This window comes from Acetobacter indonesiensis (assembly GCF_000963945.1).
In the GTDB taxonomy this organism is placed as follows: Bacteria; Pseudomonadota; Alphaproteobacteria; order Acetobacterales; family Acetobacteraceae; genus Acetobacter; species Acetobacter indonesiensis.
Genome location: NZ_BAMW01000006.1, coordinates 173,014 through 230,684, shown reverse-complemented (window position 1 = coordinate 230,684; position 57,671 = coordinate 173,014). Strand labels below are relative to the sequence as shown.

The following is a 57,671-nucleotide window of genomic DNA, read 5'->3' as shown; positions in this document are numbered from 1 at the left end:
GTGTGCGCCCGCTCAGAGCGGCTTCAACAGCGCCAGCATCATCAGCCGCTTCTTCTTCCGGAGAAACTTCCTGCAGACCAAAAATGTTCTGCTCTGTCGGCACCAGATCCTGCACTTCTTCATCAACAGGTTCGGGCTCTGGCTCACGGGCCTGAGAACGGATCAGATCATTGCGCAGTTCGGGCAGTTTAACCGTTTCGTCCGCAATTTCGCGCAGCGCCACAACCGGATTCTTGTCATTATCACGGTCAATGGTAAGCTCTTCACCGCGGGAAATATTGCGGGCGCGCTGGGCCGCATACAGCACCAGTTCAAAGCGGTTCGGGACTTTCTCTACGCAGTCTTCGACGGTGACGCGGGCCATTACGAAGAGCCTCCAGACAATTCAGCTACAAGATATAGAACAAGCATAGTAACCTATCAGCCACCAGCAAGAAAGGGCTTATTCCTGAATTTGGCTGATTTCCTGTCCCGCAACGTTTGTCAGCAGAGTATTTAACGGCAGACCCGTGGCAGGATGAACCCAATCCGGCATGACATCCCGCACAGGCAGTAACACAAAAGCCCGCTCGTGCGCTCTTGGATGCGGCAGCATCAGATGCGGATCGTCCTGACAGGTGTCCCCAACGGCAATAATATCTAGATCAAGAGTCCGGGCTGCATTGGGCACAGACCGCTCCCTTCCAAAATCATGCTCCAGCTTTTGCAGCACTTTCAAGAGGTCTTCCGGTGCCAATGTCGTGCTGATACGCACCGCCCCGTTGACGTAGGGCGGCTGCCCGGAAGGCGGGATAGGCGCGCTTTCATACCAGTGAGAAACAGCCTCAACCTGTATTGCCGGTTGTCCTCGCAGGGCCTCCACCACAGCTTTGCATGTCGCAAGAGCATCCCGCCCATTACACGGCAGGTTTGCACCCACTGCAATTAGCACCATTTCCGTACCCTTCCTTGATTTCATGATTTAAATGTATCTTTTTTTAGAAACAGCAGTAGAATTAAGCATGGTAAGCATGTTTACGCTCACCAACGGCCCGATTTTTAACAAAAATTCACAATATCCCCGGCTGTTATATTAAAGGACATACTCGTAATGAATCTGAAAAAAGACGAAAGAACCTGTCTTTTTATTGATGGCTCAAGCCTTTACTCTACATCAAGGAGCCTGGGCTTTGATGTTGACTACAAAAAACTTCTAGATTTCTTTGCCTCTAAAACGCACGTCATCCGCGCCTATTACTATGCCGCGATTCTGGACACTGAAGATTATTCCCCCCTGAAGCCACTGACCGACTGGCTATCTTACAATGGGTATTTCTTGGTCACCAAACCCGCGCGCGAATTTACGGATTCCACGGGTAAGCGTCGCGTCAAAGGCAATATGGAAATTGAAATTGCCGTCGATATGATGGAAATGGCACCCCATATTGACCACGCCATCTTGTTTACGGGCGATTCAGACTTCCGTCGCGTTGTTGAAGCCGTGCAGCGGCAGGGCACTCGGGTGTCCGTCGTCTCCTCCATGCGCTCCAATCCGCCGCTTATTGGGGATGATCTTCGCCGTCAGGCTGATAACTTCATGGAACTGGCAGTTGTGGGGGCCAACTTCACCCGCCGTCAGGCAGAAGCACCTGCGCGCCCGCGCAGCGTGCCCGGACCAGTACGCCATCCGGCTGACCAGATGAGCGAACCGGAAGATGATGATCCGCTGTCCTGATAAGAGACCCCAATCTCTTTTGTCGTGAGTTTTCCTTCAAACGTGATGGTTTCCCGTGCCGGGACCATCACGTTTTTTATATCCACCGCACATTCAGGCATCTAATAAAAATAAAAAGCGCAGTTTTCTCCCACTTTTTCAGTTTCTTTAAATTTTTTTTCAGAGTTGCGGAAAAAAAGGGGATGTCATGCGTTTAAAGCAACTCTACCATGATGAACGACCGTTCATTATCGGTTCACCGCCTGAGTGCTTTATCTGGAGCTAATCTATGCCCACATGTTCTGAAGCCCGATCCAGCCTAATCTCGCTGCTTCGCGGCGTTGAACATTTCAATACCGAGGTGTTCCCCGCAAAGGAGAAGCTGTTTGCTTCTCTGGCAAAGGGGCAGTCCCCGGACGCCCTGTTCATTGCCTGCGCTGATAGCCGCATCAACCCCAACCTGATTACCCAGACAGAACCGGGTGACCTGTTCATTCTGCGTAACATTGGCAACATCGTTCCCGCCTACGGTGAAATGCTGGGTGGTGTGTCATCCGCCATTGAATATGCTGTCATGGGACTGGGTGTATCGGCCATTATTGTCTGCGGTCATTCTGACTGCGGTGCGATGAAGGCTCTGCTTGCTCCCAAGAAAAGCGGCCTGGATACAATGCCAACCGTGGCAAGCTGGCTGCGAAATGCCGAAGCAGCCCGTGCATCCATGAGCGATCTGAAAGCTGAAGACGCTGGTCCGGCCAACGTCCGCACCCTGTCTGAACGCAATGTGCTGTTGCAGATTGCCCACCTGAAAACACACCCCGCTGTTGCAGCAGGGCTGGCGCGGGGCACCTTGTTCCTGCAAGGCTGGTTCTATGACATCGGCTCAGGCGAAATCAGCATTCTGGATGAAAATACGCACAGCAGCGTTTCCATTCCGGAAACCATTTCCAAACTGGAAAAAGAACCCGCGTAACACCGCTAGCGGTCTTTATTCAGACTACACCCCGGCGAAGCCACAGCCTCGCCGGGGTTTCCTTTGTCTTTTTCTGCATACCCTGCTGTGGCTGTGGCAAGCCAACCCGATCCTCGCGGCGCAAGCGGCTGCCCCGCTTAAAATTGCCACATGGAATATGGACTGGCTGCTTGATGCCACTGCCCCGTCGAGCTTGACTGCTCCATCCGATATTCCGCATCGCACGGCATCAGACTTCGCCAAGCTTGCTGCCTACGCCCAGCATCTAAATGCAGATCTTATTGGCTTTCAGGAGGTCGATTCTCTTGAAACTGCCGCTCGTATTTTCCCCGCCAGCACCTATCAGATTTTTCTGACACAAGACCCGATTATCCAGCATACAGGGCTTGCTGTTAGGCGCGACTTGCGGATCACCCTGAATCCTGATGTGACGTCCCTCACCATCGGTTCAGGCGCTGCTTCCCATCCTTTGCGCAGTGGGCTTGATGCCACGCTTTACTATGGTGCAACCAAAGTAAGGCTTTTGGTGGTCCATCTGAAAACAGGCTGTTGGGACAACCCACCTACTGACCGTGGACATTCCTGCCCCATTTTGGTTCAGCAGTTCTCGGCATTACAACAGTGGATCGCTGACCGGCAGAAACAGCGCGAGAATTTCATCATAATGGGCGATTTCAATCGCCGGATGACGCATGATGATCCATTTTTTGGCCGCCTTAGCCACATCGCGCTGCTTGACCTAACAACTGCGGGGTGGGCAAGCCCCTGTGAAAATGGAACGTATTTCATTGACCACATTTTACTTGGCGGAAACAGTATTGATTGGAAAATACCTCAATCACTTCATGTTTTGACATATAATAGACAAGAAACTTCTACGCTATCTGACCATTGCGCAGTGTCAGTCAAACTCTTGATCCCATCGTCACAGCAATAAAAAAGCCACCACGGTCTCCCGCAGTGGCTTTTCTGGTTCCTGCCCGTAAGGGATATGATTTATCCGGCGCGGCCAGCAGCGGCGCGGCTGCCACCCATGCGGCCATTTCCGCCACCAGAGCGCGGCGCGCCACCGCGCGGTGGGCCACCACGGCCACGACCACCACCAGCACCACCACGCGGTGGGCCGCCACGACCACGGCCACCACCACCGCCCAACACGGGGGGGCGCATGGTTGAATTTTCTGCATCAGCAGAATGCCAGGGGTGATCGCGCACAACCGGAATTGGCTTACCAATGGTTTTTTCAATATCGCGCAACCATGCACGCTGTTCCGGGTCACAGAATGACACAGCCCAGCCATCACGCCCCGCACGGGCCGTACGGCCAATACGGTGCACATAGCTTTCAGGCACATTCGGCAGGTCGTAGTTGAACACGTGGCTGACATCATCAACGTCAATGCCGCGTGCAGCGATATCAGTCGCAACCAGCACTTTCACGCTCCCCGCACGGAAGCCTTTCATTGCACGCTCACGTGCGCCCTGCGATTTGTTGCCGTGAATCGCTTCCGCCACAATGCTGTTCTTGTTTAGAAACTCTGCAACCTTGTTGGCTTCGTGCTTCATCAGCGTGAAGACAACCGCACGGGCAACTTTGGGAGATTCAACCAGAGTCAGTAACGCATCGCGCTTGTTCGAACCGTCAACAAACATCACAGCCTGCTGAATACGATCGACCGTGCTGGAGGGAGGCGTGACCTCGACCTTTGCCGGGTCGTTCAGCAGCGAGCTAGCCAGTTCGGCAATGCTGCGCGGCATGGTTGCCGAGAACAGCAGCGTCTGACGCTTGGCGGGCAGGAAGGTCATAATACGCCGGATATCGCGCACAAACCCCATGTCGAGCATACGGTCGGCTTCGTCCAGCACCAGCACTTCAAGCGCTGACAGGTCGATATAACCCTGACCAATCAGGTCAAGCAGACGCCCCGGTGCTGCCACCAGCACGTCCACACCGCGGCGCATGGCTTCAACCTGCCGTCCCTGCCCTACACCACCAAACACAACAGCCTGCGTAAACTTCATGTGGCGTGCATACGCCTTGAAGCTATCGCTGATCTGGGAAACCAGTTCACGCGTGGGGGCAAGAATAAGGACGCGGGCTTTTTTCGGGCCTGCGGCTTTCGGGTTTTTCAGCAGATAATCAAGGATAGGCAGAGCAAATGCAGCCGTTTTGCCCGTGCCTGTCTGGGCCAGACCAAGCAGATCGCGCCCGGCCAGCAAATGAGGGATGGACTGAGCCTGGATGGGGGTCGGGTTTTCATACCCTTCCTCGGCCAGCGCCTTCAGCAGGGGCTCGGCAAGCTTCAGATCGGAAAACGTAGTCATCAGGGCGTAACCTCTTCGTGCTACCTGAAAAACGAGACGAAACCACCCCTTTTCAGCTGCGCACCTTCATTGTCAGACCACCTGTCAGGCAAGCCTGAACTACAGCAGGCGCTGACTGAGGTCGTGAATTTTAACAAATACTGGCAGCGTGACCCATTTTCAGAAGACGTTCTCTGAAAAACCCTGCCCTTGTGTTTAGGGTATATAAGCGGACTTTTCTGGTCTCGCAAGCCTTCCGTACCATATTGGTCCTAAAAGAAAGCCGCCAATCAGGGTAATCTCATTTCCTGAGGTCAGCATTCACCAAACATGAGGACACAGGCAAATCCATAATACTTAGCCAGTTTCAAACGGATTTTTGAAAAGAAACTGGTGCTATTCAATGCCAGAAATTGCTGACACCACCACGAATACCTAACAAATTTTTTAGAAGAAAGTTTATGTTACAACACTGACACTAATAACTATTGCTGTGTTACGGCGTCCTTAGCAGTCGCCTTTACGCCCCAACAGAAACAATGCCTGTTCACCAAACAGATTGGCCAGACGGATGGAACGCCGCCACGGCGCGCGCTCCCCATCTTCATCAACAGCCATCCATTTCTGAACACAATATCCCTCCTCCTGACACAGGGCCAGAAAGTCCCTGATGGTACAGGGGTGAATATTCGGGGTTTCATACCACTGGGTATTCCACACGCTGGTCATGGGCATGCGACCACTGAACAGCAACATAAGCCGCAACTGCCAGTGCCCAAAATTGGGGAAAGACACAATGGCATGGCGGCCAATACGCAGCATCTGACGCAGCACTTCACGCGGGCGTTCCACAGCCTGCAAGGTACGCTGCAACACAACGTAGTCAAATGCGCCGTCAGGATAATGCGCAAGGTCATGGTCGGCATCGCCATGCACTACGGGCAGACCATGCGCCACGGCACGGGTGACTTCACGCATATCAATTTCAATACCGCGAGCATCGCAGCCACGCATGCGGAACAGATGGTCAATCAGGGCCCCATCCCCGCTGCCGATATCAAGCACACGGGTTCCGGGTTCAATCATGTCGGCAATCAGCCGTTGATCAAGGCGCATCAGGCAAGCCCCGCATGTTCTGCCACACCGCACAGAAAACCCCGGACTGTGCGGTCAAAATCGGGTTCATCCAGCAAGAAGGAATCGTGCCCTTTGTCCGTATCAATTTCAACAAAAGATACGTTGGCCGCCGCCTGATTCAGTGCCCGCACCAGATACCGGGCGCTGGAGGTCGGGAACAACCAGTCAGACGAAAAGGACACCACACAGAACCGCACCGGCGTGCCAGCAAAAGCGGCTGGCAGTTCACCATCATGCTCGGCGGCAAGATCGAACCAGTCCATGGCGCGGGTGATGGTCAGGTAGGAATTGGCATCAAACCGACGCACAAAAGCTGAGCCCTGATAACGCAGGTAGGACTCTACTTCGAACACGTCACTGAACATCGAAAGTGAGGCTTCCGGAGCCTGTGCATTTGACGGGTCTTTGCGCACACGCCGCCCAAATTTGCGGGTCAACGCTTCTTCGGAAAGGTAAGTGATGTGCGCCATCATGCGGGCCACGGCCAAGCCGCGCGCAGGAACCACGCCCTGCTGCCAGTAGCGTCCCCCATGCCAGTCAGGGTCTGCAAAAATGGACTGACGACCCACCTCATTAAACGCGATATTCTGCGCGGAATGATACGGGGCTGTCGCAATGGGCATGGCCGCCAGCATCATGTGCGGATACGTCACCGCCCATTCAAGCACCTGCATACCGCCCATGGACCCACCCACAACAGCAAACAGGCGCTCAATCCCCAGATGCCGCACCAGCATATGTTGAGCCCGCACCATGTCGCGGATGGTAATGGGCGGAAAATCGGTGCCCCAGCGTTCGGTGCCGTTTCCCTTACCATCGGTACGCAGCGAACGGGGGCCAGTGCTGCCCATGCAGCCACCCAGCACATTCATGCAGATGACGAAAAATCGGTTGGTATCGATCGGGCGTCCCGGCCCGACCATACGCCCCCACCACCCCGGTTTACCCGTCAGAGGGTGAATGTCTGCCACATATTGATCACCCGTAAAGGCGTGGCACACGACAATGGCGTTATCGCGTTTGGCAGAAAGCGTGCCGTAGGTACGGTAGGCAACATCAACCGGGGCAAGATGCACCCCACATTCCAGATCAAGACCTTCGGGGAAAGTGGCGTGCTGGTGGTCGCCAACGTCAAGAGGCGCAGTACTGTTCATGGTTGGGTCAACAACTCCGGCAGGACAGTATCCGACATAAACACGGAAACAGGACGTATCAAGTACGCCTTACTGCCGGGGCAGCCCTGCCTTTTCGTGTAGAGGAACAAAAAAGACAGGGGGATTGCCCCTGCCGTTTCCGTTCAGCCATCCATTTTCAGGGCAGCAAGGAAGGCGCTTTGCGGGATTTCCACCTTACCAAACTGCCGCATGCGCTTCTTACCTTCTTTCTGCTTTTCAAGCAGTTTGCGCTTACGGGAAATATCACCGCCATAACATTTTGCCGTCACATCCTTTGACAGCGCCCCGATGGTTTCACGCGCAATCACCTTGCTGCCAATAGCGGCCTGAACCGCAATCTTGAACAACTGGCGGGGGATAAGGTCTTTCAGACGGGCACAAATGGCGCGGCCACGGGTTTCTGCTGCCGACCGGTGCGCAATGAAAGACAGCGCATCCACCGGTTCCTGATTGACCAAAATGGAGATACGCACAAGGTCGCTCTCCTCATACCCATCCATCTGGTAGTCAAAGCTGGCGTAACCACGGGTCAGTGATTTCAGGCGGTCATAGAAATCAAACACCACTTCGTTCAGCGGCAAGCGATACACTGCCATGGCACGTGAACCCACATAGGTCAGATCAACCTGCACACCACGACGTTCCGTGCACAGCGTCAGCACAGCACCCAGATATTCATCTGGCACCATGATGGTCGCTTTGATCCATGGTTCGTAAATGGTTTCAATCTGCGACAGGTCTGGCATATCTGCCGGGTTGTGCAGTTCTTCTTCCGTGCCGTTGGTCAGTGTCAGTTTGTACACAACAGACGGCGCGGTTGCGATCAGATCAAGATCGAATTCGCGAGACAGACGTTCCTGAATGATTTCCAGATGCAGCAGCCCAAGGAAGCCACAGCGGAAACCAAAACCCAGCGCAGCCGATGTTTCCGCTTCATAATGGAAGGATGCATCGTTCAGGCGCAGTTTTGACAGACTGTCACGCAGTTTCTCAAAGTCATCCGCAACAATCGGGAAAAGACCACACCACACCACAGGAATGGACGGCTTGAACCCTGCCAGCGCTTTATCAGCCGGGCGGCGATCATCCGTAATGGTGTCACCCACGTTACAGTCGGCCACGGTTTTGATAGCGGCATTGATATACCCCATCTCCCCCGGGCCAAGGCTTTCAACGGGCGTCATACGGGGGGAGAACACGCCTACCTGATCAATCTGATGCACAGCCCCGCTGGACATCATGCGCATTTTCATGCCGCGATGCAGGCGGCCTTCCTTGACGCGAACCAGCACGATCACACCCAGATAAGGGTCATACCAGCTATCAACCAGCATGGCCTGAAGCGGCTTTTCCGCATCCCCAACCGGGGGTGGCAGGCGTGTCACCACCGCTTCAAGAACGCCTTCAATATTCAGGCCGGTCTTGGCAGAAATTTCCACAGCATCATCGGCAGAGATGCCAATGACTTCCTCAATCTGCGCTTTAACGCGTTCGGGTTCAGCCGCAGGCAGATCAACCTTGTTCAGAACCGGCACAATTTCGTGGTTGGCATCAATTGCCTGATACACGTTGGCCAGCGTCTGCGCTTCCACACCCTGTGACGCATCCACCACCAGCAGCGACCCTTCGCACGCGGCCAGAGAGCGGCTGACTTCATAAGCAAAGTCAACGTGTCCGGGCGTGTCCATCAGGTTCAGCACATACATATTCCCATCCTTGGCAGGATAGGTCAGGCGCACGGTCTGCGCCTTGATGGTGATACCGCGCTCGCGCTCCAGCTCCATGTTGTCGAGCACCTGATTGGTCATCTCGCGGGCGGTCAGCGCGCCACAAGCCTGAATCAGGCGGTCAGCCAGTGTCGATTTCCCATGATCAATATGGGCAATAATCGAGAAATTGCGGATGAGCGAAAGGGGTGTGTCGGTCATGATGCTCCCTTTAAGCGATAAGAAAGCAAAAGTCAGCCTGTTCCCATACGGGAACGTCTGTTTTCCTGTAAATTTTTCAGCATAGACTGAAAAAGGGCTCCTCCCCTGCCTTTACCCCCTGCAGGAACGCCGTTCTCACGCCTTCATTTCGGCAGACAGCCCTACACCGTGACCATGATGATGCGATGAATCCACACTCCCTCCGCCCCCTGCGGCACCAGTATGCGCTGATCAACAGAAACCGCTCTATCTGCCTTTTGGTTGGGGTCAGACGGGTCAGCCACAGATGCGTGCGGCACCGCTTCCGATATAGGCGAGACCTGATCGAAAGGAACAACCCCCGGCGGCTCCAGACCATCCCATAGTCCCACCACAGCCTCTGCATCCGGGCGGCACATCACAACCCGATCTGACCAACGCAAGTGCAGGTCGGGCATAACAATCAGGGAACTGCCATCGCGCATCACGGGTTCCAGCCGGTCTGTATCAACACGCACGGCATACGCACCTTGGGGCACGGCACCGGGTAAGACAGCATCCTCCCACTCCATACCTGTGGGGTGGCCAGAAAGATCAAACAGACCATACCCCTTCAGGCGGGACAGCGGCAGGCTCCGCGTGCGGCGGGCGGTTTGCAGCCCTTCTGTCATCCCCAGCCCCCCTTCAAGCTGGGCGGCAAAAATGCCCAACGGAGTCTGCAAAACAGCCAGAGCCCGCAGCAGGCTGCTCATGGCGGGCCATCGCAAGGCCCCATCTCCCCCGACCCTGCGGGATGGATTAAATGTTGTGGCATCAAGCCCCGCCGCACGGGCCAGCCCAGATGGCGTCAGCCCGCGTTCAAGCGCCAGAGCATCCAGCGCCTGCCAGAGTTCTTCTGGCCGAATCATTAGCCTGATACGGCGGCTTTATGGTGTGTGTGCTTCCCAGGTAAAGCCTGAGCAATTTTCAGCACTTCACTGGCGTGACGGGCTTTACCCTCATCTGTCACAAAAAAACGACTTTGCCCGTCCTGCTGGGGAATTTGACTGACAAAACCCATTTCCGTCATCCGCTTCAGGCACGGATCATCACGCAGCCCTGTTGGGCGGCCCAACGCACCAGCCAGACACAGCCGGTGCAGGGCAGAACGGCAACAGGTTTCAAGGTAGGGTTCGTTCCACATTCCCGCCAAGATCATCCTTTGGCCGGGCAGATGCAAGAAAAGAAATGGGCGCTTTCAGGCATGCAGCCCCGGTGCCTCCTGCCCGGTGCGGGCCACATATTCCGTGTAGCCGCCGCCATACTGGTGAATACCCTCCGGCGTGATTTCCAGAACCCGGTTTGAAAGCGCTGCCAGAAAGTGCCGGTCATGCGAGACAAACAGCATTGTGCCTTCGTAATTCGACAGCGCGGTAATCAACATTTCCTTTGTGGCCATGTCCAGATGGTTGGTCGGTTCGTCCAGCACCAGAAAATTCGGTGGGTCATACAGCATCAATGCCATAACCAGCCGCGCCTTTTCACCACCCGACAGCACACGACAGACTTTTTCAATTTCATCACCCGAGAAGCCAAAACCACCAGCCAGCGTCCGTAACGCACCCTGATTGGCTAGGGGGAAAGCCCGCTCCAGCGTTTCAAAAATGGTCAGATCACCATCCAGCAGATCCATGGCATGCTGGGCGAAATATCCCATCTTCACATTGCTGCCGACAGTGACAGTGCCTGCATCCGGTTTTGTCGTGCCCGCTACCAGCTTCAACAGCGTTGACTTACCCGCCCCGTTGACGCCCAGAATACAGCAGCGCTCACCCCGGCGGATCAGCAGATCAAGCCCTTTATAAATTACCCGGCTGCCATAGCTTTTATCCACGCCCTGAAAGTTGGCCACAATGTCCCCAGACCGGGGAGCCGGGGGAAAATCGAAACTGAGGGCCTGTCGACGCTTGGGGGGCTCAACCCTGTCAATTTTTTCCAGTTTTTTGACCCGGCTTTGCACCTGTGCCGCATGAGATGCACGGGCTTTGAAGCGTTCTATAAAACTGACTTCCTTCGCCAGCATGGCCTGCTGACGTTCAAACTGCGCCTGCTGCTGTTTTTCGTTCAGGGCGCGTTGCTGTTCATAAAATTCATAATCACCGGAAAAACTGTTTAGATTTCCGCCATCAATTTCAATCACCTTGTTGATGATACGGTTCATGAAGGCACGGTCATGCGATGTCATAAGCAACGCGCCATCATAACCGGCCAGAAACTGTTCAAGCCAGATCAGACTTTCAAGATCAAGATGGTTGCTTGGTTCATCCAGCAGCATAACGTCCGGGCGCATCAACAGAATACGGCCCAGTGCGACACGCATTTTCCACCCGCCGGAAAGTTTGCCAACGTCTCCGTCCATCATTTCCTGACTGAAGCCAAGACCATGCAACACTTCGCGGGCTTTGCCCTCAAGCGCGTAACCGCCTAAATCTTCAAACCGGGCCTGAACTTCGCCAAAGCGCTCGATAATGGTGTCAAGCTGATCAAACTGTTCCGGGTCCGCCATGGCGGCTTCCAGCTCTGAAAGTTCCGCTGCGACCTCCGCCACCGGCCCTGCCCCATCCATGACTTCCGCCACGGCAGTCCGGCCTTGCATTTCCCCCACGTCCTGACTGAAGAAGCCAATACTGACCCCACGGTCAATCAGCACCTGCCCTTCATCGGGCTCGTCCTGCTTGGTTATCATGCGGAACAGGGTTGATTTCCCCGCCCCATTCGGCCCCACCAGCCCGATCTTTTCGCCTTTTTGCAACGCGGCCGAAGCTTCAATAAAAATCAGGCGCTGGCCATTATGCTTACTGATGGTGTCAAGACGGATCATGCTGGTCCTCGTGGGTGGGTCGTTGTGGGCACTTACCCCTAACCGGCCTGAAAGGTAAACCGTATCACGCCCCAAACACGCCCTTAAAATACGCCTCCAGCCCTGTTGAACCCTTGCAACGTATCCCTGCCTGTTCGTGGGGCTGGCTTATGAACAGTTTGGTCATGTGTGCATAAGACTGCGCTGCCTGTTCGGAAAAACCGTTTTCACGATAATAAGCCAGCCAGTCAGCCGACGGGATTTCACGGACCGATACGGGGCGACCCACTACGCGCCCAAGAACTGTGGCAACATCCTGCGGCGCATACAGGCTTGGCCCTTCACACGCATAAAGACCTGTTTCTGTGACCTCTGACATCAGCAGTCTTGCGGCCAGCGCCCCGACATCCTGTGGTGCAACCATCGGCACTTTCAGCCCGACGGGCAATAGTGTGGAAAATTCTCCTGTCTCACGCACCTGTTTTGCGGAAGAAACCCAGTTGCTCATGTAATAAGCCGCCCGCAAAGAGCAGCTTGGCACGCCTAGACTCCGCACACCTTCCTCAAGTTCATACAGAACACCCAGATCCCCACAATGCGGGCCAGGTTGTGCGCCGTATGTTGATTGAACAACAATTTTTTCAAGCTGAACGCCCTTTAATGCAGCCAGAATGGCATGGACCGACTGGCGCTCAACCGTATCGGTATCTTCCGATACCGGTGCAGGCGGGTTGAGCAGAAAAACGCGCGATGCTTTGCGAAAAACATCTTCAAGCGCAGCGGGGTCGTAAATACCCGCCACTGCGGCTACGGCTCCTTTCCGCTGCCATAGCGCCGCTTTTTCTCTGCTACGGGTCACAATAGTTACGGGGCACTGGGCGTCCAGCAACTGATCCGCAACAATACTGCCCACATGCCCTGTTGCACCAAGAACCACATACATTCCTTTGTCCTTCCACCACGCAAACATTACGCCGAAATAAAAAAAGGCGAGCAGGTTTCCCTACTCGCCCCGACATTAAAAATGACTGAGTATTACTGCTTGGTTGCACCGTCTGGCAGAGCATACGCCACAATGTAATCACCCAGCTTGGTGCCAAAAGACCCATGCCCGCCATCAACCGTCACCACAAACTGGCGGCCGTTGGCTTCATACGTCATTGGGGTGGACTGACCACCCGCAGGCAGACGGTCCTGCCACAGTTGCTTGCCTGTCGTCACATCATAGGCCCGGATATAATAATCAGCCGTAGATGTCAGGAAGGCCACACCACCTGCTGTTGTCAGCGGCCCACCCAGAGACGGAATACCAACCTTGAATGGCAATGGCAGCGGTGAACTATCACGCACGGTGCCGTTACGGTGCATCCACATAATCCGGTTGGTTTTCAGGTCAATACCGGCCACATAGCCCCAGCCCGGCTGTTTGCACGGAATACCCAGCGGTGACAGGAAGGCATGCAGGTCAACCCCATATGGTGTGCCGTATTGCGGCTGCACACCACTTTCTGACCCGGAAGGACCAGCTTTTGGGTCTGGCTGCGCAGGGTTGCCGGGACCGCGTGGGATCAGTTTGGAAACAAACGGAATGGCAATCGGGTTAGCAAACGCCACCTGACGCACGGGGTCTACAGCCAGACCACCCCATTCGAACATGCCCAGATTACCCGGGAACACCAATGTGCCCTGCAAGGACGGTGGCGTGAATGGCCCCTCGTACCGCATTTTCTTGAACATGATTCGGCACACCATCTGGTCAAGCATGGTGCCACCCCACATATCCGCATCTGTCAGGTTTTTCTTGGGGCGGAACGTCAACTGAGAATACGGCTGCGTTGCGGCCACACGGTCGCCCGGTGCGGCCCCCTGCGGTACCGGTGTTTCTGGCGCAGGCACAATCAGATGTCCATTCCGCCGATCAAGCACAAAGATGTTGCCGGTTTTGGCTGGCGCATACAGCGCAGGCACAACAGACCCATCCTTCTGCCGGATATCCACCAGACTGGGCTGAGACGGAATATCCATATCCCACAGATCATGATGCACAGTCTGATAAAACCAGACTTTTTCACCCGTGTCGGCATTCAGGGCCAGAATGCCGGATGCATAGCGTTCCTGATCTTCCGATCGGTGGCCACCCCAGATATCAGGCGTTGCAACACCGGTGGGGATATAAATCAGGTTCAGTTTGGCATCGTAAGCTGACGTGATCCATGAATTGGGAGAATTGGGCACATAATGGTGCGTGTCAGATGGCAGTTCGTTCGGGTTGGGATTTCCCGTATCAAAAGCCCAGACCAGACGGCCCGTATAAAGGTCATACGCCCGCGTAACACCTGATGGTTCGTGCGTGGAATAGTTATCCGTCACCGCGCCCGATACAATCACAACCTTGCCGGTAACAACGGGGGGCGATGTGGGTTCGTAAAACCCAAGCTCGCGCATGGGCATTCCGTCAGACAGATCAACCGCGCCTTCTTTCCCAAAAGCGTGACAGGCTTCCCCTGTCTCCGCATTCAGCGCGATCAGGCGGCCATCATTGGTGGGCAGAAAAATACGGCGTGCGCAATCATCTGTCGGCACCGGAGAGCCATCAGCTGTTACGTCGCCTTCGTGCGCTTCAGCATAGGAAACACCACGGCAGGTCATGTGCTGAAAGCTGGGGTTGTATTTCAGCTTTGGGTCATACTTCCACTTTTCCTTGCCCGTTGCAGCATCAAGCGCAAAGACGATTTGGTGCGGCGAGCAAAGATAGAGGGTATCCCGAATTTTGATTGGCGTGACTTCGTCGGTAATTTCGCCGGGGTCATTTGGGGTTTTCAGGTCATGGGTACGGAAAACCCATGCCACCTTCAGGTTCTTCACATTAGCCGGGCTAATCTGCGCCAGTGGTGAATAGCGGTTGCCAAACTGCGTGCGCCCATAAGCAGGCCAGTCGCCCGCTGCGGCTTCTGCCACATCCCCCGGTGTTACCGGGGCACCCTGCTGCGCTACACTTGGCAACGTACCAGAAACATCCTGCGGGTCTTGCGTCAGGGCAAAGCCATAAACACCCAGCCCTGCAACAATCCCGGCTGCCAGCGGCAGGCTGTTAAGGGGTTTTGCGGGCAAAAGAGCACGTGACACCACAGGCAGCAAAAGCAACAGGCCAAGGGGCAGAATCACGTCACCACGCGGTGCCAACGCCCAGAAATCAAACCCGGATTCCGCGACTGCCCAGACGAGCGTTGCAAACACAAGAGCTGCATACACCCACAGGGCCTCGCGCCAGCGTTTCAGCAGCATGACGGCCACAACAAGCAGAACAATACCGCTGAACAGATAGAACCATGACCCGCCAAGCATCGCCAGCCATGCGCCACCGCCCGCCAGGTACAGCCCCAGCAGAACAAAGATCGCGATGATCACGTTAAGAAACACCCCGGACCGGGAAGAAGGTGGCGTCATGCAAATGAACCCTGGCTGTTAGACAGAAATATCGACAAGGATGGTCCACTTTATAAGGAAACCGCATGATTGTCCCGGAAAATTCAGGCGCTATCAGTCAGACAAGGCTGGTTGCGCCGGATGTTCCGGTTTGATCAAGGCTTCTTTTTTCTTTCGGAAATCAAATAAATGGACAGACCGCAATGAGCCCAAACGTCGAAACTTGCTGACTGTTCCACACGGGTTTTCCGTTACCCGAGCGACCTGTTAGAATAGCCAAACACCTTATTCTTTCCCTGACGTGTCAAAGAGAGACCGATGCGCACCCTTCTGCTGAAAAATGCCCTGCGTCTGGTAACCATGAACGACCATCGTGACGAACTGGCAGGAGGCTGGGTACTGGTAAAAGGCCGACAGGTTGCGGCCATTGGCACAGCAGACACTCCCCTGCCCGACGCAGATGAGGTGCTGGATATGACGGGCCACGTTGTCATGCCCGGCATGGTGAATACACACCACCATATGTACCAGACCCTGACGCGCGTTATCCCTGCGGCACAGGATTCCTCTTTATTCGGGTGGTTACAGGCCCTCTATCCTATCTGGGCGGGCCTGACGCCAGAAATGATCCGTGTTTCAACCTGCACAGCCATGACGGAACTGCTGTGGTCTGGCTGCACGACAACCAGTGATCATCTTTATCTGTTCCCCAATGGCATCAGGCTGGACGACCAGATTGAAGCCGCAACCGAAATGGGGATGCGGTTTCACGCAGCCCGAGGCTCCATGAGTGTTGGAGAAAGCAAAGGCGGCCTGCCCCCCGATAGTGTTGTAGAGCAGGAAACTGCTATTCTGAAGGACACGCAACGGGTTATCGAAGCCTTCCATGACCCCGCGCCTCTGGCGATGCAGCGCGTAGTGGTGGCTCCGTGTTCGCCTTTTTCGGTCAGTCGCGACTTGATGCGTGAAGCTGCTGCGTTAGCCCGCGCCACAGGCACCATGCTGCACACCCATCTGGCAGAAAACGATAGTGACATCACCTACAGCCGTCAGACCTTCAACATGACGCCCGCCGAATATGCCGAGGATACGGGGTGGGTCGGTGCTGACGTCTGGCATGCACACTGCGTCAAACTGGATGACGCAGGCATCCGCCGTTTTGGCGCAACACAGACAGGTATGGCGCATTGCCCGTGCTCTAACATGCGTCTGGGGTCTGGCATTGCCCCCGTACGGCGAATGGCGGCGGCGGGTATGCGCGTTGGGCTGGGGGTGGATGGTTCAGCTTCAAACGACGGAAGCCATATGCTGGGGGAAGCCCGTCAGGCCATGCTGCTGGGCCGACTGGTACCACCCCAATCCAACCAGCCCATGATGCAGGCGCGCGAGGTGCTTGAACTGGCAACACGCGGGGGCGCTGCTGTTCTGGGGCGCAACGATATCGGACACCTTACCCCCGGCATGGCGGCAGATATTGTGGCCTTTGATCTTCGTGGCATTGATTATGCCGGGGCGCAGTCTGATCCGGTAGCAGCTCTGCTGTTCTGCACACCGCAGCGCGTGGCCTATTCTATTGTAAACGGCCGTATTCTGATTCGGGATGGTCAGTTTACAAAGCACGACCCTTTTGTTCTAGCCGAAAAGCACAATGCCTTAGCCCGTACGCTTCTGGAAAAAGCGTAACACGACGGTAAGGACCGATATTACCCTCGTGCTGAATAAGGGCGACATGATTCATCATCAGGAATAGTGAAGAAAACGCCACCTTTTTGCCTGATATGTTCACAAATCAGCCAGAACCTTCATAAGCACGCTCTTATTCTGAACAGAACCGGCCTTTTATGCGTTTTGTCGGCAGAACTGATTTGAGAGGTAAGTGTTTACATGACGCGTTCTTTTGCTGCCCCCATGCCCCGGCCCGCTTATACTCTGGCACGAAGCGGGCGCAGCCTGTTGGCACGCAGCATGATCAGCTTGGGAGCACTGGCGGCCTGCATGATGATTTCCACACCTGATGCGTCAGCCCGCGCTTTTGACAGCAAAGCTTTCGGCACGCTTTCAAGCGGGCAGAAAGTGCAGCGCTATACTCTGCGCAATGCCAACGGCATGAGCGTTCAATTTCTGTCTTATGGTGGTATTATCACCGCAATCAATGTGCCAGACCGCAACGGGCGTGTTGCCAATGTGGTGCTCGGCTTTGCCAAACTGGATGGTTACGAAACAGACAGTGCCCATGCCAATATCTATTTCGGTGCCTTGATTGGGCGGTACGCCAATCGGCTGGCAAACGGCACATTTGTGCTTGATGGGCAGACAATCCATACCACCGTCAATAATCCACCCAACACGCTGCACGGTGGCCTGGTCGGGTTTGACAAGAAAATCTGGCAGGTGCGCAAGCTGTCTGGCCTATCCCATGCTGTTGGCGCGGAACTGACACTGACCAGCCCCGACGGGGAAGAAGGCTTTCCCGGCACACTCCATGTGACAGTTGATTACGTTCTTGATGACAGCAACCGGTTGAGCATCCGCTATCGCGCCACGACTGACCGCCCCACGGTGTTAAACCTGACCAACCACAGCTACTTCAATCTTGGTGGCGAAGGCTCTGGCTCTATCGAAAACCATACGCTGCAAATCAACGCTGATACCTTCACGCCGGTTGATCACGCGGCCATTCCCACAGGGCAGATTGCCCCCGTTGGTTCAACCCCCCTTGATTTCCGCACCCCGCACCGTATTGGTGAGCGTCTGCGGGACAATCATCCCCAGATGCTGATTGGCCGTGGCTATGACCATAACTGGATTATAAACGGCTATGACGGCAGGACGCAGCGCCTTGCCGCTACTGTGACTGACCCCGCTTCTGGCCGCACTCTTTCCGTCTCAACCACCCAGCCGGGGATACAGGTTTATACCTCAAACTCGCTCGATGGGACGTATGCTGGCCCGTCTGGACACGCTTACCGGCAAACCGACGCCATTGCGCTTGAAACGCAGCATTATCCAGATTCCCCTAATCACCCAGCCTTCCCGACCACCACCCTGCGTCCCGGTGAGGCGTTTGATCACACCACCACATTTCAGTTTGGGGTTACAGGCGCAGCCGCCACGCAATAACGGTTTCTATCCTGACAGCACAAAAAAACGGGGCCTTCCGAAGAAGGCCCCGTTTCTATTTTTCTGATACCTGAAAAGGTAGATCAGACAGAATAGTACATTTCAAACTCAACCGGGTGCGGCGTGTGTTCGAAGCGATACACGTCTGCCCATTTGACGTTGATGTAGCTTTCAATCTGGTCCTTGGTGAACACGCCACCAGCCAGAAGGAATTCATGATCAGCCTGCAAAGCTTCCAGAGCTTCACGCAGGGACCCGGCAACAGTCGGGATCTGCTTCAGTTCTTCTGGCGGCAGGTCATACAGATCCTTGTCCATCGCATCGCCGGGGTGGATCTTGTTCTTGATGCCGTCCAGACCAGCCATCAGCATGGCGGCGAAAGACAGGTAAGGGTTAGCTGTCGGGTCCGGGAAGCGGACTTCAACACGCTTTGCCTTGGGGCTGGTTGCGTACGGAATACGGCAGGAAGCAGAACGGTTGCGGGCAGAATATGCCAGCAGCACGGGCGCTTCAAAACCCGGAATCAGACGCTTGTAGGAATTGGTTGACGGGTTGGTGAAGGCGTTCAGCGCCTTTGCATGCTTAATGATACCGCCAATGTAATACAGTGCGGTGTCAGACAGGTCTGCATAACCGTTACCAGCGAATGTCGGCTTGCCTTCTTTCCAGATAGACTGGTGAACATGCATGCCAGAACCGTTATCGCCATAGATAGGCTTCGGCATGAAAGTTGCCGTCTTGCCGTAAGACTGGGCAACGTTGTGCACACAGTATTTGTAAATCTGCATGAAGTCGGCAGAACGGACCAGCGTATCAAACTTGGTGCCCAGTTCGTGCTGAGACTGCGCCACTTCGTGGTGGTGCTTTTCAATCGGCAGGCCCATTTCGCCCATGGTTGCCAGCATTTCAGCGCGCAGGTCTGCTTCGCTGTCTACTGGCGGCACTGGGAAGTAACCACCTTTAACACCCGGACGGTGGCCCATATTGCCTTCCGGATAATCCTTCAGGGATGCGCCGGGGCCTTCGATGCTGTCGAGCTGATAGGTGCCAAAGTTCGGGCCAGTGCCGAAACGCACGCTGTCAAAAATGAAGAATTCAGCTTCCGGGCCAAAGAACGCGGTATCACCCAGACCGGTAGACTTCAGATACTGTTCTGCCAGCTTGGCGGTAGAACGTGGGTCACGGTTATAGGGCTGCCCGGTTGAAGGCTCGATAATATCACAGAACAGGATCAACTGCGGACGGGCAGAAAACGGGTCCATGACAGCGGTTTCTGCGTCTGGCAGCAGAACCATGTCGCTTTCATTGATTGCTTTCCAGCCATCAATGGAAGAGCCGTCAAACATGAAGCCTTCGGTGAAGGTATCTTCTTCAATCGTGGTGACGTACTGCGCAGTGTGGTGCCATTTACCGCGCGGGTCAGTAAAGCGCAGGTCAACCAGTTCGACCGAATTCTCCTGAATCAGGTCGAATACTTTGGCAATTGCTGCGGCTTTGGCGTCGCCCGCAGACGTTGTTTTCTTCACCATTCTCTCTTCACCTACAACCTGTTGCGCACCGGAACTCTTCCGGCACAGCTAGGATTATCAAACGCGTGCCATGCTCTGCCGCGCAGTCTGGCCCTGATGGGCCGACGGCGCTGTCAGATAGCATCTTCCCCTCTTTCCCCCGTGCGGATTCGCACCACGTCTTCCACCGGAAGGATAAAGATCTTGCCATCCCCGATTCGTCCGGTCCGGGCTGCGGCAGATATCGCCTCAACCGCCCGTTCCACCAGACTGGCGGGGCAGACAACCTCAATTTTCATCTTGGGCAGAAAATCAACAATATATTCCGCGCCACGATACAGTTCCGTGTGCCCTTTCTGCCGGCCAAAGCCCTTGGCTTCGATCACGGTAATGCCCTGCAGGCCGAGTTCATGAAGGGCTTCCTTCACTTCATCCAGCTTGAACGGCTTTATGATGGCCTCGATCTTTCTCATGTCACGTCATCAATATATCACTGCTGTACCCTGTTTTAGAGGGGCCCGTCTCTACCGTTGCCTTACCCCGCAGGGCATGGACGCTCAAGCCGAACGCGTCCAAACTTGCACGGGTTGGCCGCATGAGCAATCGGGCAGATGTGAAATAGTATCGATAAAGCATTGATTGCTGACGGTTGCCGGTTGTTTTTTGCCTGTTTTTCAAGGTTTTCGCCCTCTTTCCCGAATAAGGAACCCAGACATGACAAAACCGCTAAACCGACACTTGGCGGCGCTACCCACGACAATTTTTACCGTCATGTCTGAATTGGCCCGTAAACACGGGGCCATTAACCTTGGCCAGGGTTTCCCGGACACGGAAGGCCCGCACGACATGGTGCAGGCCGCGGCAGACGCCCTGCTTGATAACCGCAACCAATACGCCCCCCTTACCGGCCTGCCCGCACTGCGTCAGGCTGTTGCCCGTTCAAACGCCCGGTTTCAGGGACTCGCCATCAACCCCGATTCTGAAGTCATCGTGACATCGGGGGCGACAGAAGCCCTCGCGGCTTCTCTGATGGCGCTGATTGAACCGGGTGACGAAGTGGTGCTGATTGAACCGCTTTATGACACTTATCTGCCCATGGTTCGCCAGCTAGGCGGCGTGCCACGCATGGTCCGGCTGGAGCATCCGGGCTGGACATTGCCACGGCAGGCACTGGCAGAGGCTTTTTCAGACCGCACCAAAGCCATTCTGCTCAACACCCCCATGAACCCCACGGGCAAAGTCTTTTCACAAGACGAACTGGATTTCATCGCATCGCTTGTAAAGCAGCATGACGTGTACGCCGTGTGTGATGAAGTGTACGAACACCTGACGTTCAATACGCCCCATGTTTCGCTTATGGCGTTGCCAGACATGCGCGACCGCTGTGTGCGCATAGGCAGTGCAGGCAAAAGCTTTTCCCTGACGGGGTGGAAAGTCGGTTATATCACAGCCCCTACTCCGCTGGCCGAGGTCATCGCAAAAGCCCATCAGAATCTGGTTTTTGCCACAGCCCCCAACCTTCAACGTGCTGTTGCCTATGGGCTAGACAAAGACGAATCCTATTTTGCAGACCTCGCCGCAGATATGGCGCGTAAACGCGATATTCTGTCTGATGGCCTGCGGAGTGTCGGGTTAGACGTGCTCCCCTGCCATGGTAGCTATTTTGTCATGGCGGACATCACCCCCTTGGCCAACGGGTTGGATGACATGGCATTTGCCCGTCTGCTGACCGAGAAAGCAGGCGTGACAACCATTCCGGCTTCAGCCTTCTACGAAGCCAGTAACGGGACTCCCCCCACGCATTTGCTGCGCTTCGCTTTTTGCAAACAGGAAAGCGTTTTGCGGGACGCCGTAGGCCGGATTGCCGCCTGGCGTAACCGTGGTTGAAACTTTTTTGCGTTTGCCCCTCACTCTTGCATTGACGGGCCAGCGTCTCTTCTCTAAACGACCCCTAGCTGTGTGGCGGACGTAGCTCAGTTGGTAGAGCGCCGGTTTGTGGTACCGGTTGTCGCGGGTTCGATCCCCGTCGTTCGCCCCAGCTTTTAATCTCCCAAAAATTAAATCCTAGTAGCGGTAACGCTAACTTATCCTGTGCAAGCATAGCTGTATCTGGCCCTAAGCCGGAGAGTGCTTTCGTTGTTCTCTTCGGCAACGCGGCGTCCTTCTGCCCGTGAGATTATTGATTTTAGGCATTATGATCAGCCGCTTGCCGTTCAGCCTTCTCTGCTGCGCCGATGATGCTGAACATCATGAAAATAAATACATAAATCAGCCTGCTTTTATTCTAGGATTGTGTTGAGAATGACACACGGTTGATTTCACCAGTTGCGAGCAACTCGCACTCTCTCTAAACGATTTTGCGAATCATTATCATATTTGGTGACATCAATGACTCCGCGTTTTGTCTTGCTGTGCAGTTGCACACTGCTCGCACTCTCCTCTCCTTCTGTCCACGCGGAACAGAAACCGGCAAAAGTTCTTGCAAAAACAAAGAAAAAGAATGAAGAAATCTCGGTTACGGGGTATCGGAATGCTGTAAAAAGCAGCGCAGGCACCAAGACGGATACGCCGCTGATCCGCACACCACAGACCATTACCGTTATTACCAATGCCGAGCTTCAGCAGCGCAATGCGCTCTCGCTTAATCAGGCACTGACCTATGTTGCCGGGGCCATGACCAACCTGCGTGGTGGCAATGTGGGCCGGTATGACCAGATGACAATTCGCGGCTTTACGCCTGCCCTGTTTCTTGATGGCATGCGGTTGCTTGGCGGTGTTTACAGCACCCCCCAGCTTGATTTTCACCGCGTTGACAGTGTTGATGTGATCAAAGGCCCGGCCTCGGTGCTGTATGGTAACTCCTCGCCCGGCGGCCTTATTAACGAAAACAGCAAGACACCGCTTGATGTTCGGCAGAACGTGGTCGATTTTTCAGCAGGCAACTACAATCTTATTCGCGGTTATGCAGATCTGACTGGCCCGCTGGATGCCAAAAAGCATTTTCTCTACCGCCTGATTGGTGGGGGTGAAAAAAGTGATGGTTTCGTACGCCTGACACGTAATTTACGTTATTATATCTCGCCAGAAGTCAGCTACGTGCCAGACGAAAACACATCCATTACCTTCATTGGCAGTTACCAACGCGACCCCAAGAATGGATCATACGGTGGGGTGCCGGCTATCGGGTCTGTTCTGCGCAACCCCAACGGTCAGTTGCCGCGAAACTTCTATGATGGTGACCCTAATTATGAGATTTTTGACCGTAAACAGGGGTCCGTCTCAACCCTCATCCGCCATCGCTTTAATGATATCCTCAGTTTCAAATCGAACTTCCGCTATCAGCGCATGGTGCAAAGCTACCGTCAGGTCTATTTCAGTTCCCTTAACCCCGACATGCAGTCAGTCCGACGCGGTGCCGGCGGCAGTGATGAAAATTACGGCGGCCTGACACTGGATAACAGCTTCACCGCCAAGTTCCATACTGGCTTTGTGCGTCATACAGTGCTGGCCGGGCAGGACTATTTTGACAATAACGGCAATTATCGCATGCGTTTTGCCCAAGGGGCCGCAAACGGGGTGCCAGACCTGAATCTGTATCATCCCACTTACGGCTATCAATGGAACGATTTTGTGAAAAACGCCCCCAGAACGGACGTTTCACAACAGCAAATCGGTGCATATGGTCAGGACCAGATTGAAATCGGCAATCTGAATTTGATGGGAAGCATCCGGCATGACTGGTACCAGCAAAAAAGCACCAGCAGCGGTAGCGTTTCACGCCTGAACCAGAACAAACTGACATGGCGCGTCGGTGCGCTTTATGCCTTCCGCTTTGGCTTGGCCCCCTATTTCAGTTACTCAACGTCGTTTGAACCGCAGACGGGGGCAAACATATATGGCACGCCCTACAAGCCGATTACCGGCCGCCAATATGAATTTGGCCTGAAATACCAACCAAAAGGCACAAAAACCATCCTGACGGTTTCAGCGTATGATCTGGCACGTCAGAATACTCTGATTACTGACCCCAGCAACCCACTGAACTCCATTCAGGGCGGCGAGGTCCGCACACGCGGCGTTGAGGCGGAAGGACGCGGCGAAATTATTCCCGGCCTGAACTTTACCGTGGCCCTGACTTACATGGAATCTGATTACGACAAAGGAAACCCAGCAACAGCGGGTGTGATTAATGGCAGCGCTGCACCCGGTGTTACGGGTACGCGTGCTTTGGGTGCGCCCACATGGATGGCCTCTACCTTCCTGTCTTATGATTTCCACCAGGCAAAATTTGCCCGCGGCCCGTGGAGAGGCTTCACCATCGGCGGTGGCATGCGGTACACAGGCCCCAGCGATGGTGCGTTCACCAGCACCATCAGCGGCGCAACGGCCTATACCCGCTTTGCAGCCCCCGCCTACACGCTGGCAGACCTGATGATGAGTTACGATTTTGGCGCATTGTCGCACACAACACGTAATTTGAGCGTTCAGCTTAACGTTAACAACGTGCTGAACACCAAATATGTCTCATCTTGCGCCGTGACAGGATGGTGCTGGTATGGGGCAGCCCGTACCGCTGTCGGGGCTGTGCATTACAGTTTCTGATCTTTACCCATCCTAACTTCGTTTTTTGACTACTGAAGAAGCCTGATGCCCTTCAAAAAGCATCAGGCTTTTTTTATTTCTCGCAAAAATGAGTGCTATCAAAACCCAGTCAAAGAACGGATTTCAATGACGCATCCTTCAACGTTACGCCCAGAAGATGCGCCACTGTTGGCGCGATCTGACGCATATCAATAACACCCAGATTACGCCCTGCCGGTATATTCTGCCCTTTCATGAGCAAAAGTGAGTAAAGTTCTGGATTATTGGGTAAATAACCATGCGTGCCTGCCGTGGGAATAGTTTTCACACTATTCCCTTTCAGACTACCAGATGCGGCATATCCTATCTTGAAATCGATAACAAAGCTCGCCGCCGGGTTTCCTCCCCGCCGCACAACGTCATCATGCGTCAGAATACGATCAATCCCATAATGGGGATCAGCGGCGAGGTCTTTTAGAACCTGAGAAACACGAGCAACCAAAGCCTGATCCTGCGGGTTGCGTAAAATAATGGCAGATGAACCGCCAGACTCCCACGCCTGCGCGTCCCATGCGGTAATACGCGGTTTTCCATTGTCTGAAGAAAGTGTCAGCAGACCAGCTTTAGCCAACACCAAATTCAGGGCAACCTTATGGTCAATCCTGACAAAACCATGATCTGAAACCACAACAATCTGCGCATCCGGGCTTGCCTGAAGTTCCGCATCAATCAACCGCCCTACCTGCCCATCCAGCGTTTCGGCTGCCTGATTGGCTTCCGCACTGAAGGGCGCATGCATATGCTCCTGATGATCAAGATCGGTCAGATGCACCAGCATGAACTGCGGATTATATTGCTTGATAATGCCAATGCTCCACACTGTCTTTTTCTCATCGGCAGAAGCAGTATGGAAGGGTTTGATCTGAAGACTTTGTTTCAGATCAGGCGGATTAACAGTTGCCCCTTTTGGCAGGCCCGTCTGTTCAGACTGAGCAAATTCCGCAATCAGATAATCCACGGGCGCACCAACTGTCACAGGCCAACTGACAGAGGCAGTCGTAAGGTGATGCTCCTTTGCCGCCTGTAGCAAAGTTGGTACCTGAATAGCTTGATAATACCAATACCACTCACCGGGGTGGGTGCCTTCCGGGGCAAAAATGGTGTTGGCATAAATCCCGTGTTGTGCGGGCCAGACACCTGTAATCATGGTGGTATGGCTAGGGTATGTTACCGTTGGCAAGACACCCTGTACGCCCTCGGCATAGGTTCCCTGTGTTAGAAACTGTGTAAGAACCGGCATGGACAATCTGTGCTGCTGCGCATGCAGAACGTAGTCAGGCTTCATGCCATCAAGGGAAATCATCAGCACATGCGGTGGGGCCGTGCGGATCTGCGGTTGTTGCGCACACGCAGACAGCGTGGACAGAACACTCCCCAGAAACAGAATTTTCAAAAATCCAGAAGATACCATTACTCAAACACTCCATTGGAGCAGGCATGAAATCAGCAAATGATTGAAATGATGCCCGAGACATAATCGGGGTAGAGTTGGGTAAACGCCTCTTCCTCTGTATCGCTCGGAGTGCGGGAAGACCACGCACGAAGATGTGTCAGAAAGCTGAAACATTGGAGTGCGTTGTTAGCGCAAGCATCGGCCCGTTACCCAACGCTCTAGCGATCATCTGAAAACTGTAATAAGCGCGTAAAGACCGCCCAAAGCCTTTATGCATTCTTTCTAGTGAACTTTTAGCCCCCTCTCACGTTGTCACCGCAAAATAACAGCGGCAGCCAAACTGCCGCGCTCACGACGGGAGAAGAACAGTGCTTTCGCAGGATAACTGCCAACAGGAAGACCTTCAGCAGCAACGCCGACATGACCAGTGGCGCAAGAGCTTCCTGTTCACCAGACCTGCTACATCGAATCTGGACACAGATATTTCTGAAGAGATGACGCTGGATGTGAACGATACACCACAGGCAGTGTAAACATGGTGTAGTTTAATTTCTTGAACTGTAGACAGGTTATTAGATTTACTGTCCCTTTTCTTTAAAAAGCTAATTTTATTGAATCCAAAATAAGGTTTTATCCATATTATCTAAATGCAGTGGAAAGCAGAGAATAAAAGGTTCTTTTCTTAAAGTTCGTCTTCTTTAAGTCACATATTAAAAAGGGCGGGTAGCATTGCTACCCGCCCTTTTTCAAACCTACTTATCCCTTTTCACATCAGGCGGCCTCTTGCCCTGTTTGTCCGGCACGATGTTGTGCGTCCCACCGGCGGGTAAAAGGAAGACAGAGTATAAACAGGATTGTGCATCCCACAGCCAGAAAGAACAACGTGCGAAAAAGACCGGCATAAATAGGCATGGTCGTGGCGATATCCGTGCCCGAAACCGTGTTGCCCATTGCGGCCAGATTAGCCAGCATACTGCCCAGATACATGGCCACACCGTTTGACACACAATAGCTTCCCATCATGAAGCCACCAACATGTGCAGGCACATAACGGGCCACGACAGCCAGCCCCAAAGCGCTGATCAGCAGTTCACCGACAGAAAGCGCACCATAGGCCCAGAACATGACCCACGGCGAAACCAACGTAGTGCTTGTTGCAGCACTCACCCACCAGATAAGAAACGCAACGGCTACTAGAGAAAAGCCGACAATAAACTTCTCGGCAATGGGGAACTTCCAGCTACGATTTTCCATCGCTTTATACAGCCATGACAGCAATGGACTAGCAGCCATAATCCATACCGGGTTCAACGCCTGAAACTGCCCCGCAGACATTGAAAATAAGGTCATGCCCCCTAGTTTGAAATCAGACCCGACATCCCGCAGCGCAAAAAGCGTCAGGGACGTGACCATCTGCTGGTAGAAAATGAAATACAGCATGGTCTGCACAATCAGCAGATAGGCCAGACGCAAACCGGGGCGTTGGGCGGGGGCTGCCCGACGGTATAACAACACCCAGATAATGGCTGTTGCCAAGGCAGCAATCCAGACACATGCGCGGCCAGCGGCGGGGAAATCGAGAATACCCACCATCACAACCAGTGTTATGGCAACACCGCCCAATACGGCCCCCATCCGTGACCAGACAATGGGGCTAAAATCAGGGGCGGACCCAATATGGCGCAACCACCCGCGAAAAATGCCGTAGCAGCACAGGCCAAACACCAAACCGGCAGCGCACAGCAGGAAGGGCGGGCCCCATCCATAGTTCTGCTGCATCCATGGCGTCAGCAACAAAGAAAATGTCGAACCGACATTGATGCTCATATAGTAAATAGTGAAGGCGACATCGATACGTGCATCATCGCCTTCATAAATACGCCGCACCAGATTGGCCGAATTTGCTTTGAACAGTCCATTGCCAATGGCAATAACCGCCAAAGCAACAAACAGCGCCATCTGGCCGCCCATATCCAGCCCCAGCAGGCCATAACCCAGCGCCAGAACCGCCGCCCCCATTGTCATGGTGCGCCGGGTGCCAAGCAGGGCATCGCCTATCCACCCGCCAATAGCAGGGGCGGCATAGGTTACGGCTGAAAACGTACCCCACAGCAGATTGGCCTGAGCATCCTCAAACCCCAGGCGCTGCACCATATACAGCAGCAGAATGCCCTGCATGCCGTAGAAGCCGAACCGTTCCCACAGTTCTATTGCCAGCACGACTGAGAAAGACTGCGTCCGCGTTGGCGAAGAAGACAAAGATGCCGTCATAAAGTCCTGACCATATTGTGATAACACTCCCTAGAACAGATATGCCCACCCCATGCAAGCTGCGGCAAACCGGCCTTTTCTGCTTTGGGGTGCACCATTTTGATACAGTTGCACAACCTGTCCTGTCTGGAATGTGAATAGCGTGCGCGGCGCAGGCCGCTTACTCCGTTCATCCGCCTTTTGCATGATGCCCATACGCAGAGTGCAAATTTTCGCGATTTTTCTTGAACGGATTTCACCATGGCAAAGATCAAGGTCAAAAACCCCATCGTAGAGATGGATGGCGATGAAATGACCCGTATTATCTGGCATTTCATCCGGGAGCGGCTGATTCTGCCCTATCTCGACATTGACCTGAAATATTATGATCTGGGCATCGAACATCGTGATGCGACAGATGACAAGGTTACGGTTGAAGCCGCAGAAGCGGTTAACAAATATCGCGTGGGCGTCAAATGCGCCACCATCACGCCTGATGAAGCCCGCGTAGAAGAATTCGGTCTGAAGCGGATGTACCGTTCACCCAACGGCACTATCCGTAACATTCTTGACGGTACCATTTTCCGTGAACCCATCATCTGTTCAAACGTGCCGCGTCTGGTTCCGCACTGGACGAAGCCAATTGTTATCGGCCGTCATGCTTATGGTGACATCTACCGTGCAGCAGAAACCAAGATTCCTGGCCCCGGCAAGGTAACACTCTCCTACGTGCCAGAAGGCGGCGGAGAAACCGTAACGCTGGATGTGCATGACTTCAAAGGCCCCGGTGTTGCATTGGGCATGCACAATACGCGTGCGTCCATTGAAGGCTTTGCCCGTGCGTCTCTGTCCTACGGTCGTGACCGTGGGCTGCCGGTTTATCTGTCAACCAAGAACACCATTCTGAAAGCCTATGACGGCATGTTCAAGGATGTGTTTCAGGAAGTGTATGACAAGGAATTCAAGGCCGATTTTGAAAAAGCTGGCCTGACCTACGAACACCGCCTGATTGATGACATGGTAGCCTGCGCCCTGAAATGGAACGGCGGCTATGTCTGGGCATGTAAAAACTATGACGGCGACGTGCAGAGCGACATTGTGGCACAGGGCTTCGGCAGTCTGGGTCTGATGACTTCTGTTCTGCTGAACCCGACGGGCGATGTGGTTGAAGCCGAAGCCGCCCACGGCACAGTGACCCGCCATTTCCGTGAACATCAGAAGGGTAAGCCCACCAGCACAAACCCGATTGCGTCTATTTTCGCATGGACACGCGGGCTGGCCTATCGTGGCAAGTTTGATGACACCCCCGACGTTGTGCATTTTGCAGAAACGCTGGAAAAAGTGTGCATCGACACCGTGGAATCTGGCAAAATGACCAAGGATCTGGCCATTCTGGTTGGCAAAGACACCACTTGGCTTGATACGCAGCCGTTCCTGGATGTTCTGGACGCTGGCCTGAAGAAAGAACTCGCCAAGTCCTGACATTTTACAGGCTCTGAAGAGTTAGTAGAGGGGGCACTTCTCGGTGCTCCCTCTTTTTTATGCCCTTCATTCTGGCGCTGCCCATTGCACACATCGCGCCGGTAGCGCAAAAACACTGCCTTCATCAGCCGGACCAAGGGGGAGATCCGCCGCGCCATGACTGACATGCCGATTGAAACAGATGTTGCTATTATCGGCGCAGGCCCAGCCGGGCTGTTTGCCGCCTTCCAGTGCGCCATGCTGCGCCTGCGGTGTCTGTTAATTGACGTTCTGCCAGAAGTTGGCGGTCAGTGCGTGGCACTTTACCCTGAAAAACCGATCTATGACATTCCGGCCTGCCCCGCAGTTGAAGGCGCGCAGCTTATTGCCAGTCTGGAAAAACAGATTGAGCCTTTTGCCATTCCCCGCCTGCTGAAGCACCGGATTGAAAGCCTGACCGGACATCGTGGAGACTTCACGCTTGGCACGGACAAAGGCACACAGGTAAAAGCCAAAGCGGTTATCATTGCCGCCGGGGCTGGCGCGTTTGGCCCAAACCGCCCCCCGCTGGATGGTCTTGATGCCTTTGAAGGCACCGGCGCTGTGCAGTATTATGTGCGCCGCAAAGCTGACTTCGACGGCCGCCGTATTGTTATTGCTGGCGGCGGAGATTCCGCGCTGGACTGGGCACTGGCGTTAAAAGACTCTGCTGAAAAACTTTATCTTGTTCACCGGCGTGATCGCTTCCGGGGCGCACCGGAAAGCCTGCGCCTGCTGGATGAAGCCGTCGCGGCAGGCCAGATTGAAAAAGTTGTGCCCTATCAGTTGCACGCGCTGCACGGACAGAACGGCGCTTTGGAAGCCGTGGAAGTGGCTGATCTGGACGGCGCAACCCGCAAACTGGAAGCCGATGTTCTGCTACCTTTCTTCGGGCTGGCGACTGATCTTGGTCCCATTGCCCGTTGGGGTGTTGATACCATTCGGTCAACCATTCCGGTGGTGCCATCAAGCTGTGAAACCAACATGCCCGGCGTCTTTGCCATTGGGGATGTCGCAACCTATCCGGGCAAACTGAAACTGATCCTGCAAGGCTTCAGTGAAGGGGCTATGGCAGCCCATGCCATCTACCCGATTGTAAACCCGGATCAGGCTTTGCATTTTGAATATTCCACCAGCAAGGGCGTGCCCGCAGCCTGATTAGGCTGTTTTTGCGTAACCCGTTTGTTAGGACTAAATAAAAGGCCGTATCAGGAAGGGAGAGTATTTCAGGTCATGTGTGCAGCCACACAACAGAATAATCTTCTTTTCTGTGCGCAAGCGGTCGGCAACACGCCATGACCCAACCACCTGACGATGGATGGGAAGGTGGTCGGCTGCTGATTGACCTGTCAGCTATTGCCGCCAACTACACACAGCTTCAGACTTTTGTTGGGCCTGCAACGGAAACCGGGACTGCGGTCAAAGCCAATGCATATGGGCTGGGGCTGGCAGAAATTGCCCCGGTTTTGCGCGATGCCGGATGCCGGACGTTTTTTGTAGCGCACGTTGCTGAGGGTGTCGCACTCCGGCCGTTGTTGGGTAATGACTGCCGTATTTTCGTGCTACACGGGCCACCACCGGAAACCAGTGCGGCTTTCCTGACCTATAACCTTCTACCTGTCTTGAACAGCCTGCCACAGCTCCACGAATGGCAGCGTCTTGCACACCAGCATGGTCGCCCACTTCCCGCGGCCCTACAGGTCGATAGCGGTATGTCCCGCTTCGGGCTGTCCGAGAGCGATGTTCTCGCTCTGGCAAATCAGACTAACGGCTTACAGGGCATAGAGCCGGTTCTTGTCATGAGCCATCTGGCCTGTAGTGACACATCAGATCACCCGCAAAATCGAACCCAGTTAGACAATTTCCTTCGGCTTCGCGCGCTTTTGCCGTCTGCTCCCGCCAGCCTTTCAGCCTCGTCAGGTATTTTTCTGGGGCCGGAGTGGCGGTTTGATTTGGTCAGGCCGGGCGCTGCCCTATACGGCATTAACCCCACACCGGGGCAACCTAACCCGATGCGCTCTACTATCCGCCTTCAGGCACGCGTTATTCAGACCCGCCATGTCCCGGCCGGGGCCTCTGTGGGTTACGGGGCAACCTTCACAACAAAACGCTCCACGGACATTGCCTTACTGGGCATTGGGTATGGTGACGGCTTTCCAAGACGGTTAGGGCAACGGGGTTTTGCTGTTCTGCCAGACCGGCCTGACATCAAACTGCCAATAATCGGGCGTATCTCCATGGACTCGCTGGCAGTTGATATCACCGATCTTGCAGGGCAGCCCATCGCCCCCGGCGTGGCGTTTGACCTGATTGGCCCCCATAACCCCCTTGATGAAACAGCGTTTCTGGCAGACACAATCGGCTACGAACTTTTAACCGACCTCGGCTCACGCTACCACCGCATACACCATAGTCCCCGGAAAGGATGACACCGTGAAAATTATTATTCTCGGCGCCGGCGTCATCGGCACCACCTCTGCCTGGTATCTCTCCAAACTTGGGCATGAAGTCACGGTGGTTGACCGTCAACCTGCACCGGGGCTTGAAACATCCTTTGCCAATGCCGGGCAGGTCTCACCCGGTTATTCAACACCATGGGCGGGACCGGGCATGCCGTTGCAGGCCATGAAATGGATGCTTCAGCGTGACCATAGCCCATTGGTAATCCGTAAACGCTTTGATCTGGCCATGTTCCGCTGGCTGGAGCAGTTTTTGAAGAACTGCAACGCCCATTCTTACGACATCAATAAATCGCGCATGTTGCGTATTGCGGAATATAGCCGTGACTGCCTTGACACCCTGCGTGAAGAAACCGGCCTGACCTATGATGACCGTCAGCGGGGGCTGATCCAGCTTTTCCGCACTAACAAGCAGGTTGATAAAACTCAGCGCGATATGCGGCTGCTGGCAGAAAGCAATATTCCCCACAGCTTGCTGACAGTGGATCAGATTCTGGAGCACGAACCGGGCCTTGCTCACGCCCGCCACCTGCTGAAAGCTGGCCTGTATCTACCGGGCGACCAATCGGGTGATGCCCATATCTTCACCCAGAGGCTGGCCAAAATGGCAGAAGCCCAAGGCGTGACGTTCCTGTATGGCACCACCGTCAAAGGGGTCGATGCCGCAGCGGATGAAATCATGTCGGTGCGGACCAGTGCTGGCCATCTGCGCGGCGATGCGTACGTTGTATCGATGGGAAGCTACAGCCCGCTTTTGTTAAAGCCGCTGGGTATTCATCTGCCGGTTTATCCGGTCAAAGGCTATTCGCTCACACTTCCGCTGACCGATGAAAGCCACGCCCCCTACTCCACCGTGAATGATGAAACCTACAAGGTTGCCATTACCCGTCTGGGCAACCGTATTCGCGTTGGTGGCACAGCAGAGCTAACGGGCTATAACACGCGTCTCACTCCCGACCGGCGTGAAACACTTGCCCTCTCGTTCTCTGAACTGTTCGGTGGGGGAGACCTGACCGCTGCCACGTACTGGACCGGTCTGCGCCCCAACACACCAGACGGCACACCCGTTATTGGCCCGACTGACGCATTCAGAAACCTGTGGCTGAACACAGGCCACGGCACCTTGGGCTGGACCATGGCCTGCGGGTCTGGCCGCCTGATTGCTGACATGATCCATGGCCGCAAGACCGATATTCCTTCGCTTGATCTCTCCCTCAGCCGCTACGGCTGACCGTTTTTTCCAAGTAGCAGGCATAAAAAAACAGGGCTGGGAATACTCCCGGCCCTGTTTCATGACTGATACCCTGATCAGGCAGAAACTGTCTGAAGCCAGAGCCCCAGACAGTTTTCTGATTACTGAGCAGAAGAATCCGTAGCAGATGCGTCGCCTTCAGCTGCCTTCTTGGCCTTCTTGTGGCCATGATGGTGCTTCTTGCCACCGTGGTGCTTCTTACCCTTCTTCTTGGTGCCTTCTTCCTTACCTGTTTCAGCGGCACCAGAAGCAGCAGGAGCAGCTTCAGGCGTTGTCGGGGCTTCTGCTGTCGGAGCAGAAGGAGCTGCCGGAGCAGCAGGTGTTGCAGGAGCAGCAGCCGGAGCAGACGCTTCCTGAGCGAAAGACGGAGCAGCAGCGCCCAGCAGAGCAACGGTGGACAGAGCTGCGAGAAGACGGCGAGAAATCATGAAAAATGTCTCCAAGGAATCATCATGGCCTGAAAAGACCCTGATATAAGTGCCAGAGGGCTGTATGGTATCATGCATCCGGCTGGCTTGCTGTGAGTCTTATCATGCCTCAGACAAAGCGTCTTGCATTTTAATTGATTAAAAACAGACACTTGCCGTGACTTTGACGCAGGGCAACCCTAATCCCGACACAATCTGATACTGCTGGCGTGCCGAAACCCGTTTCTGACTCCGACAACGCCGCAAAATGCTGGTTTCAGGCAGCAAAAACCTTCGAAATAGCGGCCTGTGCCTCTTCCTGAATGGCCCGCAAATGCTCTTCGCTTTTGAAACTTTCCGCGTAGATTTTGTACACATCTTCGGTACCAGACGGGCGCGCGGCAAACCAGCCATGCTCGGTGACCACTTTCAGCCCTCCGATTGGGGCATCATTGCCCGGTGCCCGAGTCAGTTTGCTGATAATCTTGTCACCCGCCAGCATTTCAAGCGGGAACTGATCTGGCGTCAGCTTACCCAGTTTGGCCTTCTGTTCAGGGTTTGCTGGTGCATCTATCCGCGCATAATAGGGCGTGCCCAGACGGGTAATAATGTCATGGTAGTGCGCGCTGGGGTTTTTCCCCGTTTTCGCCGTGATTTCGGCCGCCAACAGACCAAGGATGATGCCATCCTTATCCGTCGTCCACACCGTGCCATCGCGCCGCAGGAAGGTCGCACCCGCGCTTTCTTCGCCCCCGAACCCAAGTGACCCGTCCATCAGACCGGGCACAAACCATTTCAGCCCAACCGGCACTTCCACCAGTTTACGGCCAATATCCTTGGCAACGCGATCAATCAGCCCACTGCTGACCAGCGTTTTACCAATCCCAAGATCCTTGCTCCATTCCGGACGGTTCTGGAACAGATAGGCAATAGCCACAGCCAGATAATGGTTAGGGTTCATCAGCCCGTCAGGCATGGCCACAATACCGTGCCGGTCGGCATCGGTGTCATTCGCAAACGCCACATCAAAGCGGTCGCCCATCTCAATCAGGCGCGCCATAGCGTAGGGTGAGGAGCAATCCATACGGATCTGCCCATCCCAGTCTGCCGTCATGAAGGAAAACTGCGGGTCCACCACATCGCTTACCACTGTAGCGTTCAGACCGTAATGGTCGATAATCGGCTGCCAATACCCCACAGCCGCACCGCCCAGCGGGTCAATACCAATTTTTACGCCCGCGTCCCTGATGGCCTTCATGTCGATGACCGACTCCAGATCAGCAACATAAGGGGTAACGTAATCGTACCCTTTAATGCAGGCGGCTTCCTTGGCCTGGTCGTAGGGCAGATGCTGTACGTCTTTCAGATTATCGGCCAGAAATCCGTTCGCCATATCCTGAATGGCTTTGGTAATAGCCGTATCCGCAGGGCCACCATTCGTGGGATTATATTTGAACCCACCATCAGATGGCGGATTATGAGACGGCGTAATCACAACCCCGTCTGCCAACCCTGTCGTACGGCCTTTATTGTAAGTTAGAATAGCGTGGGAAATAACAGGGGTCGGTGTGTAACCCCCTTTTCCATCAATACGCACATCAATGCCGTGCGCTGCAAAGACTTCAATGGCGGATTTCTGTGCCGGACCGGACAGAGCATGGGAATCCATCCCGATAAACAGCGGTCCATCAATGCCTTCAGCCTTACGATGGCGGCAAATCGCCTCGCAAATCGCCAGAATATGGTTTTCATTGAAACTGGTGTGCAGAGAAGACCCACGATGCCCGGATGTACCAAAAGACACGCGCTGGGTTGAAATGGAAACGTCAGGCTTACGATCATAATACGCAGCAAGAAGTGCTGGAATATCCGTCAACTGCGACGGAGCCAGCGTTTTTCCTGCCAGAGGGCTCAGATTGGACATTGCTAAAAAAATCCTCACATATTTCTAGGCTCTCGACCTGACGCCCGAACGCCTTCTGCACGCAGAAAACCATGTATCGGGCGTGATGCCCAGAGCCCTTCGTGCCTGAAGGCTTTTTGAAAAGCGTTCTCACCCAAACTGGGGCGCTTGCTCATCAGGTCTGTCAAAACAGGACAAAATCGTTCAGCATTTGCCCCGACACATCTGCACTAATAAGGGGTTACGGTGAAAAGACGGCATTTTCTGGGAGCAAGCGCCCTGTTTGTGACCTCACCCAGTCTGGCACAGACACAGCCCCCCAAAGCGTTGGCCGATTATGAAAGCAGGACAGGGGGCCATATCGGATTTTTTGCGCAGAATGTCGTAACCGGGGCCAGCCTTGGCTGGCGCGCGTCGGAACGGTTTGTCATGTGCAGCACATTCAAGGCTTCTCTGGCGGCCTGTGTGCTGTCTCGCATTGACCAAGGTCATGACACGCTTGAGACCACCCTCCCTTTTTCCGCCGCTGACATCAAAGATTTCTATGCGCCCGTTGCCAAAGCCAATCTGGCACGCGGCATACTGACCCTGCGCGATTTATGCGCCGGTGCGGTCGAACAAAGCGATAATGTCTGCGCCAATCTGCTGCTAACCCATATTGGCGGCCCATCAGCCTTGACTGCTTTCTGGCATGCCCTTGGGGACACCACCACACGGCTGGATGCTTATGAGCCCGAATTAAATCGCACACCGCTGGATCGGCTGGAAAACACCACGACCCCGACCGCCATGACGTCTGTTCTTAAGGCCATAGCGCTCGGACCGGCATTGTCTGCGCTGTCCCGGGCTTTGTTGGTGCAGTGGATGATTGCGTGTCAGACCGGAACCCATCGACTACGCGCAGGTTTACCGAAGCACTGGGTTGTGGGCGACAAAACGGGCAATAACGGCAAAGATGCTGCGGGTGATATTGCCGTCATCTGGGCTAAATCAGACACGCCCCTTCTGGTATCCGCCTATACCCGAGGCGGCAAACCGACAGAAACCGACTTTGCCACAGCCTTTGCCGCTATCGGGTCTCTGGTAGCAGCGCGACTTGCTGGCATCTGATAGCGTCAAAATTTGCTCATAAAAAAAGCCTGTCGCATCACTGCGCACAGGCTTTTTAGGGTTCTGGTCCGCCAAGAAAACGCACCAGAACCCCAATATTCAAGCAGCCTTAGCTGGCATCGCCCTTACGTTCACGCTTCTTGCGTTCGTTCGGGTCCAGATAACGCTTGCGCAGACGGATGGCTGACGGTGTCACTTCCACCAGTTCATCGTCTTCAATGTAGGCAATCGCCTGTTCCAGAGACATACGACGCGGGGGTGTCAGAAGCAGGGCTTCGTCCTTGCCAGACGCACGCATGTTGGTCAGCTTCTTTTCGCGGATCGGGTTTACTTCCAGATCGTTTTCGCGGGAATGCTCACCAATGATCATGCCGACGTAAACTTTTTCGCCAGCATCCACAAACAGTGTGCCACGGTCCTGCAAAGAGAACAGGGAATACTGCGTGGTCGCACCGTCTTCAGCAGAAATCAGTGACCCGTTGCGGCGACCTTCAATGGTGCCAGCATAGGGCTGATACCCGTGGAACAGACGGTTCATGATACCCGTGCCGCGCGTGTCGGTCAGGAATTCGCCATGATAACCAATCAGACCACGAGACGGGATCAGGAAGGTCAGACGAACCTTGTCACCGCCTGATGGGCGCATGTCCTGCATCTGGCCTTTACGCAGAGACATCTTCTCCACAACAACGCCGGAATAGGGTTCATCAACGTCAATGGTGACTTCTTCGTATGGTTCTTCCCGCTCACCGGTTTCTTCGTTCGTGCGGAACAGCACGCGCGGACGGCCGATGGTCAGTTCAAAACCTTCACGACGCATGGTTTCAATCAGCACACCAAGCTGAAGTTCACCACGGCCTGCCACTTCAAATGCTTCGCTTTCGGGGCTGTCGGTCACACGAATGGCAATGTTGCCTTCGGTTTCCTTGAACAGACGGTCGCGAATCTGACGTGACGTTACTTTCTTGCCTTCACGGCCGCCCAGCGGGCCATCGTTCAGACGGAACGTCATGGACAGCGTCGGCGGATCAACCGGAATGGCAACCAGCGGATCTGCGACTTCAGGAGCGGCAATGGTGTCAGGAATGGTGGCTTCGGACAGACCGGCAACAGCCACAATGTCCCCTGCTTCCACCTCGTCAACTGCCACGCGTTCAAGACCACGGAAAGACAGCAGCTTGGTCAGACGGCCAGTTTCCACCACGGACCCATCGGCACGCAGCACCTTAACCGGCATGTTAACCTTCGCACGGCCCTGCTCAACACGACCTGTCAGCACGCGGCCCAGGAAGTTGTCGTTTTCAAGGATGGTTGCCGTCATGGCGAACGGCTTGTCCTTGTCCAGCGCAGGGGCCGGAACATGCTTCAGGATCAGCTCAAACATCGGGCTGAGGTCTTTACGCGGACCTTCCAGCTCAACATCGGCCCAGCCCTGACGGCCAGACGCATACAGCATGGGGAAATCAAGCTGTTCGTCATTGGCGCCAAGGGCGGCGAACAGATCGAAAATTTCGTTGTGCACTTCGTCCGGACGGGCATCGCCACGGTCAATCTTGTTCACAACAACAATTGGCTTCAGGCCACGGGCCAGAGCCTTGCCCACCACAAACTTGGTCTGCGGCAGCGCGCCTTCAGCGGAGTCGACCAGCACGATAGCGCCGTCAACCATGCTAAGAATACGTTCCACTTCGCCGCCGAAGTCGGCGTGTCCGGGTGTATCGATAATGTTGATGCGGGTGTTGTTCCAGACAACTGAGGTGCATTTCGCCAGAATGGTGATGCCACGCTCACGTTCCAGATCATTGCTGTCCATGGCGCGTTCAGCAACGTGCTGATGCTCATGGAAGGAGCCAGACTGTTTCAGCAGTTCATCAACGAGAGTGGTCTTGCCATGATCGACGTGAGCAATGATGGCGATATTGCGGATATCCATGAAAGAGGCCTGATGTTCCCTGCGCGTTCTGCCGCCACTGTTCAAAGAAACGGGGCGGTTGCGTTGCGGTATAAAGAGTGCTGGCCCCGTTGATAAGCGCCAGCGCGCAGAATTGCACGTAAAATCCTCACAAGGCACCTACAACCAGACATGACAGTGTGATGACACACCCCGCCATGCCTGCTTCAAGCCCTGCACATTGGACACCCGATCAGCTTGGAATTAAGGATCATTCTCAATATAGAGTGTCTCTCGTCTGTCTGAGCAGGATGATCCGAACCGTGCGCCTGAACCAGCTTCCCCTTCGCACTGCGGGTGTGATTGATCACGTTGAAGCCCTTTCCCCAACCGATGCCATCGCGCAACGGTTGGGTGAGCTTGGTTTTGTGCCGGGTGAACCTGTGAAAGTCATTGCCTTCGGTCCGCTGGGGGGCGACCCGATGGCAGTTGAAATCGGCTTTACGCGCTTTGCCCTGCGCCAGTCTGAAGCGCAGCGCATTGTTCTTCAGGCCGAAGTCCCGGTCCTCCCCCACGCAGCCTGCCCTGCTCACCCCCATGAACACACGCTGGTTGACGCTGATGTATCGCCTTGTGCATCACAGCCTGCGTCCTTACACCAGCCCTCCGTGGCCGAGCCCCTTGTATGACTGACCTTTCCCCGCTGCGCATTGCGCTGGTTGGCAACCCCAACTGCGGCAAAACCGCCCTTTTCAATCAACTGACCGGCAGCCGCCAGAAAGTCGCCAACTACGCGGGCGTTACGGTTGAGCGCAAAGCTGGTCGCCTGATCACCCCAGCGGGCCGGCGCGTGCAGGTGCTTGACCTGCCGGGCACCTATAGTCTGGCAGCCACCAGCCCCGATGAAGCCGTAACACGCGATGTATGCCGCGGTGTCTATAAAGGCGAACCCGCGCCTGACCTGATTGTCAGCGTGGTGGCCGCCACCAATTTGCGCCTGCATCTGCGGTTTATGCTCGAACTGCGTCAGCTTGGCCGCCCCATGATAGTGGTGCTCAATATGATTGACGCCATCAGCAAGCAGGGTTTGAGCATTGATCTGCCCCGGCTTCAGGCCGAACTCGGCGTGCCTGTTGTCTCTGCCGTGGGGGTAAAACGTGGCGGAGCGCAGAATATTCTCGCCGCGCTTGATGCGCCTCCTCCTCCGCCACCAACCCCGTTACCCGATGGCACGGATCTGCACGCTGAGGTTCGGCGTCTTATGGGGCTGTGTGTTGCACGCACATCGGAACGACAGCAGGCGTTTGAAGAAAAAATGGACCGCTGGGTGCTGCACCCGGTGTGGGGCATGCTCATTCTGTTTGTGCTGCTGTTCATTATGTTTCAGGCCGTTTTCTCCTGGGCGCAGCCGTTTATGGACCTGCTGGACAACGGGATGAAAAGTCTGGGAGATCTGATCGGAGCCCTTCTGCCAGAAGGCGCGCTTCGCAGTCTTGTGGTTGATGGCATTATTGCCGGTGCAGGGACGGTGATTGTGTTTCTGCCCCAGATTCTCATTCTGTTTTTATGGATTCTGGCACTGGAAGAATCCGGCTATCTGCCGCGCGCTGCGTTCATGCTGGATAAACTGATGGCGTCTGCCGGGTTAAGCGGCCGGTCCTTTATTCCGCTTCTGTCCAGCTTTGCCTGTGCGGTGCCCGGCATTATGTCCACCCGCACCATCCAGAACCCGCGCGACCGGATGGTGACTATCTTGATCGCCCCGCTCATGACGTGCTCTGCGCGGTTGCCGGTATATGCCCTGCTAATTGGGGCTTTTGTGCCAGCCCGCAGACTGGGGGGCATTTTCAATGTGCAGGGACTGGTGCTGTTTGCACTCTATGGGGCCGCCATTCTCAGCGCCTTGATTGTTGCCCGCGTGCTGAAACGGCATGACACGGATGAACACCCGCTTTTGCTTGAACTCCCCAACTATCGCCTGCCGGGCCTTCATAGTCTGGCTATTGAGTTGTGGCAGCGGGCGCGTATTTTCCTCTCACGCGTTGGGACCATTATTGTTACGCTGAGTGTGCTGTTGTGGGCACTTTCCAGCTTCCCGGCCCCACCTGTAGGGGCTGTCGGCCCTGCCATTGATTACAGTCTTGCCGGGCGTATCGGGCATCTGATGCTGCCATTCTTTCAGCCTATTGGCTTTAACTGGCAGATCTGTGTTGCCCTTATTCCCGGTCTGGCCGCACGGGAAGTTGCTGTCAGCGCGTTGGCGACAGTCTATTCTGTTGGTGCATCGGAAACGGATGCCGCATCCCAGCTTGCACCGCTGCTGTCTGCTCAATGGAGCCTTGCAACGGCGTTCTCTTTGCTGGCATGGTATGTGTATGCACCGCAGTGCTTTTCCACACTGGCAGTCATCCGGCGTGAAACCGGGTCATGGCGTCTGGTCTGGGTGACGGCAGCTTACCTGTTCGGCATGGCTTATGCGGCATCTTTTCTTGCGTATCATATCACCCGACTAATCGGCGGATAACAGGAGGACTCCTGTGACACAGATTATCGTTGTTAGCCTGATTGTCGTTTTATGCGGCGGCTACTGGCTTCAGAAACTGGCCCCCACAGCCATGATTCCGTTCTGGCGAACCCTTGCGGGTCTGTTGCGCAAGACCAGCACATTTACGGGGCTGCGCAGCAAGGCCGAGCGACTGGCCACGCCCAACGGTGCCAGCACCGGTTGCGGGGGATGCAAAGGGTGTGACTCAAAAGGCGGGGGCTGCCATTAGGCTTCTGGCTTGACGCCTGCGGTTATCTTGCCGCTGCCTAGCCGACTGGTTGCTTGAAGGGTAAGACTTACCTCATGCAAGCTTCCGCCTCATCCCCTACGCATACTTCCACGCCAATGCGTTTTCTGCCTGTTGGCACCCTTATGGCTGTCGGGATGATTTTTGGCCTGACCTATGGCCTAAGCGCTCCGCTTTTCACATTGGAACTGGTGGCGCGCGGGTATGGGGCACAGTTCATTGCCGCAAATGCCATGATGCATGCCATAGGCGTGCTAGGCATAGCCCCTTTTCTGCCACGGATTGCAGCCCATTTCGGCCCGCGCCGCCCTTTGGCATTGGCGCTTGCGGTCATCACCGCTGTCCTGCTGCTTTTACCGCTTGTGCCGTCCATATGGTTCTGGTTTCCGCTACGGCTTGCATTGGGTGCAGCAACCGAAATCCTGCTTATTCTGTCTGAAAGCTGGCTGAATCAGATTACTGATGACCGTACCCGTACGCGCACCATGGGGCTTTATAGCGCCATGCTGTCACTGGGGTTTGCGCTTGGCCCGCTTATTCTTGCGGTTGCCGGGCGGCAAGGCTTTGTTCCTTACGTCCTGAGTGCCAGCCTTGTTCTGGCAGCGCTTTTTCTGGTCTGTATGCCCTGGATGCATGCACCAAAGCTGGAACGCGCAACACATTCTGGCCTGTGGCGTTACATCATGCTGGCCCCCATCGCAATCGGTATCACGCTTCTTATGGCCATGCTGGAAGCCGCAGGGTCGTCCTTCCTGACCCTCTATGCCCTCCGCAACGGCTGGAGCGAGCAAGCGGCCACCCTACTGCTGTCCGTCATGCTGCTAGGTGCCATTACTCTGCAATTTCCGCTTGGCTGGCTGGGGGACCGGATGAACCGCCGCCATGTCATGATTGGTCTGGGCACAGCATCCTGTCTGGGGGCTTTGCTCTGGCCATGGGGGATTACCCATCAACCGTGGGCCTATGCCCTGCTGTTTGTGTGGGACGGCCTGTTTGCCGCCATGTACACCCTCGCCATGTCCGTGGTGGGCAGTCGTTTTTCAGGCGGAAATCTGGTTTCTATCTACGCCGCGACTTCTCTGGCATGGGGGGTTGGGGCTTTCATTGGGCCAGAAGCGGCAGGCACAGCCATAGATTTAACCCCCCACGGCCTGCCCTACTTCGTCTCACTAGCGTGTGGTCTGTTTACGCTTCTGCCCTTTTTTCTGAAAAAAAGTGCTTAAGACATGCGTTCTTTGGTAGCTCCCCACTTTTGGAGTCACCCTTACGACGTGTGATCCAGATGCAGCTGCGAGCACGAGGAGACAGAGCCGCTTCAGGCCGTCTATCGTGGTTTCGCTAACGCTTACCCCGAGCATTACTGAACCTGAATATACCAGTTACTTGTCCAGAATCGGCCTTGTGGTGTGCTGACCTGAAGTTTGATCACATCCAACCCGCGATACCCTTTGGCCGGTTGGTAAACCAGCTTCACCCCATCTGCCGGGTGCATGTTGCAGGCATAAACCTGTGATCCTTTGGGGTAGCGCGGATAAACCTGCGCCTGCTGCACGCTGGCCTTTCCATGCGTCGGGCCTGAAAGCAGGCTGATGCGATAGAACCCCCTGACAGAGCAATCAGGGTTCAGATCAACCCAGTTATTCAACTCGTTCGGTGCATCAGCTTTGGCACTGTATTCGACAACAAAATGAGTGCCATTGGCACTGTGTGGATTATTACCTTGCACAATCATGGTGCGGTTTGTGGTGCATCCAGCCAAGGCCAGAACAGCTACGCCACCACACACTATCTGCCGTATCATACCACCCTCCGCGCTGCGGTTATGCTGATGCAGGCTAGACAGACTATTTCGGCATCAGCAACGCACGTCTGCATGAGCATAACCAGACTACGGGCGTCGCATTCAGCATCGACAGGCCAGAGCTATTCTGAAAACAACAGCAGAAACCTGTTCTGGTTAATATCGCCTTACGCCGGGCCTGCGCCCTGCGTGTTGACCTGTAGCCTGTAAAGGGATTCGCCTGCGCACATGAACAGCCAGTTCCGTTTTGGGCCACCAAAAGCGAGGTTTGAGACACCGTGCGGCAGACGGATACGGCCTATCAGATGCCCTTCTGGGTTAAAGACAAACACCCCACACAGCCCCAACGGGCCGCCTGCACCGCACCACAGATTACCGTAGATGTCGGCCTTCATCCCGTCTGGCCCCATCTGCACGCCTTGAAAGCGCATATTGGTCAACAGTCGGGGGTTAGCCAGAGTGGTGTCTTTCTGCACATCAAACACATGAATGGCCTGATCGCCCTCATGCCCGTTGGCACCCACCTGACGCCCTGACGAAATTGCATAAAGTTTTTTATGGTCAGGCGAAAAACACAGCCCGTTCGGGTTGGGAAGCTGAGCCTGCGTCAGCACCGCCTCAATCCGGCCTGACGGGTCTACACGGAACGTATGGTCAGCCTGACGCTTGTTGCCGCCAATCTCTCCAATCAGTTCCTCACCAATGCGCCAGCGGATCTTGCCATCCGGATTACCTTCACCGCCCGGTTCATCTGCATGGCCTTCAGTAAAGCTGGCCCCGTAGCCGGGGTCTGTAAACCAGATGCTGCCATCGGGGTGCACCACAACATCGTTCGGGGAATTCAGCGGACGGCCTTCATACCGATCAGCCACAACATGCACCGATCCGTCATGTTCCCACCGGATAACCCGACGCAGAAAATGTTCGCAGGAGAGTTGCCGACCCTGATAATCAAAGGTGTTGCCGTTCGAGTGGTAGGATTCCGGGCGAAAAACCGTGATTTCTCCCGTTTCCCACAAATAGCGATATTGGCGGCTAGTTACTGTATCGCTGAATAGCAGATACCGGCCTTCAGCAGACCAAGCTGGGCCTTCCAGCCACGTTCCTTTGTCCCAGACACGGTGCACTGTGGCCGCACTGAACAACAGGTCCCGAAAAGACCGATCAATAATCAGCACATCCGGGTCAGGCGTGAAAGATGGCGGCGCGCCAGGCCCCCATTGGCGTGGCGGATTTGTCGTAACATCTGGTGGCCGCACGGTTTCTGCCACATCAGGCGCGGGGGCCGCGCCCGTTACGGCTAACCCCACAGAAAGCCCACCCAGCCCCTGCAATAGTCTGCGGCGCGGCATATATCCGGGGGCTGGCTTCATCCGTTCGTCTCCTGCCTTCTGCCATCTCATTCTGGCGGGGAAATACCGTGCCATGCAGCCTGTGTCACCCGACAGTTCCGCACCGCGCCCCAGACAATAAGGCATGAAGCGCGGCACAGGTTGGGGTTGGTTTAGGGAATTTTTGCCACACGCAACAAGTTGGTTGATCCCGCAACACCAAAGGGCACACCCGCTGCAATGACAATCGAATTGCCTGCGCTGCCTACTTTGGCATGCGCCACAACGTCCTGCGCGGTTTCAACCATTTCTTCCACGCTGGTGACTTTCTTGCGCTCGTCGCTCACAAAAGCCCGGACACCCCAGACCAACGCCATACGGCGTGCGGCCTCATGGGTGGGGGTGACACCCAGAACCGGGCAAAGCGGGCGTTCGCGTGCAATGCGGAAGGCTGTCGCCCCACGATGCGTGTAGGCAACAATGGCAGCGGCCTTAATGGTGTCAGCCACCTGCTGGGCAGCGCTGGCAATCGCATCTGCCACGTAGTCTTCAGGGGCAAGGCGAGCAATGGCCATGGAGGCCTGCCATTCCGGGTCCTGCTCAATGCGCCAGATAATCCGATTCATAATCTGCACAGCTTCGCGCGGGTATTGCCCGGCAGCTGATTCAGCAGACAGCATGACGGCATCCGCCCCATCAAACACCGCTGTGGCTACGTCTGATGCCTCGGCGCGGGTTGGGGTTGGGGCTGAAATCATGCTTTCCAACATCTGGGTGGCCACCACCACCGGTTTGCCCAGCTTGCGCGCCATGCGGATAATCCGCTTCTGGGCCAGTGGCACGTTTTCTGGCGGTAATTCGACCCCTAGATCCCCACGCGCCACCATAACGGCATCTGTCAGTTCCAGAATGGCCGCCAGATTATCCATCGCCTGCGGTTTTTCCAGCTTCACCAACAGATTGGCGCGTTCTCCAATCAGGCTGCGGGCTTCGCTGACATCTTCCGGGCGCTGCACGAAGGAAAGGGCCACATAATCAACCCCCAGACCCAGTGCGAAATCGAGATCTCGCCGGTCCTTGGCCGTCAGGGCGGGAATGGGCAGCGTTACGTCAGGGACATTAACCCCCTTATGGTTGGAGAGAACGCCACCCACTTCAACACGCGTTTCAAGCCAGTCTGGCCCCACTTTTTCAACCACAACCGCCAGCTTGCCGTCATCCATCAACAGACGGCTGCCCGGCTTTGCGACACTGATAATTTCAGGGTGCGGCAGACGAACGCGGGTTTCATCTCCCGGTTCTTCTGACAGATCAAACCGGAAGGATGCTCCCGGCTTCAACGTCACCTTGCCATCTGCAAACGGGCCAACCCGCAGCTTTGGCCCCTGCATATCTGCCAGAATACCAATCGGTTCACCCAGTTCGGCCTCTACGCGGCGTACAATGGCATGACGTGCAGCATGGTCTTCATGCGTGCCGTGGGAAAAATTGAATCGAAACACATCGGCCCCTGCCAGAGCCAGATCACGGATTGTCTCGTAATCGGATGATACCGGGCCGAGCGTTGCCACAATCTTGGTTCGGCAGTGTAACGCGTGAGTTGTTGGCATGATCTGTTCTGTTCCTTTCAGCCCGCCGCCGGTCTTCAGGAGGGGGAGATCGCTTCCTCCGCGTCCACACCCCAGATCGCACGACGGGAAATCCAGCCGTTATATTGTTTGACTGACACCTTGCACCAGTCAGACCCGGCCGCACATTCCTTAACTGACCCGACTGTACCCGGTTTCAGAATAGCGACAACAGCCGCGTCCGTGCTGGCGCTGGCATAAAGCGGCACTGCACCCACAACGTTTTTGGCATCAGCTGCTGTCGCGACCGTCCCAAGCACGCGGGTATCCATATGCCCGGACGGCGGAATTTTAACGCCGTTTTTGTCTGTTTTCTCCGGGATCGGGGTTTCATCACCCGGTGGTTCCCCCGGTATCAGGAAGTCACGCCCGCCAGAAATTGTGGCCTGCTGCACCCACCCTTTCTGGCCGGTCGGGTCCTCCACCAGACGCCACACATCAAATTCGCGTTCAATGCGCATCGGCATGCCACGACGATGGTACACCCACAGGATGGGGAACCGACGGCCCGGCCCAGCCCGCATGTTTACTTCATCAGCCCGCAGGGACGCATAGCGCGGCAAGGGCAGACCCGTCACCGTGCCTTTCGGTGGTTCGGGCGGCGTTGCTGCGGGGGCAGCAGCCGCATCTGTTGGTGCAGCAGCCGCAGCACCGGCGGCGGCTGCCCCGGCAGCGGTCCCCGCGGCCGCAGTTGCCGCTTTATGTTTGTCTATATGGTGTGCAGCCCCATGTGTGGCTGCGGCATGATGTGCTTTACCTTTTGCATCATGCGTCTTGGCATCATGATGGGCATGCTTGCCTGACGCTTCTTTCTGGCTTGCGCTGTCCTTTGCCGCTTTTTTGGTAGCAGCCTTTTTCTTGGCTGCTACGTCGTGGGTCGCGGCACCAGAATGAGCGTGGTGTTTATGCGCATCGGACTTCTTATCCGCCGCCATGGCACCAGACAGGACAAACACGCAGCCTGCAACGCAGGACAACAACTGAAACCGGAAGGTTGAAGGCAATCTGAACATCATGGCTGCATCCCTGCCAAGAGAGGGCTGTCACGGCAAGAGGTTTGCAGATATCAGCCAGTTGCCCGCCACCATAAACCCATGTGCTTCCTTAGAAAACAGCCAGACGCGCTTCAGCCGAACTCTCCAGAAATGTTGGCAGGCCGACTACGGCCACACCCGGTAACAGCGCATCTTCCGCAACGCGCATGGCTTTCAAACCGGAGTCGCAGACCATCAGGGTCACGTCCTCCATCTCCGTCAAAGCGGTACGAAGGGTCTCTACCCCTGCCACGCCAGCTTCCTGCCGCCCAACATCACGTTCCGGTTGCTCCAACCCGTCCCATTTCTCACAAAAAGCCGTAACCCCGGCCCCCATGCCAAACAGCAACACCTGCTGCCCAAGGGCACTGGCTGTCACTGCCAGCATCAGGGCAGCATGAACCCGTTCATACCCTGCCTCAACCATCATAATCGCAAGGTCATACGGCCCACCTTCTGCATGTGCCGCAGCCGCTGAGAGACCTGACACACCCGATAAAGGGCCAATAGACGCCTGATGATGTGACGTGCGTGGCGGCGTGTGAGAACCGGTAGAAGATGTGCTCATGCGGATAGGTCCTGCTGGGCACCACAGACGGAACAAGTCGGGTCCCGTCGCAGCGCGATGGTGGTGAAACGCGTGGCCAGAGCATCCCACATCAGCAATCGCCCGGCCAGTGACGTTCCGATGTCGAGCAATTCTTTCAGGGCTTCCGTGGCCTGTAAGGTCCCCATCACGCCGGTAACAGCACCAAAGACACCGGCCTCACCACAACTCAGTCCGTCCGCCACACCATCGGTTTCGGGGTAGAGACAATGATAACAAGGTCCGCCTTCTGCGGGCTTGAAGGTTGAAAGCTGTCCCTCAAACCGCTGAACAGCAGCAGAAACCAGTGGCTTTCCCGCCCTGACACACGCGGCATTCACCAGATAGCGTGTGCTGAAATTATCGCAGCCGTCACACACCAGATCATAGCGTTGCACCAGATTATCGACGGTTTCGGCTCCCAAGCGCATGGGCCATGTTTCGATGGTTACTTCGGGATTCAGTGCTTCCAGCCGTGTGCGGGCGGAGTCAACTTTCAACGCTCCTACAGCATCAGTGACATGCACAATCTGTCGCTGAAGGTTGGAAAGTTCGACGACATCATCATCAACAAGCCCGATCCGCCCGACCCCGGCAGCAGCCAGATACAGCGCAACTGGCGCACCCAGCCCCCCTGCACCAATAATCAGCACGGAAGAAGCTCGTAGTTTCGCCTGCCCGGTTCCCCCTACTTCAGGCAACAGGATGTGGCGGGAATAGCGTTGAATTTCGTCTTCAGTGAACTCTAGCGCCATGTGTCATATCCTTTTCGGCAAGAGCCGAGCCAAAACGCCCGATTTTGCCTGCGTTTTAAGCACTCGGCAGCGCACTGTCATATCTTGAAATAAATATGACAAATTGGTCATGAAACTATGCATGGGTGCCATGCGTCTGCTATGAGTAAATTACCATTCGAGCATACGAGGATTGCATAATATGATTGCCCTTCCCACACCCGGACGCTTTGCCCGGCCAGCCAGTCTGCCCCCGCGCCAGACCGCGCGGAAAGTGTGTGTTGGAGCATCAGCCCTTGCTTTTGGCCTCTATCTTGCCTCCCCTTTTGTAACGCTCTGGACAGTTGGGGCCTCACTTCAGTCTCATGATATGACCACGCTTGGGAGTGTCATTAACTGGGGGTCGCTTGATGCGTCCATCAAGCAGCAGGCTTTGTCCGGCATGCATCTGTTACAGCCCGCAGCGGAGGATTTGCCAGAATTTGGTACGTCCTTTGCTAGCACTGCCGTGTCTAACGCTGTTGATGTCAACGTGACGCAGGCAAATCTTGGCACGCTGGTTGATGAAGCCATGCCTGTAACCTTGCCCGCCCATCAGCCTGCGCCCTCTTTTTCCTCCCTGATTAGCAAGGCGTCGTTCCGATTTGCCCGGATTGATCAATTTGAAGCTGACCTACCTCTCCCGGGGCATGAAGCCGAAACACCGCTGAAAATTGAAATGCGCATTCAGGGTTGGCGCTGGAAAGTGACGAAAGTGACCTTCCCGACCCAACGTCAGCCAACACTTACAGCCTCGGTCAGCCCCTCTAACGCCTGACGCTGCTCAAATAGCTCACAGCACGCTTTCGCTGTTGAGCGATTTAGACTTTCATCTACCGTCTTCAAGAAAAAAGGCTGCCCAGCACTTAGCCGGACAGCCTTTTTCATTTTAGGCCTATCTCTGCTGGCAGCAGTTATAGACCTTATTTTTCTGCGGGCAGATCTTCTTCCAGCAGCACCATATTGATGGCGTAGGAAACCTCGCCTTCATCATCGTCACGGTGAATCGTGCCGATCACTTCACCATTCACAGCCAGTTCGACAGACATGCCAGCACGCGGGGGCGGGTTGACCGTCAGGCCAGCAGAACCAAGCAGGCGACGCAGCGCTGTCTGCAGGCGGGTAATTTCAGAAGGAGAAGGGGTGCTTCCGCTCATGGGGACTCAATCCTCGGGGGTATGGTTTTACTATCAGAGCCAGAACGCAGGCTGCATCTGGCAAACGCCCACCCCTGTGTTTTTCACCCGGGCGGACTGTCCTGTTCCCTGACCAATCGCGCCCGCTATAGGCTACCTATTGGCTCCGCCGCAACCTTTCCGTGTGATTGCCTTCTGCGCGCCATTTTCTGCCGGATAGTATAACGCCAGCGTTACTCCAACCTCGTAAAAGCACCGAACCACGCTTTGTGTGGTTCATAACCGCACATCACAGCGTTTTACCAGAAAGGAGACCGACCCCATGCGCCTTGCTCGTCTTTCGGCCCTCTTTCTTCTTCTGGCCGGTGCTGGGGGAGCCTTTTCCCTAACGCTGCGTGACCAACCGCTGGAAGCCGTCCCGCATGAGGCTGCCGAATCTCCGTCTTCCCATCTGCTGCATATGATTGAGACAGATGGTGCCCGTCAGACAGCAGAGACACTGAACAAAACCCACAAATGGTCAGAAGTGCGTCTGGCTGTTGCTAGCGGGCAGCCAGATACGGCCCGTGTCGTGCCTGCGTTGATGCCATTGGCAGATGCAACCACAGCCCGTTCGCTTCAGCAGGCCATGCGCCATGCGTTGCCGCTTTATCCTGCCGTTGTTCTGGCTTCTACATCGCAGAACAAAGGCTCTTATTTTACAACGCAGGCTGTATGCTCAGCCAAGGGCATGTCACGCTCCTGGCAGATACGGGCCAGAAATGCCGTCACGGCCCTGCACGATATTCACCTTTCCGTGCGTGCAGACACCTGTCTGAAGGCTCTAACTGGCCAAAACGCACCCTAAAATTTCTATACGGCTTCCATTGTTACAACAAAAATGAGGAAATCCCTGTGTGTCGCAGTTTTCTGCGACATTCCGTCATGTGCGTGAATGACGCAGTTCCCGTTAAATCGTATTTTAAAATTTTTTTTCTACACGCAAAAGCGAGATGACATTTCGGCAAGATAGACATACGCATGGTGCAGACCAGAAAAAACCACAGAGCATAGCCGGTGATTTTTTACCTAACTATGCCACCAACCAAGGTCCCTGATCTGATGCACCGTATTTCTGCCAAGACCGAGCCTGTTGTTCAGTCAGTTACCTCTGCATTTCTGTCAGCCAGAGCCCACTCTGTCTGCGGCGTCGCCCGACTTACACCCGTCAGGCCAAGGTTTTCCTTCGCCTCCGTCTGAACCTGCCTTCAGGTTTTTCAGACAGCAGACAGTCTCCGGCACCGGCCCCAGAAATCCGGACGGAAAACTCTCTTTCCCAAACATGACTGTTCAAAGCTACGAACCATGGAAAATACCCGTACATCCATTTCCTGCCGTAATGCTCAGGGATATTTCTCATCCGCACTCACGCCTCTGGCGCTTGGCTCATTCAGTGTGCTGGCGCTCATGCTTTGCGCAGGCGCAGCGCGGGCTGAAACGTCGCCTAATACGTCGGTTATCCAACACCCCAGCGCCCCTGTTAATCATCCCAAGGCCGCATCTGTTCTGGTTGATCCGCATGGTGCGGCTCCCGCCCACCCGGAACCCATGAAACAGCCGGGCTTCTGGGATAACATGATGCTGCCACCACTCAGCAGCCGTCCGGAAGCCTATGGTCAGCCACAGTCTCTGGAACTAAAGCCGCTTCCTGCTGCTCTGCTGCATCAGGGGCCGTGGGGTATTTTCAACGCCAACACGGGGGCTGCTGCTGGTTTTGGTACCGTAGGTTACTATGCGGTGTCCCGCTGGGCAGAAGACTGGTCTAACCTGCGCGACAAACGTAACCGCATCGACTGGGCTGACCCACTGAAATATATTCCGTTCAATAATAGCGGGTCTATTTACCTGACATTGAGCGGCAACTTCCGTCATCACGGCTTCTATGATCAGCGCGCTGGTTTTGGGGCCACCAAAAAAGACCCGTCATACCGGTCTAACCTACGCTGGAATGCAGGGGCAGATTTGCATCTGGGCGAACATGTCCGTCTATATGGCGAGCTGATGAGCGCTCAGGCTGGTGGTATAAATTACTACGGCTACGCTGGCGGCAGATGGCGCAGCAAACTGGACGCCCAGCAGGCTTTCCTTGAAGTACGTGGACATGTGCTTGGTGCAACGGTGGGCGGCATGGTCGGGCGTATGACCTTCCTTGACGCTCCCCCTTACGTTACGGCAGGCAGCGTGTATCCGACTGTTCCTTATTCATGGAACGGTTTCCGAGGCTACGCTTTCTGGAAACGCTTCCGTATTGACGCTTTCGATCTGACGCTGACCAACAACGCCCCGACAACCGCGTTCCATGACCAGGTAGGTTGGCGCACACGCCTGTTTGGGGCTTATACGTCGTATGCTGTGCCCAATTTCACATTCATGGGCCGCAACAGTCAGGTTTTTGTTGATACCTTCTATCTGGGTTACATTCTGGCCAGCAACCCGATCCCAAGCCTGACGGGTACAGGCTCTATCGCGGGGTCCACACATCGTGACACGCCCGGAATGCGTATCTGGGGCAATACAGGACCACTTGAATTTTCACTGGGTGGCATGTGGCAGGGCGGTGAATTCCGTCCCGCAAAAAATGGCCCTACGCGCCCTGTATCCGCCTACTCTTTCAACGCACAGGTTTCATGGCGTTTTGCCAAATGGTGGGGACGTCCAGCCATCGGTATTCAGGCTGATGACATTTCCGGCGGTAATATGAACAAAAGCCAGACCGGTAGCTGGGGCAATTTCCTGTCACCCTTCGTGCCCTCTGCCTACTATCTGGATATGAGCACCTATATCGGCAACTCGAATATTATTGACGTTGGTCCTATCGCAACCATCGCCCCAACCCCCAATACCACCCTGCTGATGAAGGTTCCCGTCATCTGGCGTAACAGTGTGAATGACGCCATTTATGCCAACCCGACGGCCTTCTATAAATTCAGGCCACAGGGCGGTTACACTGCCACCATGCCACAGGCCAGCTTCACCTGGCGTGCCACACGCCACGTCACGCTCAGTATTGACGGAGAATACATTTTTGCCTCCAAGGCTATGATTAAGTCTGGTGCATCCTCAGGGGCCTATGTGCAAAGCAACCTTGAATTGACGTTCTGAAACGCTACGGCAGCCTGCATTAAAAAAGGTGCCCCTTCCTCCTTTCTGACTGCTCAAAGTAGGCATCCGGTTTTCAGGCCGGATGCCTTTTTCATATTGGTCGTCGCGTCACTCTCAGACTTTTCATTGTGTTCCTGCTCGCTCCCCTTCCCGCAATATCGTTACACCGTTGCATTTGCGGTTCATTCAGGGGCAGACAAGCCGCTGCGGGCATCGTATCCAAGAACATTCTGACCCTGCTGGCATCGGCCCTGCACCTGTTTGGCACTGGCCTGTGCCGGCTTTCACCGGTTCCTGTTTTATAACGACCACACATCGAGGCCTTTCGCGTATGACGCATTCCCTCTCCCCGCGAGAACTCACCCTGCGTGGGCTTATTCTCGGGGCTTTGATTACCGTCGTCTTCACGGCGTCAAATGTGTATCTGGGCCTGCGTATCGGGCTGACTTTTGCTTCGTCCATTCCCGCTGCCGTTATCTCAATGGCGGTGTTACGGGCTTTGGGTAATGGCACCATTCTTGAAAACAATATGGTGCAAAGTCAGGCTTCAGCTGCTGGCACCCTGTCTTGTGTATTCGCCACATTCCCCGGCCTGATTATGACGGGGTTATGGAGCAATTTTCCCTTCTGGCAGACCGCTGGTATTTCCCTGGCTGGCGGTATTGCCGGGGTGTTGTTTACCATTCCCTTGCGCCGCGCACTGGTCACAGAAAGTGCCCTGCCTTACCCGGAAGGCGTCGCCGCAGCTGAAATTCTGCGCGCTGGGGCTGATAAGGAAAACAGCAAAAGCCTGACCGCCCTGATTAGCGGTAGCGTGGTCGCGGCGCTGTTCACCTTTGCCAGCAACGGTCTGCGTTTGCTGGCAGACAGTGTCAGTGTCACAGCCAGCGCCGGAGCCGCCGTGTTTCAGGCTACAGGTGGCCTATCTCTTGCTTTGATCGGGGCTGGCTATCTGGTTGGGCTGGCTGGTGGATTAGCGATGTTGCTTGGGTGTATTCTGGCCTGGGGTTTTGGTGTGCCGTGGTTGACGGCCCATGTTCCGAACACGGACCATCTGACTGTCAGCGCATTTGCGCAATCCATGTGGCTGCATAAAGTTCGATTTATCGGAGCCGGTGCAATTGCCATGGCATCTGTGTGGACCCTTATTGAACTGATGGGCCCCGTGGCCCGTGGTTTACGCACCATGTTACGGGCCAGCCGTGACCCGTTAACGACTGAAAGTGACCGGGACCTCTCCCCGCGCGCCTTGATCGCCCTGTTGGTAGTAACTGTTCTTCTGTTGGGCGTGTTTTTTGCGGTATTTCTCTGGCCCGTAGCACATGGCATTTGGCCAGCCGTTACCGCTGCCGTTCTGTTCTGCATCGTGTTCGGGTTCATCATGGCGGCAGCGTGCGGCTATATGGCGGGTATTGTGGGGTCTTCCTCTTCCCCTATCTCCGGCATTGTGATTATCGCGGCCGTGCTTTCGGCTTTGATGATTCTGGGGCTGGAAGCACTTGGCCTGATGCCCGCTGAAATGATGGTTAACAACCAGACTTTGGCGACGGGTTTTACCATTCTGTTGCTGTCAGCCATTACTGCTATTGCCGCCATTTCCAATGATAACCTTCAGGATCTAAAAACAGGTCAGCTTGTTGGCGCATCCCCATGGAAACAGCAGGTCGCTTTGATTGCGGGCTGTGTTGTCGGCGCTGCTGTTATTCCCCCCGTGCTGAACATTCTGTATCAGGCTTATGGTTTTGCCGGTGCCATGCCACGCCCTGGTATGGACCCATCCCATGCCTTGTCAGCCCCGCAACCCGCGCTGATTTCGCTGATTGCAAAAGGTATTTTCACGGGCTCACTTGACTGGAGCATGCTGTCTCTTGGCATCGGACTAGGGGCTGCGCTGATTGTTGTGGATCTGCTGCTCCGCCGCCGCAAACTGTCTCTGCCGCCTCTGGGGGTTGCTGTCGGTATTTATCTGCCACCGTCTGTCAGTGTAACCTTGGCGGTCGGGGCCATCATGGGCTGGTTGCTGAAACGCCATTTGAACACCAAAAGAGCCAGCATTTCCACCACCACAGCGACAAGCGAGCATGATGCCTCCATCGGCACCATGCTGGCATCCGGTTTCATTGTCGGGGAAAGCCTGACCGGTGTTGCCCTTGCCATTCTTTCAGGCGCGTTGGGCAAGGACGATGCTTTGTCTTTGGCATCATGGCTGCCGGCACCAGTTACGTCTCTGCTTGGGTTTATTATCTTCTGTCTTATCTGCGTCTGGTTCTGCCGGAGTGTTTTAAAAACAGACCAGACAACCTGACGCCTTAATGCTTTCAAAACTGCTCCCCTTATCCGCGCAACCTTTATTGCGCGAATAAGGCCGTCAGCAGATCATCGGTCCCCTATAGAAAAAGCGCCGGAGCATAAGCACCGGCGCTTTTTTTCAATTCAATGCCTAACAGTCAACTGTCAGGCTAATTGCCAAGTTTAGTAGCTGGCTGACAACTGGAACAGGAACGCACGCCCTATAGACGGGGTCACGCGGTTGCTGAACAGGTTGCCGTAATTCAGACGGTTGGCCAGATTGTAACCATTCATAGCCACGCGCCAATGTGGACCAAACTGATGGGACACGACAGCATCAAATTCGACGTTAGCCGGAACGCGTGCTGTGTTCGCAGGGTCAAGAAACACACCTTCGCGCCATGTGACACCACCACCAACAGTCATGTTGTAGGGCGTCTTTGGTGCAATTTCATAAGTGCTCCAAACCGTTGCCTGATTACGGGGGACATACTGAATCTGCTTACCAATATCCGCCGCCGTACCGCCTGTGGTTTTGCTGTCATACCGGGCATAGGTTGCAATGACGTTCCAGTTTTTCAAAATCTGACCGGAAACACTCAACTCAATCCCTTGGTTCCGCTGTGTATCACCTGAATTGGTAACGGCTCCTGAACTAGGGTCCGTCAGGATAGAGTTGCCTTTCTCCAACCGGAAGATGGACGCAGTAAAACCAACCCGATCATGAAATGCTGAATATTTTGCCCCCAGTTCGTAAAGTCTGCTGCGTTCAGGCTCAAACTTTGAATTTTTGGGCGAAAGTGGTTCAGAACTGTTGGTGACATACAGCCCCAACGGCGTTGTTGACTCTGCCCAGTTGAAATAAACCATTGTGTGGTCATTCGGCGTGTACATCAGGCTGACATTCGGGTTGAATGTATCCTGCTTCTGGCCCAGATGCGTATCAGCCGTGGTCGCCACACCGCCAGTTGCACTGTAGTTACTGCTCCAGTGATCCCAACGGAACCCGGCTTTAACTGAAAACCATGGAGCTAGCCAAGCCTGTTCCGAAAAGAACGCCCCGACATCTGTGGCGGCGCTGGTTTTCCATTCCTTGCGCCCAACCCCGTTTGGAATATTCACAAGGTTATTCGGATGTAACGACCCGACACCAACATCCAGCCCCGGAATATAGGAAACCGGATTCAGCAAGCTGGCATATTGGCGAATAGCAGGATTATTGTAGGCATAGTTCTGACGACGATCATAAATATGTTCAATGTCAAAACCACCAATCATCTGATGTTTGATGGTACCTGTTGTAAAGTTAGCAACAGCAGAAGCCACGTTCTGGACGGACCAGTCATCCTGCTGATAAGGGTTTGGTCCCCCTACCCCACCAATACGGGAAACCTGCGCCGTCTGTGGATGCGAGGAAAACAAAGCGGCCGTACAGGTTGCATTACACGCTTCCTGAGACGAGGAGAAATAACGGCTGTAAAGACCGCCACGCGTATCATTATAAATCGTGAGGTATTTGCTCAACTCCCACTGCAACCGGCCCGTCAGCATGTCAACATTTGAGGCATCCTGATCAAACGTGGTGCCATACCAATTGGTGCGGCGTACGCCGTATTCGGTTACAGGCTTGCCGTACCGTGTCCCCGGTTTGGTCACAACAGGCACACCATAGTCTGGAATACGGTTATCTGTCTGATGGAAATACTCGATGGTATAATTAACTTTCTTTCCCAGACCAAAAATAATGGATGGTGCAATACCCCACCGATGGGAATACACAGCATCACGCCCCACCATGTTGCTTTCATTGCCCATCCCGGTAATGCGGAAGGCTATGCTGTCTGTAATCTTACGGTTAAAATCAAGCGTTCCCCGGTAATATGCACCGCTACCGCCAGAAAAGCTGGCCCCGACATGATTGGTGGCCGTCGGCGTTTTGGTGGTAATATTAATTGCGCCACCCGTCGTGCCATTCCCAAACACCTGTGACGATGGCCCTTTGATAACCGTCACATGGTCATAATCAAAGCTATCGCGTGTATAAACACCGAAGTCACGCAAGCCATTTTCGTAAATATCGTTCTGTGCGGCAAAACCACGGATCAAGAACTGATCCCCGGCCATACCGCCTTCGCCTTCACCCACAGACGCCGTAATACCGGGTACGTTCTTCAGTGCCTCATCCAGAGACTTCACGTTCTGCTGTTGCATCAGAATTTGCGGCACAACATCAATGGTCTGCGGCGTGTGCAGAACATCCTGCGGCATCCGG

47 protein-coding genes and 1 tRNA gene (2 of these 48 only partly in view) are annotated in these 57,671 nt (G+C 54.9%); 22 read left to right on the top strand and 26 right to left on the bottom strand.

Features of this window, described 5'->3' with window-relative positions; genetic code table 11:
• Both rpoZ and folK read right to left on the bottom strand, forming a co-directional pair.
• Window positions 1–364: the 5' portion of a DNA-directed RNA polymerase subunit omega gene (gene rpoZ / locus Abin_RS02270; RefSeq protein ID WP_048838473.1), read on the bottom strand. The gene continues 8 nt to the left of window position 1, outside the view; only the first 364 of its 372 coding nucleotides appear in the window; its start codon is at window positions 362–364; its stop codon lies beyond the left edge, outside the window.
• 78 nt (window positions 365–442) lie between these two features.
• A complete protein-coding gene (gene folK / locus Abin_RS02265; RefSeq protein WP_084593405.1) occupies window positions 443–934 on the bottom strand; it encodes a 2-amino-4-hydroxy-6-hydroxymethyldihydropteridine diphosphokinase in 492 nt (163 codons plus the stop codon).
• 156 nt (window positions 935–1,090) lie between these two features.
• On the opposite strand from folK, the gene Abin_RS02260 reads away from it, so the two are divergent.
• The 3 genes from Abin_RS02260 to Abin_RS02250 all read left to right on the top strand — a co-directional run bounded on the left by Abin_RS02260 (window position 1,091) and on the right by Abin_RS02250 (window position 3,603).
• Window positions 1,091–1,714: a LabA-like NYN domain-containing protein gene (locus Abin_RS02260; RefSeq protein WP_048844707.1), complete on the top strand. Its 624-nt coding sequence runs from the start codon at window positions 1,091–1,093 to the stop codon at window positions 1,712–1,714.
• A 268-nt stretch (window positions 1,715–1,982) separates the two neighbouring features.
• On the top strand, window positions 1,983–2,666 hold the full coding sequence (locus Abin_RS02255) for a carbonic anhydrase (RefSeq protein WP_048844706.1): 684 nt from the start codon (window positions 1,983–1,985) through the stop codon (window positions 2,664–2,666).
• Window positions 2,599–3,603 carry an endonuclease/exonuclease/phosphatase family protein gene (locus tag Abin_RS02250; protein ID WP_084593404.1) on the top strand — a complete coding sequence of 335 codons (1,005 nt, stop codon included), beginning with the start codon at window positions 2,599–2,601 and terminating at the stop codon, window positions 3,601–3,603. The genes Abin_RS02255 and Abin_RS02250 overlap by 68 nt, the downstream gene beginning before the upstream one ends.
• A gap of 59 nt (window positions 3,604–3,662) precedes the next feature.
• Here Abin_RS02250 and Abin_RS02245 read toward each other — a convergent pair whose 3' ends face one another.
• The 9 genes from Abin_RS02245 to Abin_RS02205 all read right to left on the bottom strand — a co-directional run bounded on the left by Abin_RS02245 (window position 3,663) and on the right by Abin_RS02205 (window position 15,475).
• Window positions 3,663–4,991, bottom strand: coding sequence for a DEAD/DEAH box helicase (locus Abin_RS02245; protein ID WP_048844705.1), 1,329 nt, complete (start codon window positions 4,989–4,991; stop codon window positions 3,663–3,665).
• 486 nt (window positions 4,992–5,477) lie between these two features.
• Window positions 5,478–6,086: a methionine biosynthesis protein MetW gene (metW, locus tag Abin_RS02240; RefSeq protein ID WP_048844704.1), complete on the bottom strand. Its 609-nt coding sequence runs from the start codon at window positions 6,084–6,086 to the stop codon at window positions 5,478–5,480.
• A complete protein-coding gene (gene metX, locus Abin_RS02235) occupies window positions 6,086–7,261 on the bottom strand; it encodes a homoserine O-acetyltransferase MetX (protein WP_048844703.1) in 1,176 nt (391 codons plus the stop codon). Before metX ends, metW begins: the two co-directional genes overlap by 1 nt.
• Before the next feature lie 143 nt (window positions 7,262–7,404).
• Complete coding sequence (gene lepA, locus Abin_RS02230; protein WP_048844702.1) at window positions 7,405–9,210, bottom strand: translation elongation factor 4; 1,806 nt, start codon at window positions 9,208–9,210, stop codon at window positions 7,405–7,407.
• A gap of 161 nt (window positions 9,211–9,371) precedes the next feature.
• Entirely contained in the window at window positions 9,372–10,097 is a 726-nt protein-coding gene (locus Abin_RS02225; protein WP_052948146.1) for a helix-turn-helix transcriptional regulator, read from the bottom strand.
• Window positions 10,097–10,372, bottom strand: coding sequence for a hypothetical protein (locus Abin_RS02220; RefSeq protein ID WP_048844701.1), 276 nt, complete (start codon window positions 10,370–10,372; stop codon window positions 10,097–10,099). Before Abin_RS02220 ends, Abin_RS02225 begins: the two co-directional genes overlap by 1 nt.
• Window positions 10,373–10,426: 54 nt before the next feature.
• Window positions 10,427–12,049, bottom strand: a complete 1,623-nt coding sequence (locus Abin_RS02215) for an ABC-F family ATP-binding cassette domain-containing protein (RefSeq protein WP_048844700.1) — start codon at window positions 12,047–12,049, stop codon at window positions 10,427–10,429.
• A gap of 64 nt (window positions 12,050–12,113) precedes the next feature.
• Complete coding sequence (locus Abin_RS02210; protein WP_048844699.1) at window positions 12,114–12,971, bottom strand: NmrA family NAD(P)-binding protein; 858 nt, start codon at window positions 12,969–12,971, stop codon at window positions 12,114–12,116.
• A gap of 92 nt (window positions 12,972–13,063) precedes the next feature.
• A complete protein-coding gene (locus Abin_RS02205) occupies window positions 13,064–15,475 on the bottom strand; it encodes a glucose/quinate/shikimate family membrane-bound PQQ-dependent dehydrogenase (protein ID WP_048844698.1) in 2,412 nt (803 codons plus the stop codon).
• A gap of 297 nt (window positions 15,476–15,772) precedes the next feature.
• Here Abin_RS02205 and Abin_RS02200 point away from each other — a divergent pair, with 297 nt between their 5' ends.
• Both Abin_RS02200 and Abin_RS02195 read left to right on the top strand, forming a co-directional pair.
• Window positions 15,773–17,137, top strand: a complete 1,365-nt coding sequence (locus Abin_RS02200) for an 8-oxoguanine deaminase (RefSeq protein WP_084593402.1) — start codon at window positions 15,773–15,775, stop codon at window positions 17,135–17,137.
• Between the two features lie 282 nt (window positions 17,138–17,419).
• A complete protein-coding gene (locus tag Abin_RS02195) occupies window positions 17,420–18,574 on the top strand; it encodes an aldose epimerase family protein (protein WP_146867610.1) in 1,155 nt (384 codons plus the stop codon).
• Between the two features lie 83 nt (window positions 18,575–18,657).
• Here the strand turns inward: Abin_RS02195 and glnA are convergent, their stop codons facing one another.
• On the bottom strand, window positions 18,658–20,103 hold the full coding sequence (gene glnA / locus Abin_RS02190; protein ID WP_048844697.1) for a type I glutamate--ammonia ligase: 1,446 nt from the start codon (window positions 20,101–20,103) through the stop codon (window positions 18,658–18,660).
• A gap of 113 nt (window positions 20,104–20,216) precedes the next feature.
• The gene (locus Abin_RS02185; RefSeq protein ID WP_006557470.1) at window positions 20,217–20,555 is read right to left on the bottom strand and encodes a P-II family nitrogen regulator; all 339 of its coding nucleotides are present in this window, start codon (window positions 20,553–20,555) and stop codon (window positions 20,217–20,219) included.
• A 241-nt stretch (window positions 20,556–20,796) separates the two neighbouring features.
• Here Abin_RS02185 and Abin_RS02180 point away from each other — a divergent pair, with 241 nt between their 5' ends.
• The 3 genes from Abin_RS02180 to Abin_RS02170 all read left to right on the top strand — a co-directional run bounded on the left by Abin_RS02180 (window position 20,797) and on the right by Abin_RS02170 (window position 24,684).
• The gene (locus Abin_RS02180) at window positions 20,797–21,969 is read left to right on the top strand and encodes an aminotransferase (protein ID WP_048844696.1); all 1,173 of its coding nucleotides are present in this window, start codon (window positions 20,797–20,799) and stop codon (window positions 21,967–21,969) included.
• A gap of 75 nt (window positions 21,970–22,044) precedes the next feature.
• A tRNA-His gene (locus tag Abin_RS02175) sits at window positions 22,045–22,120 on the top strand.
• 350 nt (window positions 22,121–22,470) lie between these two features.
• Window positions 22,471–24,684 carry a TonB-dependent siderophore receptor gene (locus Abin_RS02170; protein ID WP_048844695.1) on the top strand — a complete coding sequence of 738 codons (2,214 nt, stop codon included), beginning with the start codon at window positions 22,471–22,473 and terminating at the stop codon, window positions 24,682–24,684.
• Window positions 24,685–24,793: 109 nt separating this feature from the next.
• Here Abin_RS02170 and Abin_RS02165 read toward each other — a convergent pair whose 3' ends face one another.
• Complete coding sequence (locus Abin_RS02165) at window positions 24,794–26,134, bottom strand: alkaline phosphatase family protein (RefSeq protein WP_218026261.1); 1,341 nt, start codon at window positions 26,132–26,134, stop codon at window positions 24,794–24,796.
• Window positions 26,135–26,484: 350 nt separating this feature from the next.
• Between Abin_RS02165 and Abin_RS02160 the strand changes: the two genes are divergently transcribed.
• On the top strand, window positions 26,485–26,649 hold the full coding sequence (locus Abin_RS02160) for a hypothetical protein (protein WP_158319881.1): 165 nt from the start codon (window positions 26,485–26,487) through the stop codon (window positions 26,647–26,649).
• Window positions 26,650–26,887: 238 nt separating this feature from the next.
• On the opposite strand, the gene Abin_RS02155 is transcribed toward Abin_RS02160, so the two are convergent.
• Window positions 26,888–28,387, bottom strand: a complete 1,500-nt coding sequence (locus tag Abin_RS02155) for a peptide MFS transporter (RefSeq protein ID WP_048844694.1) — start codon at window positions 28,385–28,387, stop codon at window positions 26,888–26,890.
• Between the two features lie 240 nt (window positions 28,388–28,627).
• Here Abin_RS02155 and Abin_RS02150 point away from each other — a divergent pair, with 240 nt between their 5' ends.
• The 4 genes from Abin_RS02150 (at window position 28,628) to Abin_RS02135 (ending at window position 33,556) form a co-directional block, all read left to right on the top strand.
• Complete coding sequence (locus Abin_RS02150; RefSeq protein ID WP_048844693.1) at window positions 28,628–29,848, top strand: NADP-dependent isocitrate dehydrogenase; 1,221 nt, start codon at window positions 28,628–28,630, stop codon at window positions 29,846–29,848.
• Window positions 29,849–30,004: 156 nt separating this feature from the next.
• The gene (locus tag Abin_RS02145; protein ID WP_048844692.1) at window positions 30,005–31,024 is read left to right on the top strand and encodes an NAD(P)/FAD-dependent oxidoreductase; all 1,020 of its coding nucleotides are present in this window, start codon (window positions 30,005–30,007) and stop codon (window positions 31,022–31,024) included.
• A 137-nt stretch (window positions 31,025–31,161) separates the two neighbouring features.
• The gene (gene alr, locus Abin_RS02140; RefSeq protein WP_048844691.1) at window positions 31,162–32,295 is read left to right on the top strand and encodes an alanine racemase; all 1,134 of its coding nucleotides are present in this window, start codon (window positions 31,162–31,164) and stop codon (window positions 32,293–32,295) included.
• Between the two features lie 4 nt (window positions 32,296–32,299).
• Window positions 32,300–33,556 (top strand): D-amino acid dehydrogenase, encoded by a 1,257-nt coding sequence (locus Abin_RS02135; RefSeq protein WP_048844690.1) that lies wholly within the window; start codon window positions 32,300–32,302, stop codon window positions 33,554–33,556.
• Between the two features lie 122 nt (window positions 33,557–33,678).
• On the opposite strand, the gene Abin_RS02130 is transcribed toward Abin_RS02135, so the two are convergent.
• Window positions 33,679–34,005: a hypothetical protein gene (locus Abin_RS02130; RefSeq protein ID WP_048844832.1), complete on the bottom strand. Its 327-nt coding sequence runs from the start codon at window positions 34,003–34,005 to the stop codon at window positions 33,679–33,681.
• Between the two features lie 256 nt (window positions 34,006–34,261).
• Window positions 34,262–35,908, bottom strand: a complete 1,647-nt coding sequence (gene pgm / locus Abin_RS02125; RefSeq protein ID WP_048844689.1) for a phosphoglucomutase (alpha-D-glucose-1,6-bisphosphate-dependent) — start codon at window positions 35,906–35,908, stop codon at window positions 34,262–34,264.
• 225 nt (window positions 35,909–36,133) lie between these two features.
• Between pgm and bla the strand changes: the two genes are divergently transcribed.
• Window positions 36,134–36,997, top strand: a complete 864-nt coding sequence (bla, locus tag Abin_RS02120) for a class A beta-lactamase (protein WP_048844688.1) — start codon at window positions 36,134–36,136, stop codon at window positions 36,995–36,997.
• Between the two features lie 109 nt (window positions 36,998–37,106).
• On the opposite strand, the gene typA is transcribed toward bla, so the two are convergent.
• Complete coding sequence (gene typA / locus Abin_RS02115) at window positions 37,107–38,930, bottom strand: translational GTPase TypA (RefSeq protein WP_048844687.1); 1,824 nt, start codon at window positions 38,928–38,930, stop codon at window positions 37,107–37,109.
• 161 nt (window positions 38,931–39,091) lie between these two features.
• Between typA and Abin_RS16140 the strand changes: the two genes are divergently transcribed.
• From Abin_RS16140 to Abin_RS02095, 4 genes are all read left to right on the top strand, one after another.
• The gene (locus Abin_RS16140) at window positions 39,092–39,577 is read left to right on the top strand and encodes a FeoA family protein (RefSeq protein ID WP_371862203.1); all 486 of its coding nucleotides are present in this window, start codon (window positions 39,092–39,094) and stop codon (window positions 39,575–39,577) included.
• Entirely contained in the window at window positions 39,574–41,412 is a 1,839-nt protein-coding gene (gene feoB, locus Abin_RS02105; RefSeq protein ID WP_048844686.1) for a ferrous iron transport protein B, read from the top strand. Before Abin_RS16140 ends, feoB begins: the two co-directional genes overlap by 4 nt.
• Window positions 41,413–41,425: 13 nt before the next feature.
• Window positions 41,426–41,662 carry a DUF6587 family protein gene (locus Abin_RS02100; protein ID WP_048844685.1) on the top strand — a complete coding sequence of 79 codons (237 nt, stop codon included), beginning with the start codon at window positions 41,426–41,428 and terminating at the stop codon, window positions 41,660–41,662.
• A gap of 74 nt (window positions 41,663–41,736) precedes the next feature.
• Window positions 41,737–42,903, top strand: coding sequence for an MFS transporter (locus tag Abin_RS02095; protein WP_255319237.1), 1,167 nt, complete (start codon window positions 41,737–41,739; stop codon window positions 42,901–42,903).
• 134 nt (window positions 42,904–43,037) lie between these two features.
• Here Abin_RS02095 and Abin_RS02090 read toward each other — a convergent pair whose 3' ends face one another.
• From Abin_RS02090 to Abin_RS02065, 6 genes are all read right to left on the bottom strand, one after another.
• The gene (locus Abin_RS02090; protein ID WP_048844683.1) at window positions 43,038–43,481 is read right to left on the bottom strand and encodes a hypothetical protein; all 444 of its coding nucleotides are present in this window, start codon (window positions 43,479–43,481) and stop codon (window positions 43,038–43,040) included.
• Window positions 43,482–43,648: 167 nt separating this feature from the next.
• A complete protein-coding gene (locus Abin_RS02085; protein WP_048844682.1) occupies window positions 43,649–44,854 on the bottom strand; it encodes an SMP-30/gluconolactonase/LRE family protein in 1,206 nt (401 codons plus the stop codon).
• A 131-nt stretch (window positions 44,855–44,985) separates the two neighbouring features.
• Window positions 44,986–46,422 (bottom strand): pyruvate kinase, encoded by a 1,437-nt coding sequence (pyk, locus tag Abin_RS02080; RefSeq protein WP_048844681.1) that lies wholly within the window; start codon window positions 46,420–46,422, stop codon window positions 44,986–44,988.
• A gap of 35 nt (window positions 46,423–46,457) precedes the next feature.
• Window positions 46,458–47,456 (bottom strand): SH3 domain-containing protein, encoded by a 999-nt coding sequence (locus Abin_RS02075; RefSeq protein ID WP_048844680.1) that lies wholly within the window; start codon window positions 47,454–47,456, stop codon window positions 46,458–46,460.
• An 88-nt stretch (window positions 47,457–47,544) separates the two neighbouring features.
• Window positions 47,545–48,042 (bottom strand): DsrE family protein, encoded by a 498-nt coding sequence (locus Abin_RS02070; protein ID WP_048844679.1) that lies wholly within the window; start codon window positions 48,040–48,042, stop codon window positions 47,545–47,547.
• Window positions 48,039–48,815, bottom strand: coding sequence for a HesA/MoeB/ThiF family protein (locus Abin_RS02065; protein WP_048844678.1), 777 nt, complete (start codon window positions 48,813–48,815; stop codon window positions 48,039–48,041). Before Abin_RS02065 ends, Abin_RS02070 begins: the two co-directional genes overlap by 4 nt.
• A gap of 181 nt (window positions 48,816–48,996) precedes the next feature.
• Here Abin_RS02065 and Abin_RS02060 point away from each other — a divergent pair, with 181 nt between their 5' ends.
• A complete protein-coding gene (locus tag Abin_RS02060) occupies window positions 48,997–49,611 on the top strand; it encodes a DUF2939 domain-containing protein (protein ID WP_048844677.1) in 615 nt (204 codons plus the stop codon).
• 145 nt (window positions 49,612–49,756) lie between these two features.
• Here the strand turns inward: Abin_RS02060 and Abin_RS02055 are convergent, their stop codons facing one another.
• Window positions 49,757–49,990 carry a DUF3126 family protein gene (locus tag Abin_RS02055; RefSeq protein WP_048844676.1) on the bottom strand — a complete coding sequence of 78 codons (234 nt, stop codon included), beginning with the start codon at window positions 49,988–49,990 and terminating at the stop codon, window positions 49,757–49,759.
• A gap of 301 nt (window positions 49,991–50,291) precedes the next feature.
• On the opposite strand from Abin_RS02055, the gene Abin_RS02050 reads away from it, so the two are divergent.
• The 3 genes from Abin_RS02050 (at window position 50,292) to Abin_RS02040 (ending at window position 55,415) form a co-directional block, all read left to right on the top strand.
• Entirely contained in the window at window positions 50,292–50,816 is a 525-nt protein-coding gene (locus Abin_RS02050) for a hypothetical protein (RefSeq protein ID WP_052948145.1), read from the top strand.
• 599 nt (window positions 50,817–51,415) lie between these two features.
• Window positions 51,416–53,110: an alginate export family protein gene (locus tag Abin_RS02045; protein WP_255319249.1), complete on the top strand. Its 1,695-nt coding sequence runs from the start codon at window positions 51,416–51,418 to the stop codon at window positions 53,108–53,110.
• A gap of 331 nt (window positions 53,111–53,441) precedes the next feature.
• Entirely contained in the window at window positions 53,442–55,415 is a 1,974-nt protein-coding gene (locus tag Abin_RS02040; protein ID WP_048844828.1) for an OPT family oligopeptide transporter, read from the top strand.
• Window positions 55,416–55,582: 167 nt separating this feature from the next.
• Here Abin_RS02040 and Abin_RS02035 read toward each other — a convergent pair whose 3' ends face one another.
• Window positions 55,583–57,671 carry the 3' portion of a TonB-dependent receptor gene (locus Abin_RS02035; RefSeq protein ID WP_048844675.1) on the bottom strand. It continues 347 nt past the right edge of the window, so the window shows 2,089 of its 2,436 coding nt (coding positions 348–2,436); its start codon lies beyond the right edge, outside the window — the gene reads right to left on this strand; its stop codon occupies window positions 55,583–55,585.

Excerpts from the sequence above, each read along its gene's own strand:
- folK (WP_084593405.1), bottom strand. The coding sequence starts at position 934 with ATGGTGCTAATTGCAGTGGGTGCAAACCTGCCGTGTAATGGGCGGGAT.
- Abin_RS02260 (WP_048844707.1), top strand. The coding sequence starts at position 1,091 with ATGAATCTGAAAAAAGACGAAAGAACCTGTCTTTTTATTGATGGCTCA.
- Abin_RS02255 (WP_048844706.1), top strand. The coding sequence starts at position 1,983 with ATGCCCACATGTTCTGAAGCCCGATCCAGCCTAATCTCGCTGCTTCGC.
- Abin_RS02250 (WP_084593404.1), top strand. The coding sequence starts at position 2,599 with ATGAAAATACGCACAGCAGCGTTTCCATTCCGGAAACCATTTCCAAAC.
- Abin_RS02245 (WP_048844705.1), bottom strand. The coding sequence starts at position 4,991 with ATGACTACGTTTTCCGATCTGAAGCTTGCCGAGCCCCTGCTGAAGGCG.
- metW (WP_048844704.1), bottom strand. The coding sequence starts at position 6,086 with ATGCGCCTTGATCAACGGCTGATTGCCGACATGATTGAACCCGGAACC.
- metX (WP_048844703.1), bottom strand. The coding sequence starts at position 7,261 with ATGAACAGTACTGCGCCTCTTGACGTTGGCGACCACCAGCACGCCACT.
- lepA (WP_048844702.1), bottom strand. The coding sequence starts at position 9,210 with ATGACCGACACACCCCTTTCGCTCATCCGCAATTTCTCGATTATTGCC.
- Abin_RS02225 (WP_052948146.1), bottom strand. The coding sequence starts at position 10,097 with ATGATTCGGCCAGAAGAACTCTGGCAGGCGCTGGATGCTCTGGCGCTT.
- Abin_RS02220 (WP_048844701.1), bottom strand. The coding sequence starts at position 10,372 with ATGTGGAACGAACCCTACCTTGAAACCTGTTGCCGTTCTGCCCTGCAC.
- Abin_RS02215 (WP_048844700.1), bottom strand. The coding sequence starts at position 12,049 with ATGATCCGTCTTGACACCATCAGTAAGCATAATGGCCAGCGCCTGATT.
- Abin_RS02210 (WP_048844699.1), bottom strand. The coding sequence starts at position 12,971 with ATGTATGTGGTTCTTGGTGCAACAGGGCATGTGGGCAGTATTGTTGCG.
- Abin_RS02205 (WP_048844698.1), bottom strand. The coding sequence starts at position 15,475 with ATGACGCCACCTTCTTCCCGGTCCGGGGTGTTTCTTAACGTGATCATC.
- Abin_RS02200 (WP_084593402.1), top strand. The coding sequence starts at position 15,773 with ATGCGCACCCTTCTGCTGAAAAATGCCCTGCGTCTGGTAACCATGAAC.
- Abin_RS02195 (WP_146867610.1), top strand. The coding sequence starts at position 17,420 with ATGATCAGCTTGGGAGCACTGGCGGCCTGCATGATGATTTCCACACCT.
- glnA (WP_048844697.1), bottom strand. The coding sequence starts at position 20,103 with ATGGTGAAGAAAACAACGTCTGCGGGCGACGCCAAAGCCGCAGCAATT.
- Abin_RS02185 (WP_006557470.1), bottom strand. The coding sequence starts at position 20,555 with ATGAGAAAGATCGAGGCCATCATAAAGCCGTTCAAGCTGGATGAAGTG.
- Abin_RS02180 (WP_048844696.1), top strand. The coding sequence starts at position 20,797 with ATGACAAAACCGCTAAACCGACACTTGGCGGCGCTACCCACGACAATT.
- Abin_RS02170 (WP_048844695.1), top strand. The coding sequence starts at position 22,471 with ATGACTCCGCGTTTTGTCTTGCTGTGCAGTTGCACACTGCTCGCACTC.
- Abin_RS02165 (WP_218026261.1), bottom strand. The coding sequence starts at position 26,134 with ATGGTATCTTCTGGATTTTTGAAAATTCTGTTTCTGGGGAGTGTTCTG.
- Abin_RS02155 (WP_048844694.1), bottom strand. The coding sequence starts at position 28,387 with ATGACGGCATCTTTGTCTTCTTCGCCAACGCGGACGCAGTCTTTCTCA.
- Abin_RS02150 (WP_048844693.1), top strand. The coding sequence starts at position 28,628 with ATGGCAAAGATCAAGGTCAAAAACCCCATCGTAGAGATGGATGGCGAT.
- Abin_RS02145 (WP_048844692.1), top strand. The coding sequence starts at position 30,005 with ATGACTGACATGCCGATTGAAACAGATGTTGCTATTATCGGCGCAGGC.
- alr (WP_048844691.1), top strand. The coding sequence starts at position 31,162 with ATGACCCAACCACCTGACGATGGATGGGAAGGTGGTCGGCTGCTGATT.
- Abin_RS02130 (WP_048844832.1), bottom strand. The coding sequence starts at position 34,005 with ATGATTTCTCGCCGTCTTCTCGCAGCTCTGTCCACCGTTGCTCTGCTG.
- pgm (WP_048844689.1), bottom strand. The coding sequence starts at position 35,908 with ATGTCCAATCTGAGCCCTCTGGCAGGAAAAACGCTGGCTCCGTCGCAG.
- typA (WP_048844687.1), bottom strand. The coding sequence starts at position 38,930 with ATGGATATCCGCAATATCGCCATCATTGCTCACGTCGATCATGGCAAG.
- Abin_RS16140 (WP_371862203.1), top strand. The coding sequence starts at position 39,092 with ATGACACACCCCGCCATGCCTGCTTCAAGCCCTGCACATTGGACACCC.
- feoB (WP_048844686.1), top strand. The coding sequence starts at position 39,574 with ATGACTGACCTTTCCCCGCTGCGCATTGCGCTGGTTGGCAACCCCAAC.
- Abin_RS02095 (WP_255319237.1), top strand. The coding sequence starts at position 41,737 with ATGCAAGCTTCCGCCTCATCCCCTACGCATACTTCCACGCCAATGCGT.
- Abin_RS02090 (WP_048844683.1), bottom strand. The coding sequence starts at position 43,481 with ATGATACGGCAGATAGTGTGTGGTGGCGTAGCTGTTCTGGCCTTGGCT.
- Abin_RS02085 (WP_048844682.1), bottom strand. The coding sequence starts at position 44,854 with ATGAAGCCAGCCCCCGGATATATGCCGCGCCGCAGACTATTGCAGGGG.
- pyk (WP_048844681.1), bottom strand. The coding sequence starts at position 46,422 with ATGCCAACAACTCACGCGTTACACTGCCGAACCAAGATTGTGGCAACG.
- Abin_RS02075 (WP_048844680.1), bottom strand. The coding sequence starts at position 47,456 with ATGATGTTCAGATTGCCTTCAACCTTCCGGTTTCAGTTGTTGTCCTGC.
- Abin_RS02070 (WP_048844679.1), bottom strand. The coding sequence starts at position 48,042 with ATGAGCACATCTTCTACCGGTTCTCACACGCCGCCACGCACGTCACAT.
- Abin_RS02065 (WP_048844678.1), bottom strand. The coding sequence starts at position 48,815 with ATGGCGCTAGAGTTCACTGAAGACGAAATTCAACGCTATTCCCGCCAC.
- Abin_RS02060 (WP_048844677.1), top strand. The coding sequence starts at position 48,997 with ATGATTGCCCTTCCCACACCCGGACGCTTTGCCCGGCCAGCCAGTCTG.
- Abin_RS02055 (WP_048844676.1), bottom strand. The coding sequence starts at position 49,990 with ATGAGCGGAAGCACCCCTTCTCCTTCTGAAATTACCCGCCTGCAGACA.
- Abin_RS02050 (WP_052948145.1), top strand. The coding sequence starts at position 50,292 with ATGCGCCTTGCTCGTCTTTCGGCCCTCTTTCTTCTTCTGGCCGGTGCT.
- Abin_RS02045 (WP_255319249.1), top strand. The coding sequence starts at position 51,416 with ATGCTTTGCGCAGGCGCAGCGCGGGCTGAAACGTCGCCTAATACGTCG.
- Abin_RS02040 (WP_048844828.1), top strand. The coding sequence starts at position 53,442 with ATGACGCATTCCCTCTCCCCGCGAGAACTCACCCTGCGTGGGCTTATT.